This window comes from Lonsdalea iberica (assembly GCF_002111585.1).
Taxonomy (GTDB): Bacteria; Pseudomonadota; Gammaproteobacteria; order Enterobacterales; family Enterobacteriaceae; genus Lonsdalea; species Lonsdalea iberica.
Window position 1 is genome coordinate 1 of record NZ_LUTP01000016.1, and the last position, 57,671, is coordinate 57,671.

The following is a 57,671-nucleotide window of genomic DNA, read 5'->3' on the forward strand; positions in this document are numbered from 1 at the left end:
CAATGTTGTTGCTATTGCGCAGGCGACAAAAATGGTCCAAGTGCTCTGGGTGATGTTGACGAAAGGCACTGAGTATAAAATCCGCTTCGCTACCTAATACAATCTCAGGCAGCGAAGTGGACTGCTGTTCAGACCCGATAACACGTTGTGGCAATGTGAGTATAGATAGCAGGATGTCAAAACAGGTAAGACCACAGGTGAGTGAAACCGATACTCAGGCGGGGCAATAATAGCCCGTACTTATTTTTTGTACTCACTGGCAGCGCTCATCATGGTTCGGGGCAATGAAAGCCCCATCAGAAACCGGATATATGGCTGCAGTTACTCGTTTTGATCATTGCAGAAAACACGTTGCACAGGCTGAACGTCCATATATGCTGGGTAGGATCAAAGATCACCTCTATGCCAGTCTGAAAACTTCGTTCAAAAGCAGATTTACAGTGCCAATGATAAAAAATTTGTTTTTTTCTGTTTTGCAGTCATCTAGCTTTAACTTGATATTGTCTGATATGAGTGGTTCTTAACGTAAAACTCATCAGAAAAAATATATGTATTTTGAGAATTTTAAAGTTAGCATTTTAATGTCTTCGTGTTTTTTTGGGGTGTTGTGATTTTTAAAGTAAATTCATTATAAATAAATAGCGAGGTTTTTCCCAATCAAGGGTTACTTATTTCTATTATTTTTTTGTGTGAGCCATGCTAGTCATTTTTAGTGAAAAATAACTATGCGTATATCGTATCAATTACTCTTACGAAAAAATATCGAATTGTTTTAAATGTTTGTGAAAAAATGTATTATGATAGTGCATATGCGAAAAGTCATTGAGAAACTGATGGAATTGATTATAGGGAAGTATAATGTCTAATCTTATTTATCTTAGCGTTGCCGGGGAAAAGCAAAGTTTGATTTCGTCGGGGTGTTCATCACTAGGTTCTATCGGAAATAAATATCAATCCGCACATGAGAATGAAATTTTTGTCTATGAATTGGTTAATAACATCAACAGAACATAAAATGTGTCTCTTCTTCCTGTGGAAATCAGGGAACCTATTGATAAAGCGACTCCTTTATTCGCTCAAGCAATCAATGATAATGAAAAAATGGAGTGTATTTTTTCATTTTATCGAACGGCTCAGTCGGGTGGGAATGAATTGTATTTTAAGATGAGACTTAAAGATGCGATTATTAATAATATTCGTTTTTTCTACCCTAACTCATTGATTCATAACGAGATTCAGCCCCAGGAAAATGTATCATTCAAGTTCGCTTCTATTGAATGGGAGCATGTTATTGCAAGAACAAGCGCATATATGGTTTGGCAGAATATAAATTATTAGTTTTACCGAGGGCCGGATCTAACGCCGGTCCTTTTTTTTAGAAAAAACCTTATGTCAATGTAAATCACAATGGCAATGGAAATAATTATCAATTTAACACTGTGTTCGGGAATAAAATACAGATACAAAAACCACAATCCAGCAATCAAAGACAATAGTATTGTGGTGAAAAAGAAATCCTTAATAACATTTTTTACAAAATTCATGATTTTATCATCCCATTGATGAAATTTATTATTTCTGACTCGTCACTTTTGTTAATGGTAATGTGGGCAGGTAATATCGGCTCTACTAAAAAATATAACATTTCTATTTGCATAGAATAAAGAACCCAATATAGTTGAGGATTGATATCTCCTAAGTGTCTTGCTGACATGGCTGCTCCTTGAACCTTACCATAAAATGCCGCCATTGTTATTCCAAAGGCAGAATATTTGTTTATTCGTTGTATAACAATAGAACTGAAACTAAATGATGATGAAATCGATTTGGCAATCAAATAGGCTAGAGACTCTTTGATTGCTCGATTTGTTGAAATTTCAGAGGCTGTTCCCAGTACTAACTTAGCTATTTCTTCTTTTTTTTGTTCATCGATATTTTCTATTAATATCTTTGTATAAGCATGCACTATATCAAGAATGACATCTTCTCTTCGGTATACCTGCACAATAGAAAAAAACATGCGGCGGTCTTCGAGTTTTAGTTCTTGGCATACATCATTATATTTCTCAAACATGCATGATGTATACCAACTGGCTCTTTCAATTCCGTTATATATGTCACTGGTAAGGCTGATTGTATTTTCTTTTATTTGAAACCCTATCTGGCTGAGTTGCAAGAACTTTATCAGCTTCCATCTTTGATTTTAAATAGTCTGATACAAGCATGAAAATCCTTTCCTCATCGGGTTTTATTTGCATCCAAAGTATACCCCCTAGGTAATGTATATGTAAGCGCAATTATCTATAACGTCTAATATCTGAAAACGTCGACTACACTCCATCGCATAGTTCATAAAATCAATGGACTATCTGGTTAAGCCCCTTGATCTTCCCCCTGAAAACAGTGCCAGTCTAAACTGAGGTATCCGGTCTTTCTTCTATCACCCAGAGAGGCTCATTGCCATGAAAAAGACCCGTTATACCGAAGAACAGATTGCGTTTGCGCTGAAACAAACCGAAACCAGCTCCCGCGTCGGGGAAGTCTGCAGAAAGATGGGGGGGTTGAGGCCACTTTTTACAATTGGAAGAAGAAATTCGGCGGCTGAAGAAGCTGGTGGCAGATCTGAGCCTGGACAAGGAGATGCTTCAGGAGGTATTGAAGCGAAAGTTCTGAGGCCGGCTCAGACGCGCCAGGCGGTGCATTTCCTGCTTGAAGCTTATCATATCGGTGTCCGCCGGGGATGTGGCCTGCTGATGCAGAGCAGAACTTTCTACCACAGGCAGAGCCAGCGTGATGATCGACCGGTCACCCAGCGCATCCGAGAGATAGCGGAAATTCGGATACGGTATGGCCGGTAATACCATCAGAAGCATGCAATGTCATGAAATGAAACCTATTCTAGGCTTAATTAATTGATTTTAAATAGTTTATCGGGGGTTTTGTGAGGTTATGAAACGAGGTGAAATGAAAGAAAATTGTCCCCAGCAGGAATCGAACCTACAACTAGCCCTTAGGAGGGGCTCGTTATATCCATTTAACTATGGGGACACGGCTGGCGAGCATTATACTCGATTTTGCCGCGTCCATAAGCACTTAGCGGTGCGTTTGCTTAATCCTCCACCACTTCAGCGTGATGAGTCATCCTTTTCGTCATCGAGTTTGACGGCTTTTTTGTCTTTGCCCGGCAGGTCGCTACGAATTTGAGCATGGCTGATAAGCGCGAAAACAAAGGTGCCGCCAATAATGTTGCCTGCCAACGTCGGCAGGGCGAAGGGCCAGATGAACGCCTGCCACGACAGCTGCTGATTGAAGACCAAATAAAAAATTTCCGTTGCGCCAGCCACAATATGCGTCAGGCTGCTGGCCGAAATAAGCCAGGTCATGATGATAATCAGCAGGATTTTCGCGCTACCGGCATTCGGCAGCATCCATACCATCGTAGCGATGATCCAGCCGGAAACCATGGCGTTGGCGAACATCTCCTGCGGGGGATTTTCCATCACATGGAGAGCGATGTCGGAGAACGCATGGCGCACCTCCGCGCTGAAGACGGGCAGTGCCGTATACCCCAACGCCGCCAGTGCGGTGCCGATGAGGTTGCCGAACAACACGATCCCCCACAGTCGCAATAACAGACGAAAGTTATGCATGCTGGGTTGATGCATTATTGGCAATACAGCCGTGACGGTGTTTTCCGTAAACAGCTGCTGACGCGCCATGATGACGATGATGAAGCCGAGCGTATAACCGAAACTCTCCAGCAGGTGCGCTCCCGTCACGCCTTTTAGCTCGGCGTGAAGCAGACCCATGGCGATGAGCGATGTCCCCATCGAAAGTCCGGCGGCGATGGCGGACCATAAAAGCGCTCGGCCATCCCGCACCAGCTCTTTTTGACCTTCCTGCCGGATACGCTCATGGATAGCGGCGGCCGGGGAGGGCAGGGAATGTTCATCCACGACGATGTCTTGTCCCTGGCGGTTTTCGTGACTCTCTAGGTTGCGATTGTTCGTTGAACGAGGATCATTCATAACTGATTATTCCGTTGGCATCGTGTTGGCGGAAACTGACTTATAAGCATAGTCACTCTTCATCGCCGCGCGGCGCTCGAGTATGAACCGGTGCCTGCGGCGACGCCGTGCCGCATCGATCATCCTTACGTCTTAAAAATCGGGCTTGCAGCCGTTCGTGTTAATGACCCAGGAGGGCAGAATGTGCTATTAGCTTTTGCGTCTTGGGTGGTTCTATCGTGAGGGTGCGGTGACAGAGTGCCTTCCGCCGTTATTGTGACGGCGTTGTGGGTGGATTCAGGCCGCATGGCCGTATTGATGCATGCTTGAATGGGAACAGTCAGAGCCTGCCGCAGCCTCACTAAAGGGGACGCACGCCGGAACGATGTTGAGGGCTAACGCCGTTGGCGTGAATTTTTCGTATGGTGATACACTCAATGCGGCATGACGTTTCCGCCTCCATCGGTAAACGGTGCCTTTTTACAAGGGCATACAAAAATTAAGCAGGGAGAATGGTTATGAATTTCCGCCTCGGGGGAGTGGTTTTAGCAAGTTTGTTGCTCGTTGCGTGCGCCAGTTCCAGAGACACCACGCAGCAGGGGCGTTCAGATCCTCTGGAAGGCTTCAACCGAAGCATGTTCAGCTTTAACTACTATCTGTTAGATCCCTATCTGGTGCGACCCGCCGCCGTGGTGTGGCGTGATTACGTCCCGCATCCCGCTCGTAACGGGTTGACGAACTTCTTCGATAACCTGTCGGAGCCGGCGGCGATGGTGAATTACTTCGCCGAAGGCAAACCGTATGAAGCGATGATCCACTTCAACCGTTTCTTCCTTAATACTATCGTCGGAATGGGGGGGCTAATTGACGTCGCCACCATGGCTAACCCCAAGCTGGCGAAAAAAGAGGAGCCCCGTCGCTTTGGGAGCACGCTGGGACATTACGATGTCGCCTACGGTCCCTACGTCGTGTTGCCGGGTTATGGCAGCGCGACGCTGCGTGAAGACGGCGGAAATGTCGTCGATACCCTCTATCCCCCCTTGAGCTACCTGACATTCTGGATGTCCGCGGGTAAATGGATGATTGAAGGGTTGGAGACGCGCGCTCAGTTGCTGGATTCCGACGGTCTGCTGAAGAACTCGTCCGACCCTTATCTGATGATGCGTGAAGCCTACTTCCAGCGTCATGATTTCCTGGCGACCGGGGGAGCCGGTCCGGCGCCGGTGAATCCAAATGCCAAAGAAATTGAGGGCAGCCTTCAGGAAATCGACGCGCAATAAATACCCGCGTCTCAGTGATGTATAGTGGCGCCTTCGGGCGCCTTTATTCGTTGTTTTTTTATGAGTTGCTTTTTAGATCTTCACATACAAGATTGTTTGTGAGAAGTTACCAGCCTGTTGAATGTTTATTTAATTACATAAATTTATTTTCATCAGCCATGTAACAATAATGCTACCCTGTTTGTGAGAGTGACGTTTCAGCAGCTCCGAACTGGCAGCCAGACTCGTTTTGATCTAACGAAATTTTGACCAAAAGCAGTCTTACTGCTCTTTCACCACTTCTGTACCGTTATCTTGCTCGTCGGGATGGGATGACTTTGTTTCACCTGCAGGGATAATAATTCACATTAAGAGATGTAAAGCATGAAAAAACTACTCATTTCGGTCCTCTGTTTAGGGATCATGGGAGTAACGCAATCTGCTGTGGCAGAAGAGGATAAAACCGTGGATGTAGTACTGATCGGCGGCGGCGTTATGAGTGCAACATTGGGCACCTATTTGCAAGAACTGGAGCCCAACTGGACCATCAATATGGTCGAGCGTATGGATAACGTTGCCCAGGAAAGTTCAAACGGCTGGAATAATGCGGGTACCGGACACTCCGCCTTTATGGAGTTGAACTATACCCCGGAAAAACCCGACGGCTCGGTCGAAATCGTCAAAGCCGTTGAAATCAGCGAAGCATTCGAAATTTCCCGCGAATTCTGGTCCTATCAGGTTAAAAACAACGTGATGAAGGATCCCACCTCCTTTATCAACAGTGTTCCCCACATCAGCTTCGTCTGGGGCGACGACAACGTCGACTTCTTGCACAAACGCTACAACGCGCTGCAGCACAGTACGCTGTTCCGCGGTATGGAATTCACCAACGACGCTAACACCATCAAAGACTGGGCTCCGTTGGTGATGGAAGGACGCGACCCGAATCAGAAAGTCGCGGCGACCCGTATGCCGATTGGTACCGACGTCAACTATGGCGAAGTGACCCGTCAGCTGGTTGATTCCATGAAGCAGAACCCGAACTTCTCTTTACAGCTGAATCACGAAGTCCGCGACCTGAAGCGTAACAGTGATAACACCTGGAACGTCGTGGTTGCCGACCTGAAAAATGATGGCAAAGAAAGCGTAATCAAAGCGAAATTCGTCTTCATCGGCGCAGGCGGCGCGGCGCTGCAGCTGCTGCAGAAATCTGGCATTCCTGAAGCCGAGAACTACGGCGGCTTCCCGGTCGGCGGCGAGTTCCTGGTGACAGACAATCCTGATGTCGTGAAACGTCACATGGCGAAGGTCTACGGTAAAGCTTCCGTAGGTGCGCCGCCGATGTCCGTTCCGCATCTGGATACCCGTGTCTTCAACGGTAAACAAGTCGTGCTGTTCGGGCCGTTCGCAACCTTCTCCAGCAAATTCCTGAAAAATGGTTCGCTGTGGGATCTGTTCGCGTCCGTCAGCACCTCCAACTTCATGCCGATGGTGCATGTCGGTCTGGATAACTTCGATCTGGTGAAATACCTGATCAGCCAGGTGATGATGAGCGACGACGACCGTTTCGCGGCGTTGCAGGAATACTTCCCGAACGCTAAGAAAGAAGATTGGAAGCTGAGCGTTGCCGGTCAGCGCGTGCAGGTCATCAAGAAAGATGCTGACAAAGGCGGCGTGCTGAAACTGGGCACCGAAATTGTCAGCTCTCAGGATGGCACCATCGCTGCGCTGCTGGGCGCCTCTCCGGGCGCTTCTACCGCTGCGCCGATCATGCTGGACGTGCTGAACAAGGTCTTCAAGACCCAAATCGCGACGCCGGAATGGCAGGCCAAGCTGAAGGAAATCATCCCTTCCTACGGTGAAAAACTGGACGGCGACATTGAGCTGACCAACAAGATCCGTAGCTACACCAGCAGCACGCTGAAACTGAACTATATGGAAGTGAAACCGGAGTGATTCCGATTCTGCTTCAATAGCTCATAAAAAAGCCGCGTAAGCGGCCTTTTTTGATCGTTGTATAAAATGGAAATTCATAAAGCATCCCGCGCGTGGATGAGCCTTCACACGGGATGGCGGCTTATCAGAAGCGGTAATTCAGGTTGATGCCATACAGCCAGGCAGTGCCTTTTGAGGTGAAGCTGTAGGTAGCCGGCGAGTTGTCGGCCACTTTTTCGTTAATGGTGACGCTCTTACCGTGCATGTAGGAGATGCCTAAGTCGACAGAGGCGTCTTTATTGAATGCATAGGTGGTCCCGGCGCTAATCCAGAGTCGGTCTTGATCCGGAATAGAGATGGAGCGGTTCTCTGCCGGTACGGGGCTATCGTCGTACGCGATACCGGTGCGGAAAGTCCATTTATTGTCGTAATAATAGGTGGTGCCGAGCGCCATGCGATAGGCGTCGCGGAAATGCTCTTTCTTCTCGAACAGTTGCTGATTGTTGCTGCCGGTGGCTCTTAGCTCTTCGAACTGGCTCCAACTGGTGTAAGTGAAGCTGTAATGAACCGCCCATTGAGGCGCGACACGGTGATAGGTGGAGAACTCCCACATTTCCGGCAGCGATAGCGTCAGCGCGCCGGGAATGTACTGGCCGCCCGTGCCCGTCGTTGTGCTGGTCGCGATGACGCGGGGCAGGTCGTTTTTATAATCGCCCTTGAAGTCGATGTCGACTTTGGAGCGATAAGTCAGTCCGACGCGGTTATTCTCGTCGACTTCGTACAAAATACCGGCGTTCCAGCCGTAACCCCACTCTTCGCCTTCCAGATGTGCTATCTCGGATGAAGGGCCATTGACCACGCCTGCCAGACCGCCTCTAGAGGCTGGAATGTAGGCCAGTTCGCCCGCGGTGCGCACAATTTTCGCTTTAGCATAGACCGCGTCAACGCCCAGCCCGAGACTAAAGTGCTGGTTCATGCGATATGCGGCGCTGAGGTTGAGGTTCGATGTCAGCAGTTTGGTCGTGCCGCCGATGGAGCCCGCAGCGTAGTCGGAGGGAAACTCCGTCGACAGACCATAGTTAGTCACGGCGGAGGCGCCCACGGACCAGCGGTCGTTCAGCGGCATGATGAAGTGCACGTTCGGCACCCATTGCGCGGGCGCGATATTATGCGCGCTGGTATCGCCGCTTCCCGTCAGGGAGTTTTGGCCCTGCAAATTCACGTCCGGGTCGATATAAATAGCGCCGATAGAGAACGCGGGGCGGTCAAATAAGGCCATGGTGGCGGGATTGCGGCTGCCTGACGTCGCGTTGTCGGCGACGGCGCCTTCGCCGGAGAAAGCGCGTCCCAGACCGGACGTGGAGTATTCATTGAGCTGGAAACCCGCGGCGGATGCATGGCTGGATAACAGCGCTAGTGCTACAGCAAGCGATGTTTTTTTCAGCCGGCCTTTCTGGTGCATGACCAAACCTCATTGTATTTTGTGGTTGAGCGCTGTTACTTCGTAAAACGGTAACAAAAGGACGCGCATTGTAGGTTGGCTACTCTTTGTGACAAATCAGACCAGTTACAAAAAGATTCGATTATTAATAATTTGATCTTTAATCGTTTTGCTTTTGTTAAATTAATGTCTGGTGATTGAGTCATTTTCGCCGGTAAGGGAGAGGGCGAAGGCAGGGGCGAACAAGGAATGCGAGGCGGATATGGCGTTAATATCCATAGTGTCAGTAAGTCCTAGTGCTTCGGCGTCTCGGCGGGTAAAATAAGATAACCTTTTATGACCTGGAACGAGCCTGGCCTCCAGGTATTTCCGCAGAGGAGTCTTGTAATGACAAATCCAATTAACAAATGCAGCGCTGAAGAAACGGCCGCCTGTTGCTGTGTCGATGTCGGCACCATCATGGACAATACTGATTGCACCGCCTCGTATAGCCGTGTGTTTGCCGACCGGGCTGAAGCGGAAGCCATGCAAAAGACGTTGATCGACAAAGCTCGCTCCGTGGAATCGGATCCTTGCGTAATCGACAGCACGTTCGCTGACGTTGAAGGTGGTGTGAAGATGGAGATCGACTTCACTTTCTCCTGCCAGGCGGAAACCCTGATTTTCCAGCTGGGCCTGCGTTAAGCGCTGCGTATCGGAGGGGACGCCCTCCGAATGACGACGGTCGGTCGTCCCGGCAACTCCCCCTCGCGTCAAGATACCGCTGATTTCCGAAGGAAATTCTCCTGACATCCTATCCCCCGCAATGCACGTGCGAACTAAGCTGAAAGGAATCGGTCTGATTATTCAGACCACCGCCCAATGATGGGTAATAAGGCGGCTATCCCTCCACACAAAAAACAACATGGTGTCCTGTTTTTTGTGTGGAGGATGGGAATGTGATTTTGCAACTAACTGAAAATAAATGAATTCCATCATGCGCTTGTGCGTTAAAAATACATGCGTTGCCTGCCGACGTCGGTCGTTAGGTTGCTATCGGCAGCCAATTGGAGTAAAAAATTGCGCTCCGGTCTGGTTAAAACGCCAGCAATGAGTTCCTAAACCGTGTGTTCACGTCGGTCAGGCGTAGCCGGATGCACGAGCGTCGGCACTGCCTCTCCCTTGGCGACACGCACAGCTTTTTCATCAATATAGCGGTGTAATATGCAAGTTTTGATCATGCGTCACGGCGATGCCATACCTGACGCAGCCAGTGATGCGCTTCGTCCTCTCAGTGCTCGTGGATGTGATGAGTCTCGTCAGATGGCCGAGTGGTTGTCTGGCAAGGGTATCGACATCGATCGCATTCTGGTTAGCCCGTTCCTGCGTGCTCAGCAAACATTGCAGGCCGTCAGGGACGCATGGCCACTGCAGGTTAAGGACGAGTGCCTGCCGGAGCTCACGCCGGGCGGCAGCGCCGAACAGGTGCGAGACTATCTTGAGGTGCTGGCTTCTCAGGGCGTCGGCGCTGTGCTGGTGATCTCGCATTTGCCGCTGGTCGGCTACCTGGTCGCGGCCCTTTGTCCGCAAGAAACGGCGCCGATGTTCGCCACGTCGGCCGTGGCAGATGTGCAGTTCGCCCCCTCTGGTGCTGGCGTATGCCAGTGGCAAGTCAGTCCGGCTCAGCTTCTCGCCAAAGCCGCCCAAGCCAAATAATCCTGCTTTAGCCCTGCGCACCGGTATGCCTGACGGCAAGGGCATATCGACACCCGTCGACGTTCTCCCTGCTTCGATGTCTTGAAGGTCGGCGACGCGAGGTTTTGCTTACGGCTATAGCCGTATGTGTGCTCGAACGCCTGACTGGGCGGTGGTGGGTCAAGGGGGGAGGGCGGCGAATGGCCGCCTGTCTTTTAGGTCAGGGGCGTTATCTGACGTTGCTATCCAGCGCGACCAGCACGAGCAATGCGGCGTCGCCGCCAAATTCGCGCGGGGCCTGATGAAAGGCCAGCACGTCGGGATGCTGGGCAAGCCATAGCGGGGTCTGCTGTTTGAGGATGTGCTTACCGTGACCGTGCATCACACAGGCGCAGTAGACGTGCTCCCGGCGGCAGGCGGCCAGTAATGCGCCTAGCTCTTGCTTGGCTTCCTGCTGGGTCAGACCATGCAGATCCAGAAACAGCTCCGGCGGATAATCCCCTCTGCGCAGCTTTTTTAATTCATAGTGGCTGGTGCCGGAGCGAACGTATCGTACCGGGCCATCGTTCTCCAATAGCGGCTGAAACTCATCCGAGAAATAAAAGCAGGCGTCGCGTTGCTCCTGCATCGCTTTACGCGGCGGTACTTCCGAGAGTTTGCGGCGCGGCGGTTGATAGCGATAGGTGTCCTGAGTCAGGCGTCTGGCGCCGGCGACTGAAGCGCGAAAAAGCGCCAGCTCTTCCTCATCCAGCCTGTATTTGTTTTTCATCAGCGCTTACTCTGTCTTGGTTTTTCCTAAGTGTACCTTTTCTAGCGCGCTCCGCTAAGGTTTGAGGGGCCGCAGGACGGTGATATCTGCTGATTTGTCGCAGGCTTCATGGCAAACTAGGCGGCAATTTGATTTTCAGAGATGTCTGCGGAGGACAACCTTGGACAAAATTTTCGTCGATGAAGCGGTCAACGATCTGCATACCCTTCAGGATATGCTGCGTTGGACGGTCAGCCGGTTTAATGCCGCACAGGTCTATTACGGTCATGGAACCGACAACTCTTGGGACGAGGCGTTGCAGCTGGTGTTGCCAAGCCTGTATCTACCCCTCGATATCCCCGAAGACATATACAGCGCGCGCCTGACGTCAGGCGAACGTCACCGCATTGTGGAACGAGTGATCCGCCGTATCAACGAACGTATTCCCGTCGCCTATCTCACCAACAAAGCGTGGTTCTGCGGGTTGGAATTCTACGTCGATGAACGCGTGTTGGTGCCGCGTTCGCCGATTGGAGAGCTGATCAATAACGGTTTCGAGCCGCTCTTGAGCCGCGAACCTCATCACATTCTGGATCTCTGTACTGGCAGCGGCTGCATCGCCATCGCCTGTGCGCAGGCTTTCCCGGAGGCGGAGGTCGACGCGGTCGATATCTCCAGCGATGTACTGTCGGTGACCGAGCTGAATATCGAACAGCATGGCATGGAACATCACGTCACGCCGATTCGTTCAGATCTGTTCCGCGACCTGCCGACCACGCCTTACGATCTGATCGTCACCAACCCGCCTTACGTCGATGAAGAAGACATGGCGGACCTGCCGGACGAGTTCCGTCATGAGCCCGAGCTGGGGCTGGCCGCGGGCAGCGACGGCCTGAAGCTGGTACGTCGCATTCTTGCCCGCGCCACCGAATACCTCAGCGAAGAGGGGGTGCTGATCTGCGAAGTGGGCAACAGCATGGTGCATCTGATCGACCAATATCCCGATATTCCGTTTACCTGGCTGGAATTCGAACACGGCGGCGACGGCGTATTCATGCTGACCCGTGCGCAGCTGCTGGACTGCCAGTCTCACTTCAGCCTGTATCGCGACTAATATAGTGACAGGATGCGGGCGCGGATAGCCCGCCTGACGATCTCTTATTTTATGATGTAAAGGAGCCGTGATGGCAGGAAACAGTATTGGGCAATTTTTCCGCGTCACCACCTTTGGTGAGTCCCATGGTATTGCCCTGGGGTGTGTGGTGGATGGCGTTCCGCCGGGCATTCCGCTGACAGAAGCGGATCTACAGCACGATCTGGACCGCCGCCGTCCAGGCACCTCTCGCTATACCACCCAGCGTCGCGAACCGGATCAGGTGCGCATTCTGTCCGGGGTATTCGACGGCGTGACGACGGGGACCAGCATCGGCCTGCTGATTGAAAATACCGATCAGCGTTCGCAGGACTACAGCGCGATCAAAGATTTGTTCCGACCCGGACATGCCGACTATACCTACGAGCAGAAATACGGCCAGCGCGACTATCGCGGCGGCGGCCGATCTTCCGCGCGCGAAACGGCCATGCGCGTGGCGGCAGGCGCCATCGCCAAGAAATATCTGCAGCTTCAGCACGGCGTGAATATTCGTGGCTGTCTGACGCAGATGGGCGACATTCACTGCGAATTGAAAACGTGGGATCAGGTTGAGCAGAACCCCTTCTTTTGCCCGGATCCGTCTAAGCTGGAAGCGTTGGATGAACTGATGCGCGCGCTGAAGAAAGAGGGTGACTCTATTGGCGCACGCGTGACGGTGGTGGCCGAGTCCGTACCCGCCGGGCTCGGCGAGCCGGTATTCGACCGACTGGATGCGGATTTGGCGCATGCGCTGATGAGTATCAACGCCGTGAAGGGCGTCGAGATCGGCGACGGTTTTGCAGTCGTGGGCAAACGCGGCAGCGAAAACCGCGATGAGATCGCGCCGGACGGTTTCCAGAGCAATCATGCGGGCGGCATTCTGGGCGGCATTAGCAGTGGTCAGGCGGTCGTGGCGCATCTGGCGCTCAAGCCGACGTCCAGCATCATGGTGCCGGGGCGCACGATCACCCGCACGGGCGAAGCGACGGAAATGGTCACCCGTGGGCGTCACGATCCCTGCGTCGGTATCCGCGCCGTGCCCATTGCCGAGGCGATGATGGCTATCGTGTTAATGGACCATTTATTACGCCAACGTGCGCAATGCGCGGACGTAAACACTTCAGTTCCCCGTTGGTAACCTGCATATGAAAACAGCTTTGATAGGTTTGATGACGCTGCTCTGCTGCGCCACCGCTGGGGCAGCGACGCCCTGGCAGGAGATCACCCACCCGGTGCCTGGACGCCCGCAGGCGATAGGTTCTTTCGCTAACGGCTGTATCATCGGCGCGCGGCCACTGCCGCTGCAAGCGGAGGACTATCAGGTGATGCGGGTCGATCAGCGTCGCTACTTCGGCCATCCGGATCTGCTGGGCTTCATCCATCGCCTCAGCGCCAGCGTGCATCGCCAGAACGGCGGCATCGTGCTGGTCGGAGACATGGGGATGCCGGCGGGAGGGCGTTTCAGCAGCGGACATGCCAGTCATCAGTCGGGGCTGGATGTGGACGTCTGGCTGCAGGTGCCGCGTCAGCGCTGGAGCACGCAGCAACTCCTGAATCCACAACCTATCGATCTGGTCTTACCCGGGGACAAAGCCGTCAATCCGCGCCTGTGGAACCATGATGCCCTGACGCTGATCAAGACGGCGGCGCAGGACAGCGCGGTGACGCGCATCTTCGTCAACCCGGCGATCAAGCAGCGTCTGTGTCAGGAGGCTGGCAGCGACCGCTCCTGGCTTCACAAGGTTCGCCCGTGGTTCGCACACCGTGCGCATATGCACGTTCGTCTGCGTTGCCCGGCGAACAGTCTTGAGTGCCAGGATCAGGATCCGCCGCCGGCGGGCGATGGCTGTGGCGCGGAGCTGCAAAGCTGGTTCCAGCCGCGTAAGCCGGGCGCCGTCGCGCCGCAGAAAACCACGCCACCGCCGCTGCCCGCATCTTGTCAGGCGTTGCTGAACCGACACTTTGCCGCGGAATAAAACATCATGGAAGGTTTGATCTTAGGGCCGGAACTGCTCGGCCTGCTGTTTGCTATCGCCGTGGCGGCGGGATTTATCGATTCAATTGCCGGGGGCGGCGGTTTATTGACGGTCCCCGCATTATTGGCGGCAGGGTTATCGCCCGCGCAGGCATTGGCGACAAATAAACTTCAGGGCGTCGGCGGATCGTTTTCCGCCAGTCTGTACTTTATCCGCCGTGGCGCGGTCGATCTGCGTGAGCAGAAGCTGGCGGTGGTCTGCACCTTTCTTGGCGCGATCAGCGGTGCCTGGCTCATTCAACAGATTCACGCGGATTTCCTGCGCCAGTTGCTGCCGGTACTGGTGATCGGCATCGGCCTGTATTTTCTGTTGATGCCCAAAATCAGCGACGAAGATCGGCAGCGTCGGCTCTCTCCCGTTCCATTCGCTTTGGTTGGTGGCGCTTGCGTGGGATTCTATGACGGCTTTTTTGGTCCGGGAGCCGGGTCGTTTTACGCGCTGTCCTACCTGACGCTACGCGGTTTCAATCTGGCAAAGTCTACCGCGCACGCCAAAGTACTCAACTTCACCTCCAATTTCGGTGGCCTGCTGTTTTTCATTCTGAGCGGCAAAGTCATGTGGCTCATCGGCGGCGTGATGCTCTTAGGGCAAATCATCGGTGCGCGTTTGGGGGCGAAAATGGTACTCACCAAGGGGCAGAAGTTGATTCGTCCCATGCTGGTGGCGGTGTCCGCGCTGATGAGCGTCAAACTGATTTACGACGGCCATGGGCAGGATGTCGCGCATTGGGTGGGGCGGCTATTCTCATGACTGAACCGGTTAACAACATCATGACACACGATTATGAGCACCTGATTCAGGTGTTTAACGGCTGCTTTAGCGACGATTTCAATACACGCTTAGTCAAGGGCGAGGACGAGCCGATTTACCTCCCGGCCGATGAGCAAACGGACTATCACCGTATTCTGTTCGCCCACGGTTTTTACGCCAGTGCGATGCACGAGATTTCCCATTGGTGCATTGCGGGCGCGGAACGACGCAAACTCGTGGATTTTGGGTACTGGTACTGCCCCGACGGACGCGATGCGGCAACGCAGCAACAGTTCGAGTCGGTGGAAATTAAACCGCAGGCGCTGGAGTGGATGTTTTGCGTTGCGGCGGCGTTTCCCTTTAACGTGAGCTGCGATAACCTGAACGGCGATGTGACACCCGACCGCATTGCCTTTCAACGCCGTGTGCACGCGCAGGTGATGCGCTATTTGGAGGAGGGCGTTCCCGAACGCCCGGACCGCTTAATTCAGGCGCTGCACGCATTTTATCATACGGCGCCGCTGACCCCGGCGGCTTTCCCGTACCCCGCCGATCTCTGCTGAGCGGACGATGGGCAACACAGAACAACCGAGGACAATGAATGATCGCAGAATTTGAATCGCGCATCCTGGCGCTGATTGATGACATGGTGGAACACGCCAGCGACGATGAGCTTTTTGCCGGGGGTTATCTGCGCGGTCATTTGACCTTGGCGGTCGCGGAAGCTGAGGAAAACGGCGAGCATACGGCCGAAGCCTTGTGCAGCCGTGTCGAGGATAGCGTACGCAAGGCCATCAAAAACGGCGAACTGTCTCCGCCGGATCAGGTTCTGGTCAATCAGATGTGGGATCGTCTCTACCAGCAGGCGTCTTCCCAACCGTAACGTAATGCCTCTTCTTTAACCGGTGCCGGAATCCTCCGGCACCGTCATCGTCAAACTCCCATCCAGAAACACAGCACATAGAACCACGCGAGGCCGCAGACTACCGCCAGGAGAACGTGACGAATTAGCAGAGCGATCATCACGCAGCCCAGCGCGCCCCACAGGTAGGGGTTGTCGGGGAAAGGACGCAGCGCGTCGTGATGTAAGAGGAGCACCGGTCCGCATATCGCGGTCAGCATACAGGGGGCGGAATAGTGCAGCGCCTGACGGATCCACCGCGGCAGCTTCACCGGCACGCGCGGGTCGAGAAACAGGTAGCGATTGAAAAACACCACGCCCGCCAGCACAAACAGTAAGCACCAACTCATGATGATGCGCCTCCCAGACGTTCGATCACCACAGCACATAGCATGCCGCCGAGACCCCCAATAATGACGGCGCCTTCAACCTGCCAATAAGACAACAGCATCGCGGCAATCAGGGAAAAAGCGACGCCGCACAGTGTTCCGATGTTTTTTACCATGGGAACAATGATGGTGATAAAGGTCGCCACAATCGAGAAATCGAGATGGTAGCGTTCCAGGTCGGGAATCGAAGAAGCCAGTAAAATGCCTGACAGGCTGCACATCACCCAGCACAGATAAAAGGTCAGCCCCGCGCCAATGAGATACCCCGGCGACAGCCGGCTGTGATTATCTTTCCCGGCAGCGAGCGCAAACAGTTCATCCGTTAGCAAAAAACCGATAGGAATGCGAAAACGGCTACTCAAGCGAGAGACGGCGTCTCTAAGGGTCAGCCCGTAGATCAAGTGTTGCAGCGTAATCACAAACACGGTCATGACGATGGTCAGCACGCTGGCTCCGGACATCAGCAGTCCCAGCGTGACCAATTGCGCCGCGCCGGCGAAGATCACCGCCGACATGCCGACGCTCTGCCAGAAAGTCAGCCCGGCCTGCACCGCCATCGACCCCGCGAGGATGCCCCAGGGAACTACCGCCAGGCATAACGGCAAGACGGCCACGCAGCCTGTAAAGGTGCCCTGCCAGGGAGAGCGGGGGGTTGCCGACGCGTTCATAAAAAATGTCCTTGTGGTGTAATAGGTCGCAAAAAGGTAACCCAGGCACCCGGACAAATATTGAAGAAAATTGCGATCGTACAACAGCGCAGGTAGGCGCGATGCGATGCTCCCAATAGGTCATCGTTCGCGGGAGGGAAGGGCGCTCAAAGAGCGTGAATCGGGACGCGATTTTCAGCGTGCTATTGCGCGTACAAATTGCCCCGGCGTTACGCCCAGCGCTTTTTTAAAATGGCGAGTAAAGTGGCTTTGGTCCGAAAAGCCGCAGCGGACGGAAACATCGGTGAGCGTTTCTCCCTGACGCAACAACGTGGTCGCCTTGCGCAGCCGGGACTGCACGAGGTAGGCATGAGGCGGCATTCCGACCAAGCTTTTAAACTGTCGCAGGAAGTGCCACGGGCTAAGCTCGGCCTGGTTCGCCAGCTCCATTAACGACAGGTTTTCCTCCGGACAGTCGTCCAACAGCATTTTGACTTCGCGGATGGCGTGGTCGGCTTTCGTCAGCGGACGGACTTCCGTTTGCGTTTTTCCATGGCGCATCATCAACCAGACCAGCGACGAGCAAAGCAGGGTTTCCTTCAACAACGTATTGCCTTCGACGGCCAGGAGCGAGAAGACCATGCGTAATTGCTCTGACAGGCCCGGATCGTGGGCGACCGCGTGGGGAAACCAGGGCGCGTCTCCCTGATGGTCGCGCATAGATCCCGACAGGCCGCGCAGCACATCCACCGAGGGTAGATGGCCCGATAGGACCAGCCATCGGCGGTGCCTGCGCAGCCCGTATGGATTTCATCCGCGTTGACCAAAATGATATCGCCCTTGGGCGCGACGTGTTCGGCACCAGTACGGTAGAAACGCTGCGTGCCTTCCTCTATTACGCCGATGCAGAAATTCTCATGCGAATGACGGGAAAAACGCTGATTGTGATAGCGAGCCTGCAGCATGTCTAGCCCACCCAACGTGGCATGATGGCTAAAATTAGCGTGTTCCCGCGATGCCTGCTGTCCCATTTCTGCGCTCCCAATGCGGTAAAAAGTAGAACGAAATTGCTGTGATGCCAGCTACGAGGATGCTAGTTATCCTCTGGTCAAACCGGGCGACGCTTCAACAGCTTTCTGACCCAGAAACGATTTGGATTCAGGGCGGCCAGCGTGGCGCTATCTAGCGGCAACGGTTCTCCGTAAATTTGGGACGCCAGCACCTCTGCCGCTAACGGGGCGGAACAAAGACCGCGGGACCCAAGACCGCCGAGAATAAACAGGTTCGGATGAACCGGAGCCTGCACAGGAACGTGAGACGCCGCCAGTTGCTGAGGGAGCGTCTGATACTGGCCCAGCGTCTGCTCATAGTCAGGTACGGCGCCGACCAGCGGCAGGTGATCGCGCAACGCGCTACGTACGCCGCATCGGGCGTCGCCGTCGGAGACGTCTACCGCCGTCGGCCACGACAGCGACGGCAGGCAGTCGATCAACCGCTGGCGGTTCTGCTGTTGATCCGAATCGCGATACTCGACCCCGGTGTCTCCGCGGTGATAGCTGGCGCCGATGCAATGCTGCTGGTGTCGCGGGCTGATTGGCGTCAGATAGCCGTCATAGCAGAGCACCTGCTTAAGAGGGCGCAGTTGGGCGTTGCCGGGTACGTGACTCACCTGTCCCCGCACGGCGTAGGTGGGAAGGTGCTGCGTCTGAGGCCAGTCGCTGAGCTGATGTCCGTTCGCCAGAATGAGTGTGGCATGCTGAGCAGTGTCGCCGCTGTTCAGCGTCAAACGCCAGCCGTCAGAAGACGGCGTAAGCTCGGTGACGGTCGTGTTCAAACGGACCTGCATGCCCTGGCGGGTCGCCAACGCCAGTACGGCGGCGGTCAGCTCGGCCGGACACAACCATCCCCCGGACGGATACGTAATGCCTCGCTGAAGCAGCGGAACGCCGCAGGACTGTGTCAGCATCTGCGCATTGGCCGCATGCACCAGTTCTTCAGGCCATTGCCCGGCGAGGATTTGATCGATTTTACGCGCGCTTTTATCGTCAAACGCCAGCTGGCTGACGCCGCACCACTGATGTTCGTAATTCACGCCCTGCGCCGTCAGCGCATCGTAGGTACGTCGGGCATAGCCGAACGCGCTGGCAAAAAAACGCGACAGCGCGTCGTGCTTATCATTGAGCAGCGGATAGAGCGCGCCTTGTCGGTTGCCGGAAGCGCCTTGTCCCACCTGTTCATCGGCGCAATACAAGGTGACCTTGGTGCCGCGGCGTTGCAGCGCCAACGCCGTTAGCAGGCTGGCGATACCCCCGCCAATGATGGCGACTTCATGAGGCTGTGCGGCGGCGGGCCGATGATACCAGGGCGCGGATTCGGTTACGGGAATCGCATCTGGCAGATCCCCGCACAGCATCTCGCGCTTGCGGCCGAAACCTTTGACTTTACTGACGTTGAACCCGGCTTCCTGCAAGCCTCGACGGACAAAGCCCGCCGCCGTGAAGGTGGCGAGGGTGCCGCCGGGACGGGACAACCTCGCCATCGCGTTGAACAGGTTCGCGGTCCACATATCCGGATTTTTCGACGGCGCGAAACCGTCCAGAAACCAGGCGTCGACCTGATGGTTCACGCTGTCATCGAGTTGGGGCAGCAGGTCATTGATATCGCCGAACCACAGATCGAGCGTGATATGGCCGTCAGCCAGTATCAGACGATGGCAACCGGGGGACATCGTCGGCCACTGTTGCCGCAGTGCGTCGGCGAACTCAGCCAGTTCGGGCCACTGGGCATGCGCGGCCGCCAGATCGCCCACCTGCAAAGGAAACTTTTCGAAACTAAGATAATGCAGGTGTTGCAACGTGGCGTCGGGCTGTTCACGGCGAAAATCGGCGAACGCCTGCCATAAGGTCAGGAAATTCAACCCGGTACCGAATCCACTCTCCGCGACGGTGAAAGTCGCGCGTGAAGCTTGTGCAAAACGTGCGGGTAAGTCATTGCCCTGTAGAAAGACATAGCGGGTTTCCGCGAGCCCATCCTGGTTGGAAAAATAGACGTCGTCAAACTGTAGCGAAACAGGTGTACCCTGAGCGTTCCAGCTTAGCGAAGCGGTTCGGATGGCGGGCGTAATCACGGCAACTCACTCATAATTCAGGCGGTGGCGGAAGTTTAACGGTCAGCCCCTTTGTGTGCAAATTTGTGCAAAGGTAGGCACATCGGACTTGTTCAGCTTACAAGTGTAAGCTAAAGTGCATCGCAGTATCCTAAATGCTTATACAAACGAAATGAGGTATTGAATGAAACGTGCAGTGATTACAGGTCTTGGGATCGTATCTAGCATCGGTAATAACCAAGAGGAAGTCCTTGCATCTCTGCGTGAGGGCCGTTCAGGTATCACCTTTTCTCAAGAGCTGAAAGATGCTGGCATGCGTAGTCACGTCTGGGGCAACGTTAAGCTGGATACGGCTGGCCTGATTGACCGTAAGATTGTGCGTTTCATGAATGATGCCGCCATCTATGCTTTCCTTTCTATGGAGCAGGCGGTGAAAGATGCGGGTTTGACCGAAGAAGTTTACCAGAATAACCCGCGTGTGGGCCTGATTGCCGGTTCCGGCGGCGGTTCTCCGCATTACCAGGTTATGGGTGCCGACGCCATGCGCGGTCCGCGCGGCGTGAAAGCCGTGGGTCCTTATGTGGTGACTAAGGCGATGGGTTCTGGCGTTTCCGCCTGCCTGGCGACCCCGTTCAAGATCCACGGCATCAACTACTCGATCAGCTCCGCGTGCGCGACATCCGCACACTGTATCGGCAACGCCGTTGAGCAGATTCAGATGGGCAAACAGGACATCGTGTTTGCCGGCGGCGGCGAAGAGCTGAGCTGGGAGCTGTCCTGCGAATTTGATGCGATGGGCGCGCTGTCCACCAAATACAACGAGACGCCGGAAAAAGCCTCCCGTACCTATGACGCGAACCGAGATGGCTTCGTCATCGCCGGCGGCGGCGGTATGGTTGTGGTGGAAGAGCTGGAACACGCGCTGGCGCGCGGCGCTCACATCTACGCTGAAGTCGTGGGCTACGGCGCAACCTCCGATGGCGCAGATATGGTCGCCCCGTCAGGCGAAGGCGCAGTACGCTGCATGAAAATCGCGATGCAAGATGTTGACGGTCCGATCGACTACATCAACACTCACGGGACTTCAACGCCGGTCGGCGATGTGAAGGAGCTGGGCGCTATCCGTGAAGTGTTCGGCAACAACACGCCGGCGATCTCCGCAACGAAAGCGATGACGGGTCACTCTTTGGGTGCGGCGGGCGTCCAGGAAGCGATTTATACGCTGCTGATGCTGGAACATAACTTCATCGCGCCGAGCATCAATATCGACACGCTGGATGAGCAGGGCGAAGGGATGAACATCATCACCGAACCGACTGAGCGTGAGCTGAACACCGTGATGTCTAACGGTTTCGGTTTCGGCGGCACCAACGCCGTTCTTGTCATGAGTAAATACAAGCAGTAAGCGTTTTACCTCAGCCGGGGCGCTCAGCCCCGGTTATGTTTTTCTCGCCTGATTGATTGGGTCTTTCCCCTTCGCTTTTCTAACTGCTAACTGCTAACTGCTAACTGCTAACTGCTAACTGCTAACTGCTAACTGCTAACTGCTAACTGCTAACTGCTAACTGCTAACTGCTTCGTGCGGTCTTAGAGCAGTACCCACAGTAAAACGATGACGCACAGCGCACACAGGATCAGTACGCCGCGCGGACGGCTGAAGAGTGGTCGCAGCTCGGGGGGCAGGGCGGAGATAAAAGGGCCGTAGATCGGAACCGGCGTTGACGCGGAACCTGCCATCGCCGTCTCTTTTTCCTGTAGCTGCTGGAGTCGTTTGCTGTAGAGAAATGTGACGACGTCAGCAATCTGCACCGGCGTCAACGGCGTCTGCATCCCGGCATTGAAACGAGACTGCGCGTAATCCTGCACCATCTGCTGTTCCTGACCATCCATCGGCTGCTTGAGCGCTGGCTGCAACGCCGCCAGCGTCGGCGACGTATGGTTCTGCATCATGGCGACCTGCGTTTGCAGCAGTTGGCTTAGCAGCGGGAAGTTTTTAGCGGGAATCGCGTCATTAGGTTTCAGCCCTTGAACATCCATCAGCGCCAGCAAGACCTTGGCGGGGGATTCGCCGGTCAGCGTCGTTAGTCGGGTAATTAGCTGATTCAGGCTGTTCTGCTCCGCGGGCAGCAGGCGACGGTCCAGCGGGGCGCCGGTTTGCGGCAGTGCGCCGGGCTGAGGCTCGGTCGTCGGAGGCTGCGCCGACGGTGAAAGCGTGCCGGGCGGCAGCGATGAGCTCGGCTGCGGCAGCTGGCCATTTTGCAGCAGCGTGACAACCTGCTGAAGCTGACTGCCGCTCAATGAGCTCAGCACGGTGTGGCCGAACTGCTGGCGAATAAAGTCGCTCACCGCTTGGCGGTTATTGCCCTGCGGCAGCAGTTCGGTGAGCTGTTGCAACAGTTGACGGGTGCCTAAGGTATTTTGCACGGAGGTCAGTCGTGTTTGCAGCGCCTGTTCAGCGGCAGGGAATTGACCCGACAAAATTTCGGCGCCGCTTTTCAGACCGATGTCGTGACGCATACCGGCCCAGATTTCAGCCGACTTGAGCGAACTTAATGACATGATCTTCGTGATAAGCCGCTCCAGCGATGTGCGCTGCGCGGGCGTCAATGGGGCGTCATCACGCGCCGTACCGCCGGTTTTCAGCGGCGTGGAATCTATGTTGCGGTCGCCTGGCAAAGACGTGCCTGGGCTGTTCACGGGCTGCATAACACGATCCTTACCGTGCGGTTTCTGTTCGAAGTGAGATAACAGAAAGAATAGTCGAACGTTATGATAACAACCCGGATCCGTAACGGGTAGTCGGGTAGGGCGTTTGACGCAAAATTTCTGTTATGCGGCGCTACCAGCCGGGCGATTCGCCGGTGTTCCCTCTCGACGGTTTGTGGCAGAATAACGACCCTGTTTTCGCCGCCGCTGTGCGTCCGACGCCACACGCCTTTCGGGAAACGTAACGTGAAAATCCTTGTTGATGAAAATATGCCCTATGCCCGCGAGCTGTTTAGCCGCCTGGGCGACGTCACTTCCGTGCCGGGACGACCGTTGCCGCAAGACGCATTGGATGATGCCGATGCGCTGATGGTGCGTTCGGTCACCAAAGTCAATGCAGACTTATTGACGGGAAAATCAGTGAAGTTCGTCGGTTCGGCGACGGCGGGGACCGACCATGTCGACGAAGCCTTTTTGCAGCAGGCCGGTATTGCTTTCTCTGCCGCGCCGGGTTGCAACGCCATCGCCGTGGTTGAGTATGTCTTTTCTGCACTGCTGGGATTGGCTGAGCGGGATGGTTTCCAGTTGCGCGACCGCACCGTCGGCATCATTGGTGTGGGCAACGTGGGTGCGCGCCTCAATGCCAGGCTTAAGGCCTGGGGCGTCCGTACGCTATTGTGCGATCCCCCGCGCGCGGAACGCGGCGATGAGGAAAACTTTCTTTCGCTGGAAGAGGTCGCGGCGCAGGCCGACGTGCTGACGTTTCACACGCCGTTGTACAAAGATGGTCCTCACAAGACCTATCACAATGTGGATGCCGATTTGCTGGATTCGCTGGCGGAAGGCACCATATTGATTAACGCCTGCCGTGGGCCAGTCGTCGACAATGTAGCGCTGCTTGAGGCGTTGCAGCGTGGGAAATCGCTCAGCGTGGTACTGGATGTCTGGGAGCCGGAACCCGAGCTATCGACGGCGTTGCTGGAACGGGTGGATATCGGCACATCGCACATCGCCGGGTACACGCTGGAGGGCAAGGCGCGCGGCACGACGCAGGTCTTTGAAGCCTGGAGCCGTTTTGTTGGCCAGCCGCAGCAGGTGGCGCTGTCTTCGCTGCTGCCCACGCCCGAAGTGACTTCCGTTACTCTGACTCATCCGCTGGATCAATCGCTGCTCAAACGTCTGGTGCATCTGGTTTACGACGTGCGCCGAGATGATGCGATGCTGCGCGGCATCGCCCACATCAGCGGCGGATTTGATCGTCTGCGTAAAACTTATCAGGAGCGCCGAGAATGGTCTTCGCTTCAGGTGTTCTGCACCGATCGCGACACCGTCGAGTTGCTCAACCAACTGGGCTTCAACGCCGTTTTTCAGGGCGATAACTGATCGCTTTGTTCATGAATAAACCTTTTTGTCCGGGCGATGTTGCTGTCGCCTGGCCTGTGTTATGAAAAATTTGGGGAGAAGAACCAAATGACCAATGGCTGGAATATAGCGCTGCTGGGCGCAACTGGCGCCGTCGGCACCGCGTTGCTGGAGCTATTGCAGGAACGTGAATTTCCAGTGGGAGACATCTATCCGCTGGCAAGTGAGCATAGCGCAGGGGAAACTCTCCGTTTTAACGGCCGCTCTTGTCTGGTGACGAACGCGGAAGCGTTCGACTGGTCGCAAGCGCAGTTGGCCTTTTTCGTCGCCGGCGCCGAGGCGAGCGCCCGCTATGCGGACGAGGCGGCCAACGCTGGTTGCCTGGTTATCGACAGTAGCGGGTTGTTCGCGCAGGAGCCTGATGTTCCTCTGGTTGTTCCGGGCGTGAATTCCCAGGTGCTGGCCGATTACCGCAATCGCAACCTCGTTGCCGTGGCGGATAGTCTGACCAGCCAGCTGCTGAAAGCAGTGAAGCCGTTGACGGAACAGGCCGGGCTTTCCCGCCTTCACGTCACGAGTCTGCTGTCGGTTTCGGCACGGGGTAAAGCGGCGGTCGACGATTTGGCGGGCCAAAGCGCCCGTTTGCTGAACGGAATGCCGCCGGAAGCCGGGATGTTCCCGAAACAGCTGGCGTTCAATCTGCTGCCACTGCTAGCGGATAGCGAAGGCAGCGTCATGCAGGAGCGTCGTCTGGTCGATCAGGTGCGTAAGGTCCTGCAAGATGACGGGCTGCCGATTGCGGTCAACTGTGTTCAGTCGCCGGTTTTCTACGGCCATGCGCAGGTGGTGCATATGGAAGGTATGCGTCCGCTCTCCGCCGAGGAAGCCCGCGAGGAACTGCTGCAGTCGGACGATGTCGCCATCAGCGATGACGACGATTACCCGACGCAGGTCGATGACGCGTCCGGCAACATACAGCTGAGTGTGGGCTGCCTGCGCAACGATTACGGTATCCCGGAGCTGCTGCAATTCTGGTCGGTGGCGGACAACGTTCGTTTTGGCGGCGCGTTAATGGCGGTTGAAACGGCCGAACTCCTGATTGAGGAGCATCTGGGGTAATCATGACAGCGTTGCAGGTTGCGGAAGACGTGGCGCCGCTGAAAATCGCCCTGGGAATTGAATATGACGGCAGTCGCTATTACGGCTACCAGCGTCAGGCGGAGGTAGACAGCGTCCAGCAGTGTCTGGAAGCGGCGCTGTCACAGGTCGCCGATGAGCCGATTACCGTGTTCTGCGCGGGACGCACCGATGCAGGGGTCCATGCCACCGGTCAGGTGGTGCATTTCACTACGCACGCCGTGCGTAAAGACGCGGCTTGGACGATGGGCGTCAACACCCATCTGCCACCGGATATTGCCGTTCGCTGGGTTAAGACGGTGAATGATGAATTTCATGCCCGTTTCAGCGCCACCGCTCGTCGCTATCGCTATCTGATTTACAACCATCGCTACCGCCCAGCGATTCTGTCGCACGGCATGACGCATTTTTATCATCCGCTCGACGCCGAGCGCATGGAACGGGCGGGGCAGTGTTTGCTGGGGGAGAATGATTTCACCTCTTTCCGTGCGGTGCAGTGCCAGTCGCGTACGCCGTGGCGAAATGTAAAACATTTAAAGGTTGTGCGGCACGGCGCTTACATTGTGGTAGATATCAAGGCCAACGCTTTTGTCCACCATATGGTGCGCAACATTGTGGGCAGTCTGCTCGAAGTTGGGTGCGGTAATCAGCCTGAAAGCTGGATTGCGGATCTGCTGGCGGCCAAAGATCGTAAGTTGGCCGCCGCGACGGCTAAGGCTGATGGACTGTATCTGGTGGACGTCGATTATCCCGAGTCGTTCGGGCTGCCGTCCGTCCCGATGGGGCCGCTGTTTTTACTCGATGACTAACGACGCTGCCGTTCGCCGAACTGCACGGTCTGATGATAGGTAACATAATGGAATTTATACACTTTATTATTGATTTTATTTTGCATATCGATGTGCACCTGGCCGAGCTGGTCGCGCAATACGGCGTTTGGATTTATGCGATCCTGTTTCTGATTTTGTTCTGTGAAACGGGGCTGGTGGTGACGCCGTTCCTGCCCGGCGACTCGTTGCTGTTTGTCGCTGGCGCGCTGGCGGCGTTGCCGGGCAGCGTACTGGATGTGCATCTGATGGTCGTACTGATGGTCATCGCGGCAATCTTGGGCGATGCGGTCAATTACACCATCGGACGGTTGTTTGGCGAACGATTGTTCCGTAATCCAAACTCACGGATTTTCCGCCGCAGTTATTTGGACAAAACCCACGCGTTTTACGCCCGTCATGGCGGCAAAACAATTATTCTGGCGCGATTCGTGCCGATTGTGAGAACATTCGCGCCGTTTGTGGCGGGGATGGGGCATATGACCTATCGGCATTTTGCCCTCTTCAATGTCGCAGGCGCACTGCTGTGGGTGTTGCTGTTTACCTACGCCGGCTACCTGTTTGGGGATTTGCCGATCGTGCAGGACAATCTTAAACTCCTGATCGTGGGTATTATCTTTGTTTCTATCCTGCCGGGCGTGATTGAATTTTGGCGTCACAAACGGTCGGCGACACGCCAGAATGTGAAATAAGAAAAAATTATTTTAACATTCGGTGTGACCAGTTTTTTATCCACAGTATCGGGTCATTATGGTTTAATGGGCGGCACTTACGGCTATGTTCACGTGAACCGCTATAAATGCCCATGTCGTATCCCGCCCTTGGCGGATGCGGCATCGCTTTGTCGGCTGCGTCAGCAGAACATTATCAACGCTGAGCAGCGTACTGGCCTGTGGCCAGGTTCAAGCAGAAAGGTTATCAATGAGCTGGATTGAACGAATTCTAAATAAAAGTCATATCACACCGACTCGTCGGGCCAACATCCCTGAAGGTGTCTGGACTAAATGTGATAGTTGCGGTCAGGTACTTTACCGCGCTGAGTTGGAACGTAATCTGGAAGTGTGTCCGAAATGTGACCACCATATGCGTTTATCCGCCCGTGCTCGTCTTCACGCTTTTCTGGATACAGAAAACACGGTTGAACTCGGCAGTGAACTGGAACCCAAGGATGTCCTGAAGTTCCGCGACTCCAAAAAGTATAAAGATCGTTTGGCTGCGGCACAGAAGCAGTCCGGCGAGAAAGATGCCATGGTGGTCATGAAAGGTACTCTCCACGGCATGCCTGTCGTAGGCGCGGCTTTCGAATTCTCCTTTATGGGAGGCTCGATGGCGTCGGTGGTCGGCGCGCGCTTTGTACGTGCGGTAGAGCAAGCGCTGGAAGACAACTGTCCGCTGGTCTGCTTCTCCGCGAGCGGCGGCGCCCGAATGCAGGAAGCGCTGATGTCGCTGATGCAGATGGCGAAAACCAGTGCGGCACTGGGCAAAATGCGCGAACGCGGCCTGCCTTATATCTCCGTGATGACGGACCCGACGATGGGCGGCGTGTCTGCCAGTCTGGCGATGCTGGGCGATCTGAATATCGCCGAGCCAAAAGCGCTGATTGGCTTTGCCGGTCCGCGTGTTATCGAACAGACCGTACGTGAGAAACTACCGCCGGGCTTCCAGCGCAGCGAGTTTCTGGTGGAAAAAGGTGCGATCGATATGATCATTCGTCGCCCTGAGATGCGTTACAAGCTGGCTACGATCCTCGCCAAGCTGACGAACCATCCGGAACCTCAGCCTGAAGTGGAAGAGCAGCGGCCGACCGCTTCGTCTGAATCACAGGATGAAGCCTAACCGATGACGTACGGGGAGCACGGTTGCGACGTGCTCCGTCGCTCCCTGTATCAATGAACCGTAAGTAAGCGAGCGGGTCTCATGGATAACCTTCAAACACCTAAAGCCACGTCGCCTTTGGCCACGTGGCTTTATTATCTGGAACACCTGCACACGCAGGCCATCGATCTTGGTCTGGACCGCATCACACAGGTGGCCGACTCTCTTCAATTGCGCCAGCCCGCCAACACGGTCTTTACCGTCGCAGGCACCAACGGTAAAGGCACCACCTGCCATACGCTGGAATCCATTTTGTTGGCCGCGGGGCTTCGGGTGGGTGTCTACAGCTCACCTCATCTATTACGTTACACCGAGCGTGTTCGCATTCAGGGCAAGGAATTGCCGGAAGCGATGCACAGCGAGGCGTTTGCCGTGGTGGAAGCCGGGCGCGATAACGTCTCTTTGACCTATTTCGAATATGGCACGCTGGCGGCGCTACAGCTTTTCAAGCAGGCGCAGCTGGACGTTGTGATCCTTGAAGTCGGTTTGGGCGGTCGTCTGGACGCGACCAACATCGTGGACTCGGACGTCGCCGTCGTGACCAGCATCGCCATCGATCATACCGACTGGCTCGGCCACGATCGCGAAAGCATTGGTCGAGAAAAAGCGGGGATCTTCCGTCACGGCAAACCGGCCGTTGTCGGCGAGCCGGATATGCCCGCGTCAATTGCAGGCGTCGCACAGGAGAGAGGGGCGAGTCTGCTGCGTCGCGATGTCGACTGGCGCTACGGGCTGGAAGAGGACGGCTGGTTTTGGGAAAACGTGCAGGGACGTCTGAGTCGCTTGCCTTTGCCGAATGTGCCGCTGCCGAATGCCGCCACGGCGCTGGCCGCGCTGAATGCCTCGCCGCTCGAGGTGAATGAACGCGCTATTCGTGACGGGCTGCGGGACGCGACCTTGCCGGGGCGTTTCCAGATCGTCGGCGACAAGCCCTTGCTGATTCTGGATGTGGCGCACAACCCGCATGCGGCCGCGTATCTGGCCGAACGCCTGGCGGCATTGCCTCCTCACGGCGTCGTCCGCGCCGTTGTCGGTATGCTGTCCGACAAAGATATCGCCAGTACGCTGGAACAGCTCAAGCCGCAGGTAGATGCCTGGTATTGCGCGCCGCTTGAAGGCCCGCGCGGCGCCAGCGCGAGCCTGCTGACTCAGTATCTGGACGGCAGCCGTCCGTATCCCGATGTAGTCTCCGCCTGGCGGGCGGCGATGCAGGACGCCACTGAGCGGGACGTGGTTGTGGTGTGCGGCTCCTTTCATACGGTAGCGCATGTGATGTCCGCGCTTGAAGAAGGAGCGGCGAATGGCGAGTAAATTTCAAAACCGTTTGGTCGGCACCGTCATTTTGGTCGCGCTGGGCGTCATCGTGCTGCCGGGCCTGTTGGACGGCAAGAAAAAACACTATCAGGACGAGTTCGCCGCCATTCCTCTGGTGCCGAAGCCGGAAGATACGCTGGAAGCGGAGTCGCTACCGCCGATCACTCAATCTCTGACGTCGCAGTCGCCGGACAGCGCGACGATGCCTAATGAGGATGACAGCGGCGAGGAGATTGAGGGCGACGATCATGCAGCGAATAGCGCTCCAGACACTGACGCGCCTCAGAGTGCCACGGCGCCTTCTGCCGCTCGGCCTTCCGCGCCATCGTCGACTCCGGTGATTCCGCCGCCGGTGAAAGCGGAGCCAAAACCCAAGCCGGAAGTGAAAGCGGAAGCCAAACCGAAGCCCGAGGTCAAACCTGCTCCTCGGCCTGTAGAGAATAAACCGGCAGCCGCGCCGCAGGCCCCGGCAGGGCAGGCTTTCATCGTGCAATTGGGCGCATTGAAAAATGCGGACAAAGTGAATGAGATTGTCGCCAAGCTGCGACTCTCTGGATTCCGTGCTTACACGGTGCCGTCTTCGCCCGTCTCCGGCCAGATTACCCGCATTTATGTAGGTCCCGACGCCTCGAAGCAGAAGCTACAGTCCTCGTTGAGCGAACTACAGCAGATCAGCGGGTTAAGCGGTCAGGTGAAAGCGGCGCATTAGCGCCTGATGGCGTCATGAGGAGGCCGGAGTGGCAGATAGCGTTGCGGGGAAAACCCGATGTTATCGCCTTTTTTCGGTATCTTCATGGCCCTTCAGCGGTTTTCTCGTTAGCCGATGGATTGACACATTTAGGGCGGAATTCCGGTACGCAAACGTTTTCTTTTTCTGATAGAATGCGCCGCGAACAGGATGAGCCGCGTATGTCGATGGTTATGGTTCTTTAAGTAGGATAGTTCATGGTTTGGGTGGATTACGTCATTATCGGCATTATTGGATTCTCGGCTCTGGTCAGTTTGATTCGAGGATTTGTCCGTGAAGCGCTCTCGCTGGTGACCTGGGGATGCGCGTTTTTCATTGCCAGTCACTACTATGGCTATTTGGCGGGGTACTTCTCCCGTTTTGAGGATGAACTGGTTCGCAACGGCATCGCTATCGCCATTCTGTTTATTGCGACGTTGATTGTGGGAGCCATCGTCAATTATGCGATCGGCTCCCTGGTTGAGCGAACCGGGCTGTCGGGCACCGATCGCGTGCTGGGCGTTTGCTTTGGCGCCTTGCGCGGGGTCTTGATTGTCTCTGCAATCTTGTTCTTTCTGGATACCTTCACCGGGTTTTCCCAGAGCGTCGACTGGAAGCAGTCCCAGTTGATCCCGCAGTTCAGCTATATCATCAGGTGGTTCTTTGACTACTTGCAAAGCACGTCGAGTTTCTTGCCGCGGCACCTCTAGTCGCGGTAGCGCTGATGAGGAAAAAACAACATGTGCGGTATTGTCGGTATCGCCGGCGTCACGCCGGTCAACCAGTCGATTTATGACGCGTTAACGGTGTTACAACACCGTGGGCAGGATGCCGCAGGCATCGTAACAATAGATGCTCATCACTGTTTTCGCCTGCGTAAGGCAAACGGTCTGGTCAAAGATGTTTTTGAAGCACGGCACATGCAACGCCTGCAGGGGAATATGGGGCTCGGCCATGTGCGTTATCCCACGGCGGGTAGTTCCAGCGCATCGGAAGCGCAGCCTTTCTACGTCAACTCTCCTTTCGGAATTACGCTGGCCCACAACGGCAACCTGACCAATGCACACGAGCTGCGTCAGAAGCTGTTTGAACAGGGTCGCCGCCACGTCAACACGACGTCTGATTCGGAAATTCTGCTCAATATTTTCGCCAAAGAACTGGACCGTTTTCAGCACTACCCGCTGGAGCCTGACAACATCTTCGCCGCCGTTGCCGCCATGCATCAGCAGATCCGCGGTGCCTATGCCTGCGTCAGTATGATTATCGGGCACGGCTTGGTGGCCTTCCGCGACCCCAACGGGATCCGTCCGCTGGTCATCGGTAAACGCACGCTGGAAGATGGGCGCAACGAATATATGGTGGCGTCCGAGAGTGTGGCGCTGGACACGCTGGGCTTTGAATTCCTGCGCGATGTGGCGCCGGGCGAGGCGATCTACATTACGGATAAGGGCCAGCTGTACACCCGTCAGTGCGCGGAAAATCCCAAACATCATCCGTGCCTGTTCGAGTATGTCTATTTCGCGCGCCCCGACTCATTTATCGACAAAATTTCGGTCTACAGCGCCCGCGTACGCATGGGGCAGAAGCTGGGCGAGAAAATCGCGCGCTGCTGGGAAGATCTGGATATCGACGTGGTGATCCCTATTCCGGAAACCTCGTGCGATATCGCGCTCGAAATCGCTCGCATCATTGATAAGCCATACCGCCAGGGCTTTGTGAAAAACCGCTATGTCGGGCGCACGTTTATCATGCCGGGACAGGAGACGCGGGTGAAATCCGTGCGTCGTAAGCTGAACGCCAACCGCGCTGAGTTCCGTGATAAAAACGTGCTGTTGGTGGATGACTCCATCGTGCGAGGCACCACCTCTCAGCAGATTGTCGAGATGGCCAGGGATGCTGGCGCCAAGCGCGTCTATCTCGCCTCCGCTGCGCCGGAAATTCGCTTCCCGAATGTTTATGGCATCGATATGCCGAGCGTAAACGAGCTGATTGCCCACGGAAGAGAAGTGGAGGAGATCTGCGAGCTTATCGGCGCCGACGCCTGATTTTCCAGGATCTCTCAGACCTGGTTGAGGCCGTACGCGACGACAATCCGGATATTACCCAGTTCGAATGCTCCGTCTTTAACGGCATTTATGTCACGCATGATGTGGATCAAGGCTATCTGGACTATCTTGAAGGTCTGCGCAACGACGATGCGCAGGTGCTGCGCAGCAAGAGCGAAGTCGAAGATCTGGAGATGCATAACGAAGGCTGACGGAACGCTTTACGTTTCCTTCAGTAAGGGAGTGCCTATCGGTACTCCCTTTATTTTTGCATCTTGCCAATCATGGACGGATGCGGCACAGTCTGCGCTGACGATGTGAATGCAGGTCTATCCTGTTTAAGGAAGGGTATGAAGCGACTGATTATTGGTATTTCCGGCGCCAGTGGGGTGATTTACGGCGTGCGCCTGTTACAGGTGCTGCAGCCGTTGGACGAAATAGAAACCCACCTGGTGATGAGCCCGGCCGCGCGACAGACGCTGGCTCTGGAAACCGATCTCAGCGTGCGCGATGTTCAGTCGATGGCGGATGTGGTGCACGATTGCCGCGACATCGCCGCCAGCATTTCTTCCGGTTCTTTCAAAACCGCCGGTATGGCGATTTTGCCGTGCTCCATCAAAACGCTGTCCGGCATAGCCCACAGCTATACCGATAGCCTACTGACCCGCGCGGCGGACGTGATGCTGAAGGAGCGACGTCCTATCGTGCTGTGCGTACGAGAAACGCCATTACATTTGGGCCATCTGCGATTGATGACCACGGCCGCTGAAATGGGCGCGGTGATTATGCCGCCGGTGCCTGCGTTTTATCATCGCCCGCAAACTGTGCAACAAATCATCGATCAGACCGTCAATCGCGTGCTTGACCAATTCGATATTTCCCTGCCGGAAGATCTGTTCACGCGTTGGGGTAGTGCTTAAGTGGTTAATCTATAACCAGAAAAAAATAACAATGCGTGAATGACGCAGTAGCCGATGCAGTGACCCGTCATGCCTTCTTATGTTGCATTGCTCTGTTTCGGTGCGACCATCTGCTTTGTTATGGTGCGAATTATTATTTCCCTCGTCTTTCCCTCGTCCAATCTGATGGTACACCACGGGTAATCAATTGATTAGAGAAGTGGAAAACCGCGTGTGACGCCCGTCGCGGGGCTATCAGACTCTCTCGATAAACTGGCATGAAAACTGCAGAGTTGAAGCCTGTACTACACACATGACTGGCACGATAGCGTTGGTGATTAAAAAGCATTCAAATCTGATCGTTCGTGTTGATGTTCCATCACTGGTGATAAGGGTAACTCGATGAAAAGCGGATTGAAATTTTTACCTTTGGCGTTAATTTTAGCGGCAGGCTCCGCCTTCGCGGCCATTCCGAAGGAGATCAAGATCGGTACGGATCCAACTTATGCGCCGTTTGAATCCAAAAACGCCAGCGGCGAACTGATAGGGTTCGATATCGATCTGGCAAAAGAGATGTGCAAGCGCATGGAAGCCAAGTGCACGTTCGTTGAAAGCGACTTCGATTCACTGATCCCGTCGCTGAAGGCGAAGAAGATTGACGCCATCATCTCTTCACTCTCTATTACGCAAAAACGTCTGCAGGAAATCGCGTTTACCGAAAAACTCTATGCCGCCAACGCGCGCCTGATCGCCGCCAAAGGCTCCCCGATTCAGCCTACGTTGGACGCTCTTCGCGGTAAACGCGTCGGCGTCTTGCAGGCTTCCACTCAGGAATCGTACGCTAACGTTCACTGGCAGCCGAAGGGCGTGGATGTCGTGGCTTATCAAAATCAGGATCTGATCTACGCCGATCTCGTGGCGGGCCGTATTGATGCCGCGTTCCAGGATGAAGTCGCCGCGAGCGAAGGCTTCCTAAAACAGGATGCGGGTAAAGACTACGCCTTTGCCGGACCGGCGGTGAAAGACAACGCGCTGTTCGGCATCGGCACCGGCATGGGATTGCGCAAGGATGAAACTGAGCTGAAAGCCGCGTTGGACAAGGCTTTCGAATCTATGCGCAAAGACGGAACCTACGACACCCTGGCGAAGAAATATTTTGATTTCAATGTTTATGGCGACTAATTGCCACGAATACGACGTCTGCCTGTGATGCAGGCAGACGGTCTGCTTTCTCTGGAACGGATATCACTGATGCTGCATGGCTACTCTGAACTCATCATCGAGGGTTCACGCCTGACGTTGCAACTGGCCGTCTGCTCGTTGCTGCTCTCGCTGGCGATCGGGCTGGTCGGCGCCAGCGCCAAGCTTTCCTCCCGCCGGCTGCTCTCCGGCGTGTTCACCGGCTATACCACTTTGATTCGCGGCATCCCCGATCTGGTTTTGATGCTATTGATTTTCTACGGATTACAGATTGTGCTGAACGACCTGACGGAAATCATTGGCATGTCGCAAGTCGATATCGATCCGATGGCTGCCGGTATCATTACGCTGGGCTTTATCTACGGCGCCTATTTTACCGAGACCTTTCGCGGCGCTTTTCTCGCCGTTTCACGCGGAGAGATTGAGGCAGCCGTGGCCTTCGGCTTCACACCGCTGCAAGTCTTTCGACGCATTATGTTCCCGTCGATGATGCGCTTTGCGCTGCCGGGGATCGGCAACAACTGGCAGGTGATTCTAAAAGCCACGGCGCTCGTCTCCCTGCTGGGGCTCAACGATGTCATCAAAGCGACGCAGCTCGCGGGGAAGGGCACGCATGAGCCGTTCTATTTCGCGATGGTCGCTGGAGCGATGTACCTGATTTTTACCACTGTCTCCAATGGCGTGCTGTGGTGGTTGGAACGACGCTATTCGCAGGGAGTGAAAAAAATTAATTATGAGTGAGATCCTGCAACAATACTGGCAATCCTTGCTGTGGAGCGACGGTTATCGTATGACCGGGCTGGCGATGACGCTGTGGCTGCTGATTATCTCGGTCGTTATTGGCGGGGCCATGGCCATTCCGCTGGCGATCGCACGCGTATCGTCACGGCGACGTTTCTGGCTGCCGGTCTGGACCTTCACCTACATTTTCCGCGGCACACCGCTGTATGTTCAGCTGCTGGTGTTCTACACCGGGGTTTATAGCCTGGAAATCGTTCGCGGAACGGACATGCTGAACGCCTTTTTCCGTAGTGGAATGAACTGCGCTGTCCTGGCGTTGGCGCTGAATACCTGCGCTTATACCACCGAGATTTTCGCGGGCGCCATTCGCTCTATTCCCAGCGGCGAAATCGACGCGGCGCGGGCCTACGGCTTTTCCCGCTTCAAGCTGTATCGCTGCATTATTTTGCCCGGCGCACTGCGCATCGCGCTGCCGGCGTACAGCAATGAAGTGATTTTAATGCTGCACTCAACGGCGCTGGCTTTCACCGTGACGGTGCCGGACATTCTGAAAATCGCCCGTGACATCAATGCCGCCACCTATCAGCCGTTTTATGCCTTCGGCATCGCGGCTGTCATGTATCTCGCGATTTCGTTCGTGCTGATTGGCCTGTTCCGCAGAGCGGAACGCCGCTGGTTACGTCATCTACATACCCGCGGCACTCACTAAAATGCAGGAAAAGAACATGCAGGACACCAAACTGGTGGTTACCGAACTCCATAAGCGCTATGGGGAGCACGAAGTACTGAAAGGAATCTCATTACAGGCCAGGGCGGGTGATGTTATCTCAATTATCGGCTCATCAGGGTCGGGTAAAAGCACGCTGCTGCGTTGCATCAATTTCCTCGAGCGGCCTTACGAAGGGTCCATTCATGTCAACGGACAGGAAATCCGGATGGTGCGTGATAAAGACGGTCAGCTGAAAATATTCGATAAAAAACAACTCCAGCTGTTGCGGACGCGCTTAACTATGGTATTTCAGCATTTCAACCTGTGGAGCTTCATGACGGCACGGGAAAACGTCATGGAAGCGCCCATAAAGGTGCTGGGACTGAGCAAGGTCCAAGCCCGGCAACGGGCTGAGTTTTATTTGAATAAAGTGGGGATGAGCGGCGCGTCGCAGGATCGCTATCCGGCCGACCTCTCCGGCGGACAGCAGCAGCGGGTGTCTATCGCCCGCGCGCTGGCGATGGAGCCGGACGTGCTGCTGTTTGATGAGCCAACATCGGCGCTGGATCCTGAACTGGTGGGCGAGGTGTTGCGCATCATGCAGCAACTGGCGGAAGAGGGGAAAACGATGGTGGTGGTGACGCATGAAATGGAGTTTGCCCGCCACGTCTCAAACCATGTCATTTTCCTGCATCAGGGCGTAGTGGAAGAAGAGGGGACGCCGGAGCAGCTGTTTGGCAACCCGCAAAGTCCGCGCCTGAAGCAGTTTTTGTCAGGCGCGTTGAAGTAGCCGCGTTTGGAGTCTGTGGCTTCAGCCGGTATGGTTGATCAGATTATCGATCGCTTCATCCAGCTCGAAGAAGCGAAAGCCGAAGCCGGCGCTTTCCAGCCGCTGGGGAACGGCGCGTTGTCCGTCGAGGATCAGCGTTGCCGCTTCTCCCATCATCAGCTTCAGCGCGAAAGCTGGCGCGCGTAGTATGCCTGGTCGATGCAGCACATGAGCCAGGATCGCGCTGAACTTCTCGTTTCGCGCTGGGTAGGGCGAGCAGAAGTTGAAGGGGCCGCGTAACTCGGGGGACTCCAGCAAATAAAGTATACCGTTCACCATATCGTCGATATGAATCCAGGCCATGTACTGCTTTCCTGATCCCATCGGTCCGCCTAATCCCAATCGGAAAATCGGCAGCATTTTCGCCAGCGCTCCGCCCTCGGTGGACAGGACGATGCCTGTGCGTACTAGGCAGACGCGTGTTTTGTCGCTTTCAGCCGCCTGAGCCAATGCTTCCCAACGAGCGCACAGGCGGTGAGTAAACTCATCGTGCGGGGTTTCATCCTCGGTCACCAGAGCCTGTCCCTGATTGCCGTAAAAACCTACGGCTGAACCTGAAATCAGTACCGAAGGGGGCGCCGTGCTGTTCTTAATCAGCGTCGCCAACTGCTCGGTCAGTTTCCAGCGGCTTTGGCAGAGCCGCTCTTTCTGTTCCGGCGTCCAACGTTTGTCGGCAATCGGCGCACCGGCCAGATTGATGACGGCATCGAACTCATCCAACGACGTTTTGCCTTCCAGACTGGGCCAGTAATTGACCTGATCGCCCAGAGCGTCTCGCGCTTTTTCCGGACTGCGGGTCAGCACGGTAATTGTATGTGAGAGCGTCAGTAGCCGCTGAATCAGATACCGGCCGATAAGCCCGGTTCCGCCTGTGATTAAAAGTCGCATTTTAAAGCCTCGCTGCATGTCGAAATGAGGTCATCGCCGTAACCGACAAAAGATCATCTAATGTTAAGTATAAGGGACCATGCTCTTTTTGCTGCCGTACTCGGCGATATAACAAGGCTCATCGCATGCTTTTAGCGCTATCGAGTTTAAGAGTGAGTGAATCGTCAAATTTTGGCGTTATTAGCCGCTAAGCATCATGGGGCTTTTTGGTAAACTCATCGTCAGAACAGTTTACGATCCTTTGGGAGTACGCTATGAAACTCATGTTTGCCTCCGATCTGCATGGCTCGCTGGCCGCCACGGAAAAAGTGCTGGAAACTTTCGAACAATCTGAAGCACGCTGGCTGATACTGCTGGGCGATTTTCTGAATCATGGCCCACGTAATCCGCTGCCGCAAAACTATCAACCTGCGCAGGTGGCCACACGTCTGAATGCGTATGCGTCCCGCATTATCGCCGTACGCGGTAACTGCGACAGCGAAGTCGATCAGATGCTGCTGCATTTCCCTATCACCGCGCCCTGGCAGCAAGTGCTATTGCCAACGAACCGGCTCTTCCTGACTCACGGACATCTGTATAATCCAGACCAGCAGCCGCCATTAAATAATGGCGATGTGCTGGCTTACGGCCATACGCATATCCCTCAGGCGGAACGTCGTGGAGAGATTTACTGTTTCAATCCCGGTTCCGTCAGCCTGCCGAAAGGCGGTTACCCGGCCAGCTACGGTCTGTTGGACGCAGGGGTGTTGAAGGTTGTGCCTTTGGAGGGGGGTGACCCTATTGCGCAGGTGGCGATTACAAACTAATTTAGCTTTACGCTGCTTAAAGGTCGTGGTGGCGTTAGCACCGTAGGTCTGCGTGCTGTTGAGACCAGACCGTATTTTCATGCCTGGCTGTAAGAAAAATCATGTGTGTATCGAGATCTCACTAAAGGCAGCCGGGGCCGATTATTGAATAACAAGTGCGCGTGATATCGCGTCAAGGCAAGGGTTTCAGAGGATGGCGGAACAAATTCAGACCACGGGTACAGAGTGGGTGGATATCGTTAGCGAAGATAACGAAGTTATCGGGCAGGCTAGCCGTCAACAGATGCGCGCTCAACGTCTGCGCCATCGCGCGACCTATATCGTCGTTCACAACGGGATGGGGCAGGTTCTGGTACAGCGTCGTACAGACACGAAGGATTTTTATCCGGGATGGCTGGATGCCACGGCAGGCGGCGTGGTGCAAAGTGGCGAAAATATGCTGGAATCTGCCCGCCGCGAAGCCGAAGAAGAGCTGGGCATTGCTGGCGTACCGCTGGCTGAGCATGGGCTGTTTTACTACGAAAGTGAGGACTGCCGCGTGTGGGGCGCGTTATTTAGCTGCGTAAGCCACGGGCCATTCGCGCTACAGGAAGAAGAGGTCGCGGAAGTCAGTTGGGCGACGCCGGAACAGATCACGGCGCGTTGCGACGAGTTCACGCCGGATTCGCTGAAGGCGCTGTCGCTCTGGCTCAGTCGGAATACGACCGGCGAACGTATGGCATCCACCCCGCGCACGACCAAACCACAGGCGGTGAAGACAAGCGACGGCGAGTCGGACGCGGCGAACAAGGCTTAACGCTCAGCGCGAATATGGTTCACGAGTGAATAATCAGCGGTAGTTTGCATGTGGCAGACCGCCGCGACTGACGATCTTTCTATGCCAGAGCCCCTGTCTCGCAAGCGAGCCAAAAAAAACGCCAGTCCACTGCTGAACTGGCGTTTTTTGTGCGTGGTTTACGCAAAGTTACTGAGCGATCTGCGTGGCCTGAATGGCGGTCAGCGCGACGGTATAGACGATATCGTCAACCAGTGCGCCGCGAGACAAATCGTTCACCGGCTTACGCATACCCTGCAGCATCGGCCCGATGGAAATCAGGTCCGCGGAACGCTGTACGGCTTTGTAGGTAGTATTACCGGTGTTCAGATCAGGGAAAATGAACACGGTAGCCTGACCTGCGACCGGCGAGTTCGGCGCTTTAGATTTCGCCACATCGGCCATGATGGCGGCGTCGTACTGCAACGGACCGTCGATGATCAGGTCAGGACGTTTTTCCTGAGCGATACGGGTCGCATCACGGACTTTCTCAACGTCGCTGCCTGCGCCAGAATTGCCGGTGGAGTAGGAGATCATCGCAACGCGCGGGTCAACGCCGAAGGCGGCAGCCGAGTCGGCGGACTGAATCGCGATTTCAGCCAGCTGTTCCGCGGTCGGATCCGGGTTGATGGCGCAGTCGCCATAGACCAGAACCTGTTCCGGCAGCAGCATGAAGAAGACGGAAGACACCAGAGAGCTGCCCGGCGCCGTTTTGATCAGCTGCAGTGGCGGACGGATGGTGTTGGCCGTGGTGTGAACCGCACCGGAAACCAGACCGTCAACTTCATTTTGCTCCAGCATCAGCGTACCCAGCACGACGTTGTCTTCCAGCTGTTCGCGGGCGACGACTTCGGTCATGCCTTTGTTTTTACGCAGCTCGACCAGACGCGGGACATAACGTTCGCGTACGGCGACCGGATCAACGATTTCGATGCCTTGGCCCAGTTCTACGCCCTGAATGGCGGCGACACGCTGAATCTCTTCCGGATTGCCCAGCAGGACACAGTGAGCGATACCACGTTCGGCACAAATGGCTGCCGCTTTGATGGTGCGTGGCTCGTCGCCTTCCGGCAGAACGATGCGTTTGCCGGCTTTACGTGCCAGTTCGGTCAACTGGTAACGGAAGGCTGGCGGAGACAGACGGCGTGAACCTTCAGAGGCCGCGGACAGGGACTCAATCCACTCCGTGTTGATGAAGCGAGCGATATACTCCTGCACTTTTTCCACACGCTGGTGGTCGTCGGCAGGCACTTCCAGGCTAAAGCTTTGCAGCGTCAGCGAGGTCTGCCAGGTGTTGGTTTCTACCATGAAGACAGGCAGGCCGGTCTGGAATGCGCGTTCGCACAGGGCGCTGATGCTCGGGTCCATCTCGTAGCCGCCGGTCAGCAGCAGGGCGCCGATTTCCACGCCGTTCATCGCCGCCAGGCTAGCTGCAACCAGAACGTCAGGACGGTCTGCCGAGGTCACCAGCAGAGAACCCGGACGGAAGTGCTCCAGCATATTCGGGATGCTGCGTGCGCAGAAAGTCACGGATTTGATGCGGCGCGTTTCGATATCGCCAGCATTAATCACGCGGGCGTTCAGATGTTTGGCCATGTCCACGGCACGAGTAGCAATCAGGTCGAAGCTCCACGGAATGCAGCCCAGCACCGGCAGCGGGCTGTTGGCGAACAGTTGCTTAGGATCGATGTTGGCGACGTTTGCCTTGGTGGAATCATCAAAAATTTCCGACAGATCCGGGCGAGTACGGCCTTGCTCGTCAACCGGGGCGTTCAGTTTGTTGATGATGACGCCGGTGATGTTCTGGTTTTTGCTGCCGCCGAAGCTGGAGCGAGCCAGTTCGATGCGCTCTTTCAACTGATCGGCGGAATCGTTGCCCAGCGCGGTGACGAAAACGATTTCCGCATTCAGCGTTTTGGCGATTTCGTAGTTCAGCGCGTTGGCGAACTGATGCTTACGGGTTGGAACCAGACCTTCTACCAGTACCACGTCGGCATCCTGGGTGTTTTCGTGATAGCGGGCGATGATCTCTTCCAGCAGAGCGTCTTGCTGGTTGGTGCTCAGCAAAGACTCCACATGGCTCATCTGCAGCGGTTCTGCGGCGTTGATCGCAGAATTGGCGCGGATGATCGCGGTGGTCTGGTCCAGAACCTGCTCTTCAGAACGGGGCTGGGCAATCGGTTTGAACAAGCTCAGGCGGACGCCTTTCTGCTCCATGGAACGAATGACACCCAGGCTGACGCTGGTCAGACCCACACTGGTGCCAGTTGGAATCAACATGATTGTACGGGACACGGCTTAACCTCTTTGCGGTTGCTCGTTGCTCAAAAACAACTCCGTCAGCCTGAGCTGACGGAGTTAGGATACTGATTTTTCGGTTACGCGGTCAGGCGGAGTGCGTCCTGCGCGATAACCAGCTCTTCGTTGGTCGGAATGACCAGAGCCGGGCGGCTGCCATCTTTGCTGATGTTGCCGCTCTTGCCGAAGCGCGCCGCCAGGTTGCGCTCGTGGTCGATTTCGAAGCCCAGCAGGCCCAGCTGTTTCAGGGTCAGTTCGCGGACCATGGCCGCATTTTCACCGATGCCGCCGGTGAAGATGACCGCGTCCAGGCGGCCTTCCATCAGGGCGCTGTAGGCACCGATGTATTTCGCCAGACGGTGGCAGAACACGTTCATGGCGCGTTTAGCGTCAGGTTTCGTTTCGTAGTTGTCTTCAACATAACGACAGTCGCTGGTGACTTCGGTCAGACCCTGCAGGCCGGACTCTTTGGTCAGCATTTTGTTGATGTCGTCGATGCTCATGCCCAGCGCGTCGTGCAGATGGAATACGATTGCCGGATCGATGTCGCCGCTACGGGTCCCCATCACCAAGCCTTCCAACGGAGTCAGGCCCATGGAAGTATCAACACATTTACCGTTACGGATAGCAGATACGGAACCGCCGTTGCCCAGGTGGCAGGTGATCACGTTCAGTTCATCCAGCGGTTTGTTCAACGCCTTAGCGGCTTCCTGAGACACATAGAAGTGGCTGGTGCCGTGCGCGCCGTAACGGCGGATATGGTGTTCGGTGTACAGTTTGTACGGCAGAGCATACAGGTAAGATTCTTCCGGCATGGTCTGGTGGAACGCGGTGTCGAAAACGGCCACGTTTTTGTTAGCCAGGTTCGGGAAGGCTTTCAGGGCTTCGGCGATACCGATCAGGTGAGCCGGGTTGTGCAGCGGCGCAAACGGAACGGCATCTTTAATGCCTTGCAGAACGTTGCTGTCGATCACCGCGGACTGGGTGAATTTCTCGCCGCCGTGCACGATACGGTGGCCGATAGCAACCAGCTGAGCGGAAAGCTCTGGTTTCTGGCTGAGGATGGTGTTGACGATGAAGTTCAGCGCTTCGCTGTGAGCTGCGCCAGCACCCAGATCGGCTTCCTGTTTGCCTCCATCCAATTTCCATTTGATGCGTGCTTCGGGAAGGTGGAAACATTCGGCCAGGCCAGACAGGTATTCGTCCCCGTTGACGGCATCAATGATGGCAAACTTGAGGGATGAGCTACCACAGTTTAGAACCAGGACTAACTTACTCGACATGGAGGTACCTACTTGTTATACATGGTTAAAGAAATATCATGCAGCGCGCAGCATAGCGCGTAACGCGGATGACATTTATGATTAACATCATGGCTTGGTAGAATTTACCAGACATGACAATATAAAGTGTCGACGTCACGCGGCGCTTTTAATACCTAATGCGGAGTGACGGTGACATCGACGCTGTGAAACTTTGCTATTGCCGGGCAAGATAAAGCTGACTTGGGGTGGGATTTGGCCTCACCAGTCAGAGGCGGAGGTCCGCCACCACGCCTTAAAATGCAGTGCGGCAAAAGGCCGGAATTAGGATACCGATAGCGTTCGTTAAACACAAAATATATTTTAAGGTTATTAATTTTAGTTGGTGATTTGTACGGATTTTTTTATTTTTTATACGTGAAGTTGAGGTGTGCGATGACGACAAATCCTACCGGTAAAGCGGGCTGGTTCAAGCTGTTGCGACTAGGCCAGCACTATATGAAGACCTGGCCTGCAGACAAGCGTTTGGCCCCGGTGTTTCCCGAAAACCGCGTTGTACGCGCCACACTTTTCGCTATTCGCTTTATGCCGCCGCTAGCCGTTTTCACGCTCTCCTGGCAGGTGGCTCTGGGTGGTCAACTGGGTCCGGTGGTCGCCACCGCGCTGTTCGCGTTGAGCCTCCCTATGCAGGGATTGTGGTGGTTGGGCCGCCGCGCCATCACGCCATTACCGCCTTCTTTATTACGGTGGTTTCACGATATTCGTCAGCGACTGCTGGACGCTGGACTCGCTCTGGCACCGCTGGAAGAAAAACCGACGTACCAGATGCTGGCTGACGTACTTAAACGCGCTTTCAAACAGCTGGACAAGGCCTTTCTCGACGATCTTTGATGTGGGTCTCGTTTTACCCACACGTCATTTCCCTTCTATACCGTTCCAAATCAAAAACTGCCTTGCCAGGAGTATGCGGTTCTTCTTCTCACGCTGAGCTCGACGAAAGGTGATTGTGGAGAGCGGCATGGACATAACCAATGCCGACAATGATTCCTGCCAAATCAATATCAAGCCATGACTATGCAGGACCGCGAATAACCTGGAGCGGTATTGGCGGTTACAGACTATGATTGAGCGAGGCTTTGTCCTGTAAATACGTGAACTTGACCCTGATTTCGGCGATTTAAGCGCAGCGGTTTGCTGTATCCTGAATAACCATGATGGAAATACGCACATATAGCGGGTTTCGCAAAGCATCTTGTCTCGAACACCCGCCATCCGCAGACATCAAATGAGGTGGGGCGGGTTCGGTCGCAGCGACGAAGACCCGTCATCCGAGTTTGGTTCACTTCTTTGAGCTGACGGGAAGGCGTTACCTGCATGGCGACCTCAACGCGCACGGCTTTAACGCTCGAACACAAAATGTGGGACAAATATTCCGGCATGTTCAACGTGTGGCTCGCCTGTCCGCGCCACTAAGATTGCAGCGCGGTAGCCATTTCATCAATCGTCAATGTCCGATAAGTCAGAGAGGTTAGCGGTGGAAGTTAAAGGTTTCTTGTTCGATCTGGACGGTACATTGGTCAACTCTCTTCCTGTTGTTGAAAACGCCTGGCGCTGGTGGGCGGAGGGTCACGGTCTCGATTCTCAAGCGGTCCTTGATTTCATTCATGGCAAACAGGCCATCACGTCGTTGCGTCATTTTCTGCACGATAAAAGCGAAGCGGAAATTCAGCACGCCTATCAAGTTTTGGAGGAAAGAGAATCCACAGATCTGGAGGGCATTACCGCCATGCCGGGCGCGCAGGCACTGTTGGAACATCTGGAGGCGCTCAATGTACCTTGGGCCATTGTTACCTCAGGCTCCGTGCCGATAGCCCATGCCCGCCACAAAGCCGCTGGATTATTGATGCCGCGTCAGTTCGTGACCGCTGAACGGGTCGCGAATGGAAAACCGCATCCAGACGCCTATCTGCTTGGCGCACAGCTGTTAGGCCTTGACCCGCAGGCATGCGCCGTGGTCGAAGATGCGCCCGCAGGCATACAGTCTGGCCTTGCCGCTAAGGCGAAAGTCATCGCCGTCAACGCGCCGTCGGACGCGCCCGATTTAGACAAAGTCGATATGGTGCTGCACTCGTTAGAGCAACTGGAAGTGACCCCCGGCGGCGCGGCGTTTGTCGTCACCGCGTCACGTTGAAGGCAACGATAACGTTGTGGGAGTAAAATAATAAACCTTGCTTTTGCAGGGTTTTTTTATGTCATGCTGAATGGGCGGTTTTGAGGATTGCCACTAACAGGAGGTGCTAGTGACCCGTGAGTTGCTATGGGTGTTGACGCTGTTGTTCATCGCCATCGTTTTGTTCGCCACCAACAAATTGCGAATGGACGTTGTCGCATTGCTGGTCATCATTGCGTTTGTATTAAGCGGCACGCTGACGTTGCCGGAAGCATTGATGGGGTTTAGCGATCCCAACGTGATATTGATTGCCGCCCTGTTCGTCATCGGCGAAGGTCTGGTTCGGACTGGGGTTGCTTATCAGGTGGGTGACTGGCTGATGCATGTCGCCGGCGACAGTGAAGTCCGTATGCTGGTGCTGCTCATGCTGACCGTCGCCGGGCTGGGTGCGTTTATGAGTTCCACCGGCGTTGTGGCGATTTTCATTCCGGTGGTACTTAATGTTGCCGCGCGTATGAAAAGTTCACCGGCCCGGCTGCTGATGCCCTTGAGCTTTGCTGGCCTGATTAGCGGCATGATGACCCTGGTCGCCACGGCGCCCAACATGGTGGTCAACAGCGAACTGATGCGCAACGATATCGCGGGTTTTGGTTTTTTCGGTATGACACCCATTGGCGTCGTGGTCTTGCTGGTGGGAATTGGCTACATGCTGGTGGCGCGTTTCTGGTTGGATAGTAACGACAGCGACGATAATAAAGAGTCCTGGAAGCGAAAGACATTTCGGGATCTCATTCGCGACTACAAACTCACCGGACGAGCGCGGCGGCTGGCGATTCGAAGCGGCTCGCCCTTTGTCGGCCAGCGGTTGGACGATCTTAATCTGCGCCAGCGCTTCGGCGCCAACGTCGTCGGCATTGAGCGCTGGCGTAAGTTCAGACGGGTGATGATTAGCGTCGCGGTAAATACGGAACTGCGCCTGAACGATGTCTTGTTGATCGATATGTCGGCTTCCGACGTTGACCTGCGCGAGTTTTGCGGCACGCATATGCTGGAGCCCATGGTGCTGCGCGGCGAATATTTTTCTGAGCAGGCGCGCGATGTTGGCATGGCGGAAGTGTCGTTAATCCCAGACTCGGAGCTGGTGGGTAAAACGCTTCAGGACGCCATGTTTCGCAGCCGATATGGCCTGACGGTGGTGGGGATTCGGCGCAATGGCGAAGCGCTGGACGGCGCGTTGTCAAATGAGCCGCTGCAGTTGGGCGATATCCTGCTGGTGATCGGAGACTGGCGTAATATCCGTCAGCTCTATCAGCAGAAGCATAATTTCATCGTATTGAATTTACCGGCCGAAGTGGACGAGGTGGCGCCTGCGAAAAGTCAGGCGCCCCATGCGCTGTTTTGTCTCGCGTTGATGATCGCTATGATGCTGACCGATGAAATCCCCAATGCAATTGCGGCGCTCATTGCCTGCCTGATGATGGGCCAATTTCGCTGCATCGATATGGAGAGCGCCTATCGCGCCGTGCACTGGCCGAGTCTGATGCTCATTATTGGCATGATGCCCTTTGCGCTGGCGCTGGAGAAAACGGGTGGGGTGGCTTTGGTCGTTAAAGGATTGATGGACGTGGCGGGGGACGCCGGGCCGCAGATGATGCTGGCCTGTTTGTTCGTGCTGTGTGCGGTGATCGGTCTGTTCATTTCGAATACCGCGACGGCGGTGCTCATGGCGCCCATCGCCCTTGCCGCGGCCGATCAGATGCAGGTGTCGCCCTATCCGTTCGCCATGACTATCGCGATCGCCGCTTCGGCGGCATTCATGACGCCTGTCTCCTCACCGGTGAATACCTTGGTATTAGCGCCGGGCGGCTATCGGTTCGGCGACTTTCTTAAAATCGGGGTGCCTTTCACGGTACTCGTTATGGGCGTGAGCGTCGTTATGATCCCGTGGCTCTATCCGTTCTCCCCGTTATAGCGGGGAGTCCTGGCTAATTTCATCCAGAGAGAGGCTGAAGCTGGGAATAAAGACAGTCATAAAATAGTCCATTTCCGGGCTGTGTCGTTGTTGCAGCGTTTTTTCTAGACGCGCTTTAGCCAGCACGAATTCGTTATTGCCCGCCGACAGTTCTTCGAGGCATTTCAGATAGGCGCACAGCGCGTCTGCCTGTTTGACCACGGCATGTTCTTCCTCGCTGGTATAGGCGTCATCCAGCAGCATGCGATAGTCTTCCTGAAGTTCGCTCGGCAGCATATCGATGAGCTTCTGCTGGGCGATTTTCTCAATCTTCTTATACTCGTGGGCCATCTGCGCGTTGTAGTACTTGATGGGCGTCGGCATATCGCCGGTCAATACTTCGCTGGCATCGTGGTACATCGCAAGCAGAGCGATACGCTCGGCATTGAGATCTCCGCCGAATTTGCGGTTTCTGATTACCGCGAGCGCATGGGCGACGAAAGCGACCTGCAAACTGTGTTCCGAGACGTTTTCCGTGCGGACATTGCGCATCAGCGGCCAGCGGTTAATCAGCTTTAGACGGGATAAATGGGCGAAGAAATGACTTTGAACCATAGCTCTCTCTCAATACGCGTAGGGGAAAACCATTGTGGTCGCTCGACGTGGAATTAGCAACTCAGCCCCTAAGGTGTGGGGAGAGAATCGGATGAAAAAAACGGGCAACACCCTAAGGCATCGCCCGTCTTGTGGACTTATCGACGCGATTACTGATGGTAGTGTTCGAGGAAACGCCCCAGCTTGTGCACGGCCATGTCCAGTTCGTCGACGCGCGGCAGCGTCACGATGCGCACATGGTCCGGCTCCGGCCAGTTGAACGCGCTGCCTTGAACCAGCAGCACCTTTTCCTGCAGAAGCAGATCCAGCACCAGCTTCTGGTCGTCGTGGAGATTAAAACGTTTCGCATCAATACGAGGGAACATATATAAAGCACCGGACGGCTTCACACAGGAGACGCCGGGAATGTCGTTGATCAGTTCCCAGGCACGATTGCGCTGTTCGTACAGACGGCCGCCGGGGTGGATAAATTCACTGATGCTTTGATAGCCCCCGAGCGCCGTCTGAATGGCGTGCTGCATCGGGACGTTGGCGCACAGACGCATCGAAGCCAGCATCTCCAGCCCTTCTATATACCCTTTGGCATGTTTCTTGGGACCGTTCAACACCATCCATCCCTGACGAAATCCCGCAACGCGATAAGTTTTAGAGAGACCGTTGAAGGTCACCGTCAGCAGGTCCGGCGCCAGCGCCGCAATGGAGTGGTGCTGGGCTTCGTCGTAGAGAATCTTGTCGTAAATCTCATCGGCGAAAATGATCAGATCGTTTTGACGCGCGATCTCGACGATCTCCATCAATAGCGCTTTGCTATACACGGCGCCGGTGGGGTTATTCGGGTTGATAATGACGATACCGCGAGTGTTAGGCGTGATTTTTTTGCGAATATCGTCCAGATCGGGGAACCAGCCGGACTCTTCGTCGCAGCGATAATGCACGGCTTTCCCATTAGACAGCGATACGGCGGCGGTCCATAAAGGATAGTCCGGCGCCGGCACCAGCATTTCATCGCCGTTATTCAGGAGAGCCTGCATGGACTGTACGATGAGTTCGGAGACGCCATTGCCGATATAGACGTCTTCCACGGTGATATCGCGCAGATTGCGCGCCTGATAGTGCTGGACGATAGCTTTGCGAGCGGAATAAAGTCCTTTCGAGTCGCAATAGCCTTGTGCGGTAGGCAGGTTCCTGATCACATCAACCAGAATCTCGTCGGGGGCTTCAAAGCCAAACGGTGCTGGGTTGCCGATGTTGAGTTTAAGAACCTTATTGCCTTCCTCTTCCAACCGTTTGGCTTCTTTTAACACCGGACCACGGATGTCATAACAAACATTTTCCAATTTCTTGGATTTTTCGATAGGGGACATTTAACAAACCTTGTACAGGAAGGTTCCTGAATAGTAGACGTTTAATCGGCCTAATGTACTCTTACTGACGCTGATTTTGAAGAATGATCCTAAATGAATGGGCCATCTCGAAAACGGTGACAGGCACAGATTTCATGGTGTAAAAAACTGTTATTATTTGATTTATTGAGCTTTTAGACTGTGTAAATCTATTTCTTTGTGTTTTCTGATTGGCAATGGCAATCAATAAGGTGATTTATGCGACGTCACCGTGAGGCTCGAGGCGGCAATGGGTACGCAATTTCGAAGTGAGTTTCTCATTAGAACGCAAATGAACCACTATTTATCGCCGACTCCTGTTGGCAATACTCTGGCATCTGAGAGGCCATTGGAGAGTGACAATAACCCTATTTTTTCCAATGACTGGAATAGCGGGTAAAAACCCCATCTTATTTCAGTGTAGCCAATACATGTAACCGATTAAAATAAAGGGTTTTCTTATTTTACTATTGAAATATTTCTTCCCTGATATGAAATTAACATCATTTGTAATAGCCGTGACTATTCCAGAACATGTCGTCACAAAGGAGAGGTTAGCCAATAAATGGTTGTCTATTTTGAATTCGAATATGCAATTAATAGAGACTGATCTTTTCTTTTCGAAGCCTTTACAAAAGTTTTTTTACAATGATCAATCTAGTAATATTAATAGGTAATATAGGAATTTTCAGATTGTTATAGGTAGGCTCTTGTCAGATTAATCACTCAGGTTACATTATAGCTGGCATTGAGTTTATGGATGACAGAAAACTTAATTCTGGTATCTTATATCAGAATAATTTACGGGTGGGTCATCGTATATTGTTCAGCGGTTAAGTCAGTGGTCATGCTGAAACCAGATGAATCGTAACGTATTGAAATAACGAAGTTAAGTTATGTTTTAAACGGAAGCGCCCCCTGTAAATACAGTGTCGGACATAAACGTAACCTTTTATCACGCCTACCCCTTATCTTTAGCGCGCCAGTACGTGCAAAGCTTTTATTTTTTTATCTAAAATAATCGGCTGTGCTTTTTATCGACGACGTGAATCAATAAAATGAATAGGTAAGGGAAGGGTGAAAAAAAAGGCGATGTGGTAACGAAATATTAAGTATTTTTTGCCGTAACCGTTCATCTACGATACTGTCTTTCATTGTATGCCGACATTGTCGGGATACGTATCCAACACCAGGTATGTTAGTTAAATAAATAAAATAGATAAGTGAAGAACCGTATGACAAATGCAAATCGCCCAGTTCTCAATCTTGATCTGGATCTGCTGAGAACGTTTGTCGCTGTCGCCGATTTGAATACTTTCGCGGCTGCGGCCGTAGCAGTATGCAGAACGCAATCTGCTGTTAGTCAGCAGATGCAGCGGCTGGAACAACTCATCGGTAAAGAGTTATTCGCCCGTCACGGGAGAAATAAGCTGCTCACCGAACATGGGATCCAGTTTCTTGGTTATGCCAGAAAAATACTACAGTTCAATGATGAGGCCTGCGCCTCTTTAATGTTCAGCGACATTCAGGGTACGCTGACGATCGGTGCTTCCGACGATACCGCAGATACTATTCTGCCGTTTATCTTGCAGCGCGTGACGTCGGTTTTCCCTAAATTATCGATTGAAGTCAGTATCAAACGCAGCCCTGAAATGATGGAAATGTTGCATCAGGGAAAAATTGATTTAGTTATCACCACGGAAAACAGTACCGAGTTTCCTAATGTATTGCTGCGTTCGTCACCGACGCTGTGGTATTGCTCGGCGGAATACCAGTTCCAACACGGCAGCCCTGTACCGCTTGTGGTATTGGACGAGCCTAGCCCTTTCCGCACGTTGGCGTTGGAAAAGCTGACCGAAGCTGGTATCCCCTGGAAGATTTCGTACGTGGCTTCCACGCTGTCGGCAGTTCGGGCGGCGGTAAAAGCGGGGCTTGGCATCACCGTGCGTTCCGTTGAAATGATGACGCCGGAACTGCGCGTGCTGGGGGAAGAAGAAGGTTTGCCGAAGTTGCCCGACACCCGTTACTACCTGTGTAAGAACCCACAGCAAAATAACGAGCTGAGCACGGCGATCTTCAGTGCTATCGAATCAGGTACGCGTTCTAATCTGCTTTCTGTGAATAGCGTTCCGGAAGGGGATATCCGCATTTCTCCCACGGACGTATCGTCGAAAGATATTCTCTGACTTTTACAGCGCCTAGCGCTGAGCGGTATGCGTCAGTGTGAAATGTTATAAAAAACCGGCCGAATATTGACGATAGAGTGTGCGATTACCGCCACTCTGTCGTTTTTTTGTTTCTACCGCCGGAGTGCGTCTCTCTGCCTGCAATGCACTGTCCTGCTCATCCCTCTTACGCACTTCCCCGTTCCCACGTCTTCTCGTATCCGCACGGTTTGTCGTATTAACAACTGCTTACCGAACGTACTTTTTTTAATAACTAAAACCGAAAAAACGTGTGGGAGATCAAAAAATACTTGCCTTAACCTTATTCATTAACCTGCATTCATGTTGAAATTGATATAGTCACTACAGAAATAGGGGCTTTTTCTTCGCATTGGTCCAAAACAACCAGGAGTAGCATTGATACGATTCAGTCTCTGCTATGTTTGTAAATGGTTAACAATGATGCGTGCATGTTAATTTACGCGCTGTTATTTTTATGAAGGTTAAGAAAAGGTTGCAAAAACAGGATGAGTATCCACATTTACCGCGCCTTAACCCTATAATTTGTGGTATTTTTATGGTTACAAATCCTTCCTTTTAATCGATGTGGCTATTAACTGCCGTAAAAAGAGCAGCTGCCCAAGCCACTTTTGATGAGTAAGCAATGAGTATGTCAACTACTACTGAAGTCCTCGCCCACCACTGGGCATTTGCTTTATTTCTAATCGTTGCCGTGGGTCTCTGCGGTTTTATGCTGTTGGGTGGCTTTCTGCTGGGGGGGCGATCCAAAGGTCGGGCCAAGAATACGCCCTATGAATCCGGTATCGATTCCGTAGGGTCAGCTCGACTGAGGCTGTCTGCAAAATTCTATCTTGTGGCGATGTTTTTCGTCATTTTCGATGTGGAAGCACTGTACCTGTATGCCTGGTCCGTCTCTATTCGGGAAAGCGGCTGGGTAGGTTTTATCGAAGCCACCATTTTCATATTGGTGCTGTTGGCCGGGCTGGTCTATCTGGTGCGTATTGGCGCGCTGGACTGGACGCCAAAGCGCTCCAAGCGGCAAGTCGTGAAGTCCGACATCGTCGTAAACCATTCCACCACCAATACTCATCAGCAGTAATAGCGAGGCAATAAATGGACTATACGCTCACCCGCATAGACCCCGACGGTGAGAACGACCGTTATCCGCTACAGAAGAAAGAGGTCGTCAGCGACCCGCTCGATCAGCACGTCAATAAAAGCGTGTTCATGGGAAATCTGGAGCAGACGCTGCAAAATATGGTCAACTGGGGACGCGGTAACTCCCTATGGCCCTTCAACTTTGGTCTTTCCTGCTGTTACGTGGAGATGGTGACTTCCTTCACCGCCGTACACGACGTGGCGCGCTTCGGTTCTGAGGTGTTGCGCGCTTCTCCCCGCCAGGCTGATTTCATGGTCATCGCCGGAACACCCTTCCTGAAAATGGCCCCCGTCATTCAGCGTTTGTACGATCAGATGCTGGAACCGAAATGGGTTATCTCCATGGGCGCATGCGCCAACTCTGGCGGTATGTATGACATCTACTCCGTGGTTCAAGGCGTCGACAAATTCCTTCCGGTGGATGTTTACATCCCAGGATGTCCGCCGCGACCGGAAGCATATATGCAGGCGCTGCTGCTGCTGAAAGAGTCTATCGGTAAAGAGCGTCGTCCGCTGTCATGGGTCGTTGGCGATCAGGGCGTGTACCGCGCCAACATGCAATCTGAACGTGAGCGTAAACGCGAAGAACGTATTGCGGTAACCCACCTGCGTTCCCCGGATGAAATTTGACCTGTGAATGATAGGCCGTGATGGCTGCGTAAAATCAACATAACAGCGCGCCGCCATCATCAGTCACGGAAATAACACATTTAATGTGGTGACATTACTTATGACAGATTTAACGACACACGACGCCGTTCTGCCCGCATGGCAAACCCGCGATCATCTGGATGATCCGGTCGTTGGCGAGCTATGGAACCGTTTCGGTCAGGACGCGTTTACCGTTCAGGCCACGCGGACGGGGATGCCGGTAGTTTGGGTCAAACGTGAGCAATTACTTGACGTCGTCGACTTCCTGAAAAAACAACCGAAACCTTATGTCATGCTGATGGACCTGCATGGCATGGATGAACGTCTGCGTACGCACCGCGAGGGGCTACCCGCCGCAGACTTCTCCGTCTTTTATCTGCTGACTTCCCTGGAGCGAAACAGCGACATCATGCTGAAAGTGGCGCTGGCGGAGAACGACCTGTTCCTGCCGACGATGACGCCTCTGTTCCCCAACGCTAACTGGTATGAGCGTGAAGTGTGGGATATGTTCGGCATTACCTTCAATGGTCACCCGCACCTGACTCGCATCATGATGCCGCAGACGTGGGAAGGCCACCCGCTGCGCAAAGACTTCCCGGCGCGCGCAACCGAATTCGACCCCTTCGTGCTGACCAAACAGCGTGAAGATCTGGAAATGGAGTCGCTGACCTTCAAGCCTGAAGAGTGGGGCATGAAACGTGGGACGGAAAATGAAGACTTCATGTTCCTGAACATGGGGCCGAACCATCCCTCGTCACACGGTGCGTTCCGTCTGATCTTGCAGTTGGATGGCGAAGAAATCGTCGACTGTATCCCAGATGTCGGCTATCACCATCGCGGCGCGGAAAAGATGGGCGAGCGCCAGTCTTGGCACAGCTACATTCCTTACACTGACCGTATTGAATATCTCGGCGGCTGCGTCAACGAAATGCCTTACGTGCTAGCGGTCGAAAAGCTGGCGGGCATTAAAGTGCCGGAGCGTGTTGAGACTATCCGCGTGATGTTGTCTGAACTGTTCCGCATCAACAGCCATCTGCTCTATATCAGTACCTTTATTCAGGACGTCGGCGCGATGACGCCGGTCTTCTTCGCGTTTACCGATCGCCAGAAAATCTATGATCTGGTCGAAGCGATCACCGGTTTCCGCATGCACCCCGCCTGGTTCCGTATCGGCGGCGTAGCACATGACCTGCCGCGCGGTTGGGATCGACTGCTGCGTGAATTCCTGGACTGGATGCCTGCTCGACTGGACACCTATGTCAAAGCGGCATTGCAAAACACCATTTTGAAAGGCCGTTCTCAGGGGGTCGCCGCCTACAACGCCAAAGAGGCGCTGGAGTGGGGCGTCACCGGCGCGGGCTTGCGCGCGACGGGCATTCCGTTCGACGTGCGTAAATGGCGTCCTTACTCCGGCTATGAAAACTTCGATTTCGAGGTGCCGGTCGGCGATGGCATCAGCGACAGCTACACCCGCGTGATGTTGAAAGTGGAAGAGCTACGCCAGAGTCTGCGCATCCTCGAACAGTGTCTGAACAACATGCCTGAAGGGCCGTTCAAGGCCGACCATCCGCTGACGACGCCGCCGCCGAAAGAGCGCACGCTGCAGCATATCGAAACGATGATCAACCACTTCCTGCAGGTGTCCTGGGGACCGGTTATGCCGGCCAACGAATCGTTCCAGATGATCGAAGGCACCAAGGGGATCAACAGTTACTACCTGACCAGCGATGGCAGCACTATGAGCTACCGCACGCGCATTCGCACGCCGAGCTTTGCTCATTTGCAGCAGATTCCATCGGTCATCCGTGGATGCCTGGTATCCGACCTGATCGTATACCTCGGCAGTATTGATTTCGTCATGTCAGATGTGGACCGCTAATTATGCACGATCATAACAACACTCAACCTTCTCCAGATGCTCAGGGCGCGGATGTGCAAGATGTGTTCGTGCTTAGCGACGCAGAGCGTGACGCTATCGAGCATGAAAAACATCATTACGAAGATGCCCGCGCGGCGTCGATTGAAGCGCTCAAAATTGTACAGAAACAGCGCGGCTGGGTGCCGGACGGCGCCATCTATGCGATTGCTGAGATTCTGGACATTCCGGCCAGCGATGTCGAAGGCGTCGCCACCTTCTATAGCCAGATCTTCCGTCAGCCCGTAGGGCGTCACGTCATTCGCTACTGCGACAGCGTCGTGTGCTACATCAACGGTTTCCAGGGCGTGCGCGCCGCGCTCGAGAAAAAGCTGAACATTCAGCCGGGTCAGACCACGTTCGACGGCCGCTTCACGCTGCTGCCGACCTGCTGTCTGGGTAACTGTGACAAGGGGCCTTCGATGATGATCGACGAAGACACTCACAGCCACGTCAAGCCTGACGATATCGATTCATTACTGGAGCAGTATCAATGACTAAAAACATTGCTCTCACTGCCGAACAGCATCCTCTCACCTGGCGTCTGCGTGACGACAAACAGCCGGTGTGGCTGGATGAGTACCGCAGTAAGAATGGCTACGCCGGCGCGCAAAAAGCCCTCACCGGTATCGCTCAGAGCGACGTGGTGACGCTGGTCAAAGATGCGGGTCTGCGTGGGCGCGGCGGGGCGGGGTTCTCTACCGGGCTCAAGTGGAGCCTGATGCCGAAAGACGAAAGCATGAACATCCGCTATCTGCTATGTAACGCGGATGAGATGGAACCCGGCACCTATAAAGACCGGCTTCTGATGGAGCAGCTGCCCCATCTGCTGGTAGAAGGCATGCTGATTGGCGCTTATGCGCTGAAGTCCTATCGCGGCTATATCTTCCTGCGCGGCGAATATGTACAGGCGGCGGCTAACCTGCGCCGGGCGATTGAAGAAGCCAAAGACGCTGGCCTGCTGGGCAAAAATATTTTGGGCAGCGGTTTCGACTTCGAACTGTTCGTTCATACCGGCGCCGGACGTTATATCTGCGGTGAAGAAACCGCGCTGATTAACTCGCTGGAAGGCCGACGCGCCAATCCGCGCTCCAAGCCGCCTTTCCCGGCGTCCGCGGGTGTGTGGGGCAAGCCGACCTGCGTTAACAATGTCGAAACTTTATGCAACGTGCCGGCCATCATTGAGCACGGCGTGGAGTGGTATCAGGGGCTGTCGGCGGGCAAGAGTAAAGATGCCGGCACCAAGCTGATGGGCTTTTCTGGTCGGGTGAAAAATCCGGGGTTGTGGGAGCTGCCATTTGGTACGACCGCGCGTGAAATCCTGGAGGATTATGCGGGCGGTATGCGCGATGGGCTGACGCTGAAAGCCTGGCAGCCGGGCGGCGCAGGAACCGACTTCCTGACTGGCGATCACCTTGACCTGCCGATGGATTTCGAAAGCATCGCCAAAGCGGGAAGTCGTCTGGGCACCGGGCTGGCGATGGCGGTGGACAACGAGATCAACATGGTCGGTTTGACGCGCAATTTGGAAGAGTTTTTCGCACGCGAGTCCTGCGGTTGGTGTACGCCGTGCCGCGATGGTTTGCCGTGGAGCGTGAAGCTGCTGCGCGCGTTGGAAGCCGGGCAGGGGCAGCCGGGCGATATCGAAACGCTGGAGCAGCTGTGCCGCTTCCTGTCGCCGGGACACACCTTCTGCGCCCATGCGCCGGGGGCCGTCGAGCCGCTACAGAGCGCAATAAAATATTTTCGGCATGAGTTTGAGGCGGGTATCGCCGAGCAGACTATCAGCAATACAAAAGCGATAGGCGGGATTCAACCGAACCTGCTGAAACAGCGCTGGTAAGCAATGGCCGAGTCGCAGATGCGATGTTTCGCACCGACGTAAGCGATTCTTCATCTGATAGACAGAATTTTTGATTAGCGCCTGCTTAAGACGCAGGCCTTTATGGAAGCATGCTGACTATGGCAACGATTCATGTAGACGGCAAAGAATATGATGTGAACGGAGCGGACAACCTTCTTGAGGCATGTCTCACTCTGGGCCTTGATATTCCTTACTTTTGCTGGCATCCAGCGCTGGGTAGCGTTGGATCATGCCGCCTGTGCGCGGTCAAGCAATACCAGAACGCGGAAGATACGCGCGGTCGCCTGGTCATGTCCTGTATGACGCCCGCCGCGGACGGCACCTTCATCGCGATTGACGATGAGGAAGCCAAATTGTTCCGCAAAAGCGTCGTTGAGTGGCTGATGACCAACCATCCCCATGATTGTCCGGTTTGTGAAGAGGGCGGCAACTGCCACCTGCAGGACATGACGGTGATGACCGGGCACAACACCCGCCGCTATCGTTTCACCAAACGTACCCATCATAATCAGGATCTCGGGCCGTTCATCTCTCACGAAATGAACCGCTGCATCGCCTGTTACCGCTGCGTCCGTTATTACAAAGATTACGCGGACGGCAAAGACTTGGGTGTTTACGGCGCGCACGACAACGTCTACTTCGGTCGTCCCGAAGACGGCGTGCTCGAAAGCGAATTCTCCGGCAACCTGGTGGAAGTTTGCCCGACCGGCGTCTTCACCGACAAAACCCATTCCGAACGCTACAACCGTAAGTGGGACATGCAGTTTGCGCCCAGCGTTTGCCAGCAGTGCAGCGTGGGCTGCAACACCAGTCCGGGCGAGCGTTATGGCGAACTGCGCCGTATCGAAAACCGTTTCAACGGCAGCGTGAACCACTATTTCCTGTGCGACCGCGGCCGTTTCGGCTACGGCTACGTTAACCTGAAAGACCGCCCTCGCAGCTCAGCAGCGTCTTGGCAACGAATGGACGACGCAGAACGCTGAACAGGCGGTGCAGAGCGCGGCCCATCTCTTGCGCGAGTCGAAACAGATCATCGGCATCGGCTCTCCGCGCGCCAGTATCGAAAGCAACTTTGCGCTGCGTGAACTGGTCGGCGCAGACAACTTCTACAGCGGCATTGCCCAGAGCGAACAGAGCCGCGTTCAGCTGATGCTGAAAGTGCTGAAAGAGAGCGGGGTTCATACTCCAGCGCTGCGCGAGATCGAAAGTTACGATGCCGTGCTGGTGCTAGGCGAAGATTTAACGCAGACCGGCGCGCGTATCGCGCTCGCAGTGCGCCAGGCGGTCAAGGGGAAAGCGCGCGAAATGGCCGCCG

Annotated in this window: 48 protein-coding genes, 1 tRNA gene and 5 pseudogenes (1 of these 54 running past the window's edge); 39 read left to right on the forward strand and 15 right to left on the reverse strand. The window is 54.6% G+C overall.

What is annotated here, in order from left to right; genetic code table 11:
* Nucleotides 1-858 precede the first annotated feature (858 nt).
* A pseudogene (locus tag AU511_RS08155) lies at nucleotides 859-1,338 on the forward strand (Hcp family type VI secretion system effector).
* 202 nt (nucleotides 1,339-1,540) lie between these two features.
* On the opposite strand, the gene AU511_RS08165 reads toward AU511_RS08155, so the two are convergent.
* Nucleotides 1,541-2,074: a hypothetical protein gene (locus AU511_RS08165; protein WP_240503795.1), complete on the reverse strand. Its 534-nt coding sequence runs from the start codon at nucleotides 2,072-2,074 to the stop codon at nucleotides 1,541-1,543.
* 388 nt (nucleotides 2,075-2,462) lie between these two features.
* On the opposite strand from AU511_RS08165, the pseudogene AU511_RS08170 reads away from it, so the two are divergent.
* Nucleotides 2,463-2,852 (forward strand): annotated as a pseudogene (locus AU511_RS08170) (transposase); the annotation flags it as partial.
* Between the two features lie 124 nt (nucleotides 2,853-2,976).
* Here the strand turns inward: AU511_RS08170 and AU511_RS08175 are convergent.
* Both AU511_RS08175 and AU511_RS08180 read right to left on the reverse strand, forming a co-directional pair.
* A tRNA-Arg gene (locus AU511_RS08175) sits at nucleotides 2,977-3,048 on the reverse strand.
* Nucleotides 3,049-3,125: 77 nt separating this feature from the next.
* Nucleotides 3,126-4,028: a formate/nitrite transporter family protein gene (locus AU511_RS08180; protein WP_094109352.1), complete on the reverse strand. Its 903-nt coding sequence runs from the start codon at nucleotides 4,026-4,028 to the stop codon at nucleotides 3,126-3,128.
* 497 nt (nucleotides 4,029-4,525) lie between these two features.
* On the opposite strand from AU511_RS08180, the gene mlaA reads away from it, so the two are divergent.
* Both mlaA and mqo read left to right on the forward strand, forming a co-directional pair.
* Complete coding sequence (gene mlaA, locus AU511_RS08185; RefSeq protein WP_094109353.1) at nucleotides 4,526-5,287, forward strand: phospholipid-binding lipoprotein MlaA; 762 nt, start codon at nucleotides 4,526-4,528, stop codon at nucleotides 5,285-5,287.
* Between the two features lie 363 nt (nucleotides 5,288-5,650).
* Nucleotides 5,651-7,222, forward strand: a complete 1,572-nt coding sequence (mqo, locus tag AU511_RS08190) for a malate dehydrogenase (quinone) (protein ID WP_094109354.1) — start codon at nucleotides 5,651-5,653, stop codon at nucleotides 7,220-7,222.
* Between the two features lie 124 nt (nucleotides 7,223-7,346).
* On the opposite strand, the gene fadL is transcribed toward mqo, so the two are convergent.
* The gene (gene fadL / locus AU511_RS08195) at nucleotides 7,347-8,663 is read right to left on the reverse strand and encodes a long-chain fatty acid transporter FadL (RefSeq protein WP_094109355.1); all 1,317 of its coding nucleotides are present in this window, start codon (nucleotides 8,661-8,663) and stop codon (nucleotides 7,347-7,349) included.
* Nucleotides 8,664-9,029: 366 nt separating this feature from the next.
* On the opposite strand from fadL, the gene AU511_RS08200 reads away from it, so the two are divergent.
* Together AU511_RS08200 and sixA are read left to right on the forward strand one after the other, a co-directional pair.
* On the forward strand, nucleotides 9,030-9,326 hold the full coding sequence (locus AU511_RS08200) for a YfcZ/YiiS family protein (RefSeq protein WP_094102120.1): 297 nt from the start codon (nucleotides 9,030-9,032) through the stop codon (nucleotides 9,324-9,326).
* 519 nt (nucleotides 9,327-9,845) lie between these two features.
* Entirely contained in the window at nucleotides 9,846-10,337 is a 492-nt protein-coding gene (gene sixA, locus AU511_RS08205; protein WP_094102121.1) for a phosphohistidine phosphatase SixA, read from the forward strand.
* A 208-nt stretch (nucleotides 10,338-10,545) separates the two neighbouring features.
* Here sixA and smrB read toward each other — a convergent pair whose 3' ends face one another.
* Nucleotides 10,546-11,085: an endonuclease SmrB gene (gene smrB / locus AU511_RS08210; RefSeq protein WP_026739964.1), complete on the reverse strand. Its 540-nt coding sequence runs from the start codon at nucleotides 11,083-11,085 to the stop codon at nucleotides 10,546-10,548.
* 160 nt (nucleotides 11,086-11,245) lie between these two features.
* Here smrB and prmB point away from each other — a divergent pair, with 160 nt between their 5' ends.
* From prmB to AU511_RS08240, 6 genes are all read left to right on the forward strand, one after another.
* Nucleotides 11,246-12,178 carry a 50S ribosomal protein L3 N(5)-glutamine methyltransferase gene (gene prmB, locus AU511_RS08215; protein WP_094102122.1) on the forward strand — a complete coding sequence of 311 codons (933 nt, stop codon included), beginning with the start codon at nucleotides 11,246-11,248 and terminating at the stop codon, nucleotides 12,176-12,178.
* 70 nt (nucleotides 12,179-12,248) lie between these two features.
* Nucleotides 12,249-13,334: a chorismate synthase gene (gene aroC / locus AU511_RS08220; RefSeq protein WP_094109356.1), complete on the forward strand. Its 1,086-nt coding sequence runs from the start codon at nucleotides 12,249-12,251 to the stop codon at nucleotides 13,332-13,334.
* A gap of 7 nt (nucleotides 13,335-13,341) precedes the next feature.
* Nucleotides 13,342-14,172 (forward strand): penicillin-insensitive murein endopeptidase, encoded by an 831-nt coding sequence (mepA, locus tag AU511_RS08225; RefSeq protein ID WP_094109357.1) that lies wholly within the window; start codon nucleotides 13,342-13,344, stop codon nucleotides 14,170-14,172.
* 6 nt (nucleotides 14,173-14,178) lie between these two features.
* Complete coding sequence (locus tag AU511_RS08230; protein ID WP_094102125.1) at nucleotides 14,179-14,982, forward strand: sulfite exporter TauE/SafE family protein; 804 nt, start codon at nucleotides 14,179-14,181, stop codon at nucleotides 14,980-14,982.
* Nucleotides 14,983-15,002: 20 nt separating this feature from the next.
* Complete coding sequence (locus AU511_RS08235; RefSeq protein ID WP_094109384.1) at nucleotides 15,003-15,545, forward strand: elongation factor P hydroxylase; 543 nt, start codon at nucleotides 15,003-15,005, stop codon at nucleotides 15,543-15,545.
* Between the two features lie 38 nt (nucleotides 15,546-15,583).
* The gene (locus AU511_RS08240) at nucleotides 15,584-15,865 is read left to right on the forward strand and encodes a YfcL family protein (RefSeq protein WP_094102126.1); all 282 of its coding nucleotides are present in this window, start codon (nucleotides 15,584-15,586) and stop codon (nucleotides 15,863-15,865) included.
* A 50-nt stretch (nucleotides 15,866-15,915) separates the two neighbouring features.
* Here the strand turns inward: AU511_RS08240 and AU511_RS08245 are convergent, their stop codons facing one another.
* The 4 genes and pseudogenes from AU511_RS08245 to mnmC all read right to left on the reverse strand — a co-directional run bounded on the left by AU511_RS08245 (nucleotide 15,916) and on the right by mnmC (nucleotide 20,046).
* The gene (locus tag AU511_RS08245) at nucleotides 15,916-16,233 is read right to left on the reverse strand and encodes an AzlD domain-containing protein (protein ID WP_094102127.1); all 318 of its coding nucleotides are present in this window, start codon (nucleotides 16,231-16,233) and stop codon (nucleotides 15,916-15,918) included.
* Entirely contained in the window at nucleotides 16,230-16,940 is a 711-nt protein-coding gene (locus AU511_RS08250; protein ID WP_094102128.1) for an AzlC family ABC transporter permease, read from the reverse strand. The genes AU511_RS08245 and AU511_RS08250 overlap by 4 nt, the downstream gene beginning before the upstream one ends.
* Nucleotides 16,941-17,114: 174 nt before the next feature.
* A pseudogene (locus tag AU511_RS08255) lies at nucleotides 17,115-17,950 on the reverse strand (AraC family transcriptional regulator).
* A gap of 77 nt (nucleotides 17,951-18,027) precedes the next feature.
* Nucleotides 18,028-20,046, reverse strand: coding sequence for a bifunctional tRNA (5-methylaminomethyl-2-thiouridine)(34)-methyltransferase MnmC2/FAD-dependent 5-carboxymethylaminomethyl-2-thiouridine(34) oxidoreductase MnmC1 (mnmC, locus tag AU511_RS08260; RefSeq protein WP_094109358.1), 2,019 nt, complete (start codon nucleotides 20,044-20,046; stop codon nucleotides 18,028-18,030).
* A gap of 163 nt (nucleotides 20,047-20,209) precedes the next feature.
* Between mnmC and fabB the strand changes: the two genes are divergently transcribed.
* Nucleotides 20,210-21,430, forward strand: a complete 1,221-nt coding sequence (gene fabB / locus AU511_RS08265) for a beta-ketoacyl-ACP synthase I (RefSeq protein ID WP_094102131.1) — start codon at nucleotides 20,210-20,212, stop codon at nucleotides 21,428-21,430.
* A 182-nt stretch (nucleotides 21,431-21,612) separates the two neighbouring features.
* Here the strand turns inward: fabB and flk are convergent, their stop codons facing one another.
* Nucleotides 21,613-22,731, reverse strand: a complete 1,119-nt coding sequence (flk, locus tag AU511_RS08270; RefSeq protein ID WP_094101541.1) for a flagella biosynthesis regulator Flk — start codon at nucleotides 22,729-22,731, stop codon at nucleotides 21,613-21,615.
* Between the two features lie 246 nt (nucleotides 22,732-22,977).
* Between flk and pdxB the strand changes: the two genes are divergently transcribed.
* From pdxB to hisP, 14 genes and pseudogenes are all read left to right on the forward strand, one after another.
* The gene (pdxB, locus tag AU511_RS08275; protein ID WP_094109359.1) at nucleotides 22,978-24,114 is read left to right on the forward strand and encodes a 4-phosphoerythronate dehydrogenase PdxB; all 1,137 of its coding nucleotides are present in this window, start codon (nucleotides 22,978-22,980) and stop codon (nucleotides 24,112-24,114) included.
* An 87-nt stretch (nucleotides 24,115-24,201) separates the two neighbouring features.
* Nucleotides 24,202-25,212 carry an aspartate-semialdehyde dehydrogenase gene (locus AU511_RS08280; RefSeq protein WP_094109385.1) on the forward strand — a complete coding sequence of 337 codons (1,011 nt, stop codon included), beginning with the start codon at nucleotides 24,202-24,204 and terminating at the stop codon, nucleotides 25,210-25,212.
* A gap of 2 nt (nucleotides 25,213-25,214) precedes the next feature.
* A complete protein-coding gene (gene truA, locus AU511_RS08285; protein WP_094109360.1) occupies nucleotides 25,215-26,039 on the forward strand; it encodes a tRNA pseudouridine(38-40) synthase TruA in 825 nt (274 codons plus the stop codon).
* A gap of 47 nt (nucleotides 26,040-26,086) precedes the next feature.
* Nucleotides 26,087-26,749, forward strand: a complete 663-nt coding sequence (locus tag AU511_RS08290; RefSeq protein ID WP_094101538.1) for a DedA family protein — start codon at nucleotides 26,087-26,089, stop codon at nucleotides 26,747-26,749.
* A gap of 229 nt (nucleotides 26,750-26,978) precedes the next feature.
* Nucleotides 26,979-27,893 (forward strand): acetyl-CoA carboxylase, carboxyltransferase subunit beta, encoded by a 915-nt coding sequence (gene accD, locus AU511_RS08300; RefSeq protein WP_094101537.1) that lies wholly within the window; start codon nucleotides 26,979-26,981, stop codon nucleotides 27,891-27,893.
* An 81-nt stretch (nucleotides 27,894-27,974) separates the two neighbouring features.
* A complete protein-coding gene (gene folC, locus AU511_RS08305; protein WP_094109361.1) occupies nucleotides 27,975-29,243 on the forward strand; it encodes a bifunctional tetrahydrofolate synthase/dihydrofolate synthase in 1,269 nt (422 codons plus the stop codon).
* The gene (gene dedD / locus AU511_RS08310; RefSeq protein WP_094109362.1) at nucleotides 29,233-29,955 is read left to right on the forward strand and encodes a cell division protein DedD; all 723 of its coding nucleotides are present in this window, start codon (nucleotides 29,233-29,235) and stop codon (nucleotides 29,953-29,955) included. The genes folC and dedD overlap by 11 nt, the downstream gene beginning before the upstream one ends.
* Nucleotides 29,956-30,191: 236 nt before the next feature.
* Complete coding sequence (gene cvpA / locus AU511_RS08315; protein WP_094101534.1) at nucleotides 30,192-30,683, forward strand: colicin V production protein; 492 nt, start codon at nucleotides 30,192-30,194, stop codon at nucleotides 30,681-30,683.
* Nucleotides 30,684-30,713: 30 nt separating this feature from the next.
* Nucleotides 30,714-32,230 (forward strand): annotated as a pseudogene (gene purF / locus AU511_RS08320) (amidophosphoribosyltransferase).
* A 138-nt stretch (nucleotides 32,231-32,368) separates the two neighbouring features.
* Entirely contained in the window at nucleotides 32,369-32,938 is a 570-nt protein-coding gene (locus AU511_RS08325) for a UbiX family flavin prenyltransferase (RefSeq protein WP_094109363.1), read from the forward strand.
* Nucleotides 32,939-33,319: 381 nt separating this feature from the next.
* Entirely contained in the window at nucleotides 33,320-34,099 is a 780-nt protein-coding gene (gene argT, locus AU511_RS08330; protein ID WP_094101532.1) for a lysine/arginine/ornithine ABC transporter substrate-binding protein ArgT, read from the forward strand.
* Nucleotides 34,100-34,168: 69 nt separating this feature from the next.
* Complete coding sequence (locus tag AU511_RS08335) at nucleotides 34,169-34,858, forward strand: histidine ABC transporter permease HisQ (RefSeq protein ID WP_094101544.1); 690 nt, start codon at nucleotides 34,169-34,171, stop codon at nucleotides 34,856-34,858.
* On the forward strand, nucleotides 34,851-35,567 hold the full coding sequence (locus AU511_RS08340; RefSeq protein WP_094109364.1) for an ABC transporter permease: 717 nt from the start codon (nucleotides 34,851-34,853) through the stop codon (nucleotides 35,565-35,567). Before AU511_RS08335 ends, AU511_RS08340 begins: the two co-directional genes overlap by 8 nt.
* Nucleotides 35,568-35,583: 16 nt before the next feature.
* Entirely contained in the window at nucleotides 35,584-36,357 is a 774-nt protein-coding gene (gene hisP / locus AU511_RS08345; RefSeq protein WP_094109365.1) for a histidine ABC transporter ATP-binding protein HisP, read from the forward strand.
* 21 nt (nucleotides 36,358-36,378) lie between these two features.
* Here the strand turns inward: hisP and AU511_RS08350 are convergent, their stop codons facing one another.
* Nucleotides 36,379-37,284, reverse strand: coding sequence for a TIGR01777 family oxidoreductase (locus AU511_RS08350; RefSeq protein ID WP_094109386.1), 906 nt, complete (start codon nucleotides 37,282-37,284; stop codon nucleotides 36,379-36,381).
* A 254-nt stretch (nucleotides 37,285-37,538) separates the two neighbouring features.
* Between AU511_RS08350 and yfcE the strand changes: the two genes are divergently transcribed.
* Together yfcE and yfcD are read left to right on the forward strand one after the other, a co-directional pair.
* The gene (yfcE, locus tag AU511_RS08355) at nucleotides 37,539-38,090 is read left to right on the forward strand and encodes a phosphodiesterase (RefSeq protein WP_094109366.1); all 552 of its coding nucleotides are present in this window, start codon (nucleotides 37,539-37,541) and stop codon (nucleotides 38,088-38,090) included.
* Between the two features lie 193 nt (nucleotides 38,091-38,283).
* Nucleotides 38,284-38,886 (forward strand): NUDIX hydrolase YfcD, encoded by a 603-nt coding sequence (gene yfcD / locus AU511_RS08360; RefSeq protein ID WP_094109367.1) that lies wholly within the window; start codon nucleotides 38,284-38,286, stop codon nucleotides 38,884-38,886.
* 168 nt (nucleotides 38,887-39,054) lie between these two features.
* Here yfcD and pta read toward each other — a convergent pair whose 3' ends face one another.
* Together pta and ackA are read right to left on the reverse strand one after the other, a co-directional pair.
* The gene (gene pta / locus AU511_RS08365; protein WP_094109368.1) at nucleotides 39,055-41,199 is read right to left on the reverse strand and encodes a phosphate acetyltransferase; all 2,145 of its coding nucleotides are present in this window, start codon (nucleotides 41,197-41,199) and stop codon (nucleotides 39,055-39,057) included.
* Between the two features lie 83 nt (nucleotides 41,200-41,282).
* Nucleotides 41,283-42,485, reverse strand: coding sequence for an acetate kinase (gene ackA / locus AU511_RS08370; RefSeq protein WP_094101528.1), 1,203 nt, complete (start codon nucleotides 42,483-42,485; stop codon nucleotides 41,283-41,285).
* 414 nt (nucleotides 42,486-42,899) lie between these two features.
* Between ackA and yfbV the strand changes: the two genes are divergently transcribed.
* The 3 genes from yfbV (at nucleotide 42,900) to AU511_RS08385 (ending at nucleotide 46,606) form a co-directional block, all read left to right on the forward strand.
* The gene (gene yfbV, locus AU511_RS08375; protein ID WP_094109369.1) at nucleotides 42,900-43,355 is read left to right on the forward strand and encodes a terminus macrodomain insulation protein YfbV; all 456 of its coding nucleotides are present in this window, start codon (nucleotides 42,900-42,902) and stop codon (nucleotides 43,353-43,355) included.
* Nucleotides 43,356-43,998: 643 nt separating this feature from the next.
* Nucleotides 43,999-44,655 carry a sugar phosphatase gene (locus AU511_RS08380; RefSeq protein ID WP_094109370.1) on the forward strand — a complete coding sequence of 219 codons (657 nt, stop codon included), beginning with the start codon at nucleotides 43,999-44,001 and terminating at the stop codon, nucleotides 44,653-44,655.
* 109 nt (nucleotides 44,656-44,764) lie between these two features.
* On the forward strand, nucleotides 44,765-46,606 hold the full coding sequence (locus AU511_RS08385) for an SLC13 family permease (RefSeq protein WP_094101525.1): 1,842 nt from the start codon (nucleotides 44,765-44,767) through the stop codon (nucleotides 46,604-46,606).
* On the opposite strand, the gene yfbR is transcribed toward AU511_RS08385, so the two are convergent.
* Nucleotides 46,601-47,200 carry a 5'-deoxynucleotidase gene (gene yfbR, locus AU511_RS08390; RefSeq protein ID WP_026739930.1) on the reverse strand — a complete coding sequence of 200 codons (600 nt, stop codon included), beginning with the start codon at nucleotides 47,198-47,200 and terminating at the stop codon, nucleotides 46,601-46,603. The genes AU511_RS08385 and yfbR overlap by 6 nt on opposite strands.
* A gap of 149 nt (nucleotides 47,201-47,349) precedes the next feature.
* Nucleotides 47,350-48,564, reverse strand: a complete 1,215-nt coding sequence (locus tag AU511_RS08395; RefSeq protein ID WP_094109371.1) for a pyridoxal phosphate-dependent aminotransferase — start codon at nucleotides 48,562-48,564, stop codon at nucleotides 47,350-47,352.
* Nucleotides 48,565-49,817: 1,253 nt separating this feature from the next.
* On the opposite strand from AU511_RS08395, the gene lrhA reads away from it, so the two are divergent.
* The 7 genes and pseudogenes from lrhA to nuoG all read left to right on the forward strand — a co-directional run.
* Nucleotides 49,818-50,768 carry a transcriptional regulator LrhA gene (gene lrhA, locus AU511_RS08400; protein ID WP_094109372.1) on the forward strand — a complete coding sequence of 317 codons (951 nt, stop codon included), beginning with the start codon at nucleotides 49,818-49,820 and terminating at the stop codon, nucleotides 50,766-50,768.
* 643 nt (nucleotides 50,769-51,411) lie between these two features.
* Nucleotides 51,412-51,867: an NADH-quinone oxidoreductase subunit NuoA gene (nuoA, locus tag AU511_RS08405; RefSeq protein WP_162896378.1), complete on the forward strand. Its 456-nt coding sequence runs from the start codon at nucleotides 51,412-51,414 to the stop codon at nucleotides 51,865-51,867.
* Between the two features lie 14 nt (nucleotides 51,868-51,881).
* Nucleotides 51,882-52,556: a NuoB/complex I 20 kDa subunit family protein gene (locus tag AU511_RS08410; RefSeq protein ID WP_094101523.1), complete on the forward strand. Its 675-nt coding sequence runs from the start codon at nucleotides 51,882-51,884 to the stop codon at nucleotides 52,554-52,556.
* A 100-nt stretch (nucleotides 52,557-52,656) separates the two neighbouring features.
* Nucleotides 52,657-54,456 (forward strand): NADH-quinone oxidoreductase subunit C/D, encoded by a 1,800-nt coding sequence (gene nuoC, locus AU511_RS08415; protein ID WP_094101522.1) that lies wholly within the window; start codon nucleotides 52,657-52,659, stop codon nucleotides 54,454-54,456.
* 2 nt (nucleotides 54,457-54,458) lie between these two features.
* Nucleotides 54,459-54,989, forward strand: a complete 531-nt coding sequence (nuoE, locus tag AU511_RS08420; RefSeq protein WP_094101521.1) for an NADH-quinone oxidoreductase subunit NuoE — start codon at nucleotides 54,459-54,461, stop codon at nucleotides 54,987-54,989.
* Nucleotides 54,986-56,335: an NADH-quinone oxidoreductase subunit NuoF gene (nuoF, locus tag AU511_RS08425; RefSeq protein ID WP_094101520.1), complete on the forward strand. Its 1,350-nt coding sequence runs from the start codon at nucleotides 54,986-54,988 to the stop codon at nucleotides 56,333-56,335. Before nuoE ends, nuoF begins: the two co-directional genes overlap by 4 nt.
* Before the next feature lie 119 nt (nucleotides 56,336-56,454).
* Nucleotides 56,455-57,671, forward strand: a pseudogene (gene nuoG / locus AU511_RS08430) (NADH-quinone oxidoreductase subunit NuoG) (it continues 1,508 nt past the right edge of the window).

What these genes read in the sequence shown, in the direction of transcription:
- AU511_RS08165 (WP_240503795.1), bottom strand. Translation starts at nt 2,074, where the DNA reads ATGTTTGAGAAATATAATGATGTATGCCAAGAACTAAAACTCGAAGAC.
- AU511_RS08180 (WP_094109352.1), bottom strand. Translation starts at nt 4,028, where the DNA reads ATGAATGATCCTCGTTCAACGAACAATCGCAACCTAGAGAGTCACGAA.
- mlaA (WP_094109353.1), top strand. Translation starts at nt 4,526, where the DNA reads ATGAATTTCCGCCTCGGGGGAGTGGTTTTAGCAAGTTTGTTGCTCGTT.
- mqo (WP_094109354.1), top strand. Translation starts at nt 5,651, where the DNA reads ATGAAAAAACTACTCATTTCGGTCCTCTGTTTAGGGATCATGGGAGTA.
- fadL (WP_094109355.1), bottom strand. Translation starts at nt 8,663, where the DNA reads ATGCACCAGAAAGGCCGGCTGAAAAAAACATCGCTTGCTGTAGCACTA.
- AU511_RS08200 (WP_094102120.1), top strand. Translation starts at nt 9,030, where the DNA reads ATGACAAATCCAATTAACAAATGCAGCGCTGAAGAAACGGCCGCCTGT.
- sixA (WP_094102121.1), top strand. Translation starts at nt 9,846, where the DNA reads ATGCAAGTTTTGATCATGCGTCACGGCGATGCCATACCTGACGCAGCC.
- smrB (WP_026739964.1), bottom strand. Translation starts at nt 11,085, where the DNA reads ATGAAAAACAAATACAGGCTGGATGAGGAAGAGCTGGCGCTTTTTCGC.
- aroC (WP_094109356.1), top strand. Translation starts at nt 12,249, where the DNA reads ATGGCAGGAAACAGTATTGGGCAATTTTTCCGCGTCACCACCTTTGGT.
- mepA (WP_094109357.1), top strand. Translation starts at nt 13,342, where the DNA reads ATGAAAACAGCTTTGATAGGTTTGATGACGCTGCTCTGCTGCGCCACC.
- AU511_RS08230 (WP_094102125.1), top strand. Translation starts at nt 14,179, where the DNA reads ATGGAAGGTTTGATCTTAGGGCCGGAACTGCTCGGCCTGCTGTTTGCT.
- AU511_RS08235 (WP_094109384.1), top strand. Translation starts at nt 15,003, where the DNA reads ATGACACACGATTATGAGCACCTGATTCAGGTGTTTAACGGCTGCTTT.
- AU511_RS08240 (WP_094102126.1), top strand. Translation starts at nt 15,584, where the DNA reads ATGATCGCAGAATTTGAATCGCGCATCCTGGCGCTGATTGATGACATG.
- AU511_RS08245 (WP_094102127.1), bottom strand. Translation starts at nt 16,233, where the DNA reads ATGAGTTGGTGCTTACTGTTTGTGCTGGCGGGCGTGGTGTTTTTCAAT.
- AU511_RS08250 (WP_094102128.1), bottom strand. Translation starts at nt 16,940, where the DNA reads ATGAACGCGTCGGCAACCCCCCGCTCTCCCTGGCAGGGCACCTTTACA.
- fabB (WP_094102131.1), top strand. Translation starts at nt 20,210, where the DNA reads ATGAAACGTGCAGTGATTACAGGTCTTGGGATCGTATCTAGCATCGGT.
- flk (WP_094101541.1), bottom strand. Translation starts at nt 22,731, where the DNA reads ATGCAGCCCGTGAACAGCCCAGGCACGTCTTTGCCAGGCGACCGCAAC.
- AU511_RS08280 (WP_094109385.1), top strand. Translation starts at nt 24,202, where the DNA reads ATGACCAATGGCTGGAATATAGCGCTGCTGGGCGCAACTGGCGCCGTC.
- truA (WP_094109360.1), top strand. Translation starts at nt 25,215, where the DNA reads ATGACAGCGTTGCAGGTTGCGGAAGACGTGGCGCCGCTGAAAATCGCC.
- AU511_RS08290 (WP_094101538.1), top strand. Translation starts at nt 26,087, where the DNA reads ATGGAATTTATACACTTTATTATTGATTTTATTTTGCATATCGATGTG.
- accD (WP_094101537.1), top strand. Translation starts at nt 26,979, where the DNA reads ATGAGCTGGATTGAACGAATTCTAAATAAAAGTCATATCACACCGACT.
- folC (WP_094109361.1), top strand. Translation starts at nt 27,975, where the DNA reads ATGGATAACCTTCAAACACCTAAAGCCACGTCGCCTTTGGCCACGTGG.
- dedD (WP_094109362.1), top strand. Translation starts at nt 29,233, where the DNA reads ATGGCGAGTAAATTTCAAAACCGTTTGGTCGGCACCGTCATTTTGGTC.
- cvpA (WP_094101534.1), top strand. Translation starts at nt 30,192, where the DNA reads ATGGTTTGGGTGGATTACGTCATTATCGGCATTATTGGATTCTCGGCT.
- AU511_RS08325 (WP_094109363.1), top strand. Translation starts at nt 32,369, where the DNA reads ATGAAGCGACTGATTATTGGTATTTCCGGCGCCAGTGGGGTGATTTAC.
- argT (WP_094101532.1), top strand. Translation starts at nt 33,320, where the DNA reads ATGAAAAGCGGATTGAAATTTTTACCTTTGGCGTTAATTTTAGCGGCA.
- AU511_RS08335 (WP_094101544.1), top strand. Translation starts at nt 34,169, where the DNA reads ATGCTGCATGGCTACTCTGAACTCATCATCGAGGGTTCACGCCTGACG.
- AU511_RS08340 (WP_094109364.1), top strand. Translation starts at nt 34,851, where the DNA reads ATGAGTGAGATCCTGCAACAATACTGGCAATCCTTGCTGTGGAGCGAC.
- hisP (WP_094109365.1), top strand. Translation starts at nt 35,584, where the DNA reads ATGCAGGACACCAAACTGGTGGTTACCGAACTCCATAAGCGCTATGGG.
- AU511_RS08350 (WP_094109386.1), bottom strand. Translation starts at nt 37,284, where the DNA reads ATGCGACTTTTAATCACAGGCGGAACCGGGCTTATCGGCCGGTATCTG.
- yfcE (WP_094109366.1), top strand. Translation starts at nt 37,539, where the DNA reads ATGAAACTCATGTTTGCCTCCGATCTGCATGGCTCGCTGGCCGCCACG.
- yfcD (WP_094109367.1), top strand. Translation starts at nt 38,284, where the DNA reads ATGGCGGAACAAATTCAGACCACGGGTACAGAGTGGGTGGATATCGTT.
- ackA (WP_094101528.1), bottom strand. Translation starts at nt 42,485, where the DNA reads ATGTCGAGTAAGTTAGTCCTGGTTCTAAACTGTGGTAGCTCATCCCTC.
- yfbV (WP_094109369.1), top strand. Translation starts at nt 42,900, where the DNA reads ATGACGACAAATCCTACCGGTAAAGCGGGCTGGTTCAAGCTGTTGCGA.
- yfbR (WP_026739930.1), bottom strand. Translation starts at nt 47,200, where the DNA reads ATGGTTCAAAGTCATTTCTTCGCCCATTTATCCCGTCTAAAGCTGATT.
- AU511_RS08395 (WP_094109371.1), bottom strand. Translation starts at nt 48,564, where the DNA reads ATGTCCCCTATCGAAAAATCCAAGAAATTGGAAAATGTTTGTTATGAC.
- lrhA (WP_094109372.1), top strand. Translation starts at nt 49,818, where the DNA reads ATGACAAATGCAAATCGCCCAGTTCTCAATCTTGATCTGGATCTGCTG.
- nuoA (WP_162896378.1), top strand. Translation starts at nt 51,412, where the DNA reads ATGAGTATGTCAACTACTACTGAAGTCCTCGCCCACCACTGGGCATTT.
- AU511_RS08410 (WP_094101523.1), top strand. Translation starts at nt 51,882, where the DNA reads ATGGACTATACGCTCACCCGCATAGACCCCGACGGTGAGAACGACCGT.
- nuoC (WP_094101522.1), top strand. Translation starts at nt 52,657, where the DNA reads ATGACAGATTTAACGACACACGACGCCGTTCTGCCCGCATGGCAAACC.
- nuoE (WP_094101521.1), top strand. Translation starts at nt 54,459, where the DNA reads ATGCACGATCATAACAACACTCAACCTTCTCCAGATGCTCAGGGCGCG.
- nuoF (WP_094101520.1), top strand. Translation starts at nt 54,986, where the DNA reads ATGACTAAAAACATTGCTCTCACTGCCGAACAGCATCCTCTCACCTGG.